Consider the following 56,600-nt stretch of genomic DNA (forward strand, 5'->3'; position numbering starts at 1 on the left):
GGTGCTGGACCGGTGCCTGCACCACCTGCGGACGGCCCCTACCCAACCCACAAAGCCGCCGCAGACAGCCCAGAACCTAACGAAGCACTACTAGGTGTCTAGGCGCTCGCATGCTTTCGGCATGGTGGGACCAGGGGTTCCGGATCGGCGGTGAGACCGCGGGTAATCGCCGATACCTGCGTGGTGCCGACAATCCGGCGCGTACCGCACCTGGGGGAGAGGCGCCCGGGTCGCCACCGTATGGCGTCTGTCAACTGCGTCGTGTCCACACCGGAGGACGGCCCGGCTCGATGGTCATGCCGGTGAACGCCGGCGCATCATCCGGTCGTTCAAGACCATTGGGCAGGCAGCAACCGACGATTCCCTGTCCCGCCCGATCCTTGCCATGAGTTCAGCCCGGCAGCCGTCCACGCAGCGCCCGTCGCATTGCACGGAGGGCCGCTCATGCCGTCGCCCGGGGCCGCGGGCCTGCGTGTGCGGCTGGTGCGCGGCGCCGTCAGTTGCCGTGTCGCGGTCACGAGGAGCCTTCATCCGACTCCGCACCCGCGTCCGGGGCGAATCGTGCCCAGACGTCGGTGAGGTTGCGCAGGGTCTCGTCATCGAGCCGGTCGAAGAACAGGGCGCGAAGGTCACTGTGCTGCTGTCGCGACGCCTTGTGCGGCCATGTCCTTCCGTCACGGGTCAGGACCGCTTCGAAACCACGGCCGTAACTGGCCGCCCGCCGCCTCTCTATTCGATCCGCGTTCCAGTGCGCCCGCGAGGCAGCCGCACAGCCCGTTCGCCAGTTCCTCTGAGCGCCCTCGGGCGCATTCGCATTGACATCCCACGCTTCTGAATCCCAGAAACCGCAACTGTTGGATTTCTGGATCGGCGATTCCTACAGTGAACTCCGGGGAGTCGCACGGCACCGTGCGCTCACGAGAGCGTCCAGGGCGAGGAGACCCATGCAGCAGCGCACCATCGGAGACCGGACCGTTTCCGCGATCGGTCTCGGCGGTATGCCGATGTCGATCGAAGGGCGCCCGGACGCGGAACGGTCGATCGCCACCGTTCACGCTGCGCTCGACGCCGGCGTCACCCTCATCGACACGGCCGACTCCTACCACCGCGACGCGAACGAGGTGGGTCACAACGAGGAGCTCATCGCCCGCGCACTGCGTGAGTACGGGGCGGGTGCCGCCGACGTCCTCGTCGCCACCAAGGGGGGCCACCTGCGTCCCGGCGACGGCACATGGACGCGCAACGGAGATCCCGAATACCTCAAGCGCGCAGCCAGGGAATCCGCCCGCAGGCTCGGTGTTGACGCCATCGGCCTCTACCAGTTCCACCGCCCCGACCCTGCCGTCCCGTACGCCGACTCGGTCGGGGCCATCCGCGAGCTGCTCGACGAGGGCGTCATCCTGATGGCCGGAATTTCGAACGCCGACGTCACGCAGATAGACGAGGCTCGCGAAGTGCTCGGCGGCAGGCTGGTGTCGGTGCAGAACCAGTTTTCGCCCGCCTTCCGCTCCAGTCAGGGTGAACTCGAGCACTGCGCGAAGCTCGGCATCGCGTTCCTGCCGTGGAGCCCGCTCGGCGGCATCGCGAACGCCAAGGACCTTGCGACGCGGCACAGTGCGTTCCAGCGGGTCGCCGATGAGGTCGGCACGAGCGTCCACCAGGTCGCGCTCGCGTGGCAGCTCGCGCTCGCGCGCGTGGTGATCCCGATCCCCGGTGCCTCGCGCCCCGCAAGCATCCGTGACTCCGCTGCCGCGGCCGACCTCGAACTCACAACCGAGCAGATCGCGCTCCTGTCCGCCTGATCCGTCCGAGACACAGCGAAAGAGCCGCATGAAGACCTTCACTTTGCCCGGCACCGACATGGTCGTCCCCAACGTCGTCCTCGGCCTGATGCGCATCCAGGACATGGACGACGACGCAGTGCGTAACCTTGTGCACACGGCGCGCGACGCCGGCATTACCTTCCTCGACCACGCCGACGTCTACGGCTCGGGCAGTCACGGCTGCGAGCGCCGTTTCGCGGAAGCCCTGAAACTCAGCTCCTCGGAGCGCGAGCAGTTCGTCATCCAGACGAAGGCCGGCATCGTCAAGGACGGCCCGTACTTCGACTTCTCCTACGAGCACATCGTGGAGTCGGTGAACGGCTCTCTCGACGCATTGGGCACGGAGTACCTCGACATCCTGCTGCTGCACCGTCCCGACGCGCTCGTCGAACCCGAAGAAGTGGCCCGTGCCTTCGACGAGTTGTCGGCGGCGGGCAAAGTGCGTGCCTTCGGCGTCTCCAACCAAACGCCGCGCCAGCTCGATCTGCTGCGCAAGTACGTGGCGCAACCGATCGTCGCGAACCAGCTCCAGCTCTCGATCACGCACGCGCCGATGATCGCGCAGGGCATCGCAGCGAACATGCAGGGGCTCGATCAGTCGGTCGTGCGCGACGACGGAATCGTCGACTACTGCCGCCTGCACGACATCACCGTCCAGGCGTGGTCGCCCTTCCAGGCCGGGTTCTTCGACGGTCCGTTCCTCGGCTCGCCCCGCTACCCCGAGCTGAACGCGGTGATCGACCGGCTGAGCGAGAAGTACGGCGTGCCGGCCGAGGCGATTGCCGTCGCCTGGATCACGCGCCATCCCGCGCGGATGCAGGTCGTGGTCGGCACCACTACGCCGGAGCGCGTCGCCGCCGCCGCACTGGGTTCGGACATCCTGCTGACCCGGCCCGAGTGGTACGAGCTGTTCCGCGCCGCCGGCTACACGGTGCCGTAGCAGGCGGTCGGCCTCGCGGGGCCGGAGCCGCCCGCTTTCCCACCGAGGGCCTGTGCTGCGGCGCGGAGATGGCTGCCGCAGCGCGGTCGCAGTAGGTCACCCCGCCAAGGTCGAGGACCCGGCCGTGCATCCCTCGGCCGAGTCCTCTTTTCCTTCCCCGGGGCGGAAGAGAGCAGCACCGGCACAGACCTGGTGAGCGGGTCGGCCCCTTCAGCCCTCACGGCCCGTGCGGCGGGCGGACCGACGGCGAAGCCACAGAGGAAGCGCGTACCAGGAGAGCGCGAACCAGACCATCACGCCACCGACGAGCAGTTTCGCCATGAGGCCCGGCACCACGACGTGCAGGATCAGAAACAGTGTGCAGCTGATGGTGACGGCCATCAGGAGCATGCCGCACATCATCAGGCGGTGCGCAGCCTGCACCATCTCGTCCTTCATCCGCTGTCCTGACAGGAACCGGTGGATGGAGACCGGAGCGATCAGGGACGCGGTGGCCGTGGCACCCGAGATGACGGTAGTGACGTAGACGGCGTGGTCGAAGGTGCCCAGGTCGCGGAAGAGCGGCGTGAACGCGACACTGAGCAGGAAGCCGAACAGGATCTGGACTCCGGTCTGAGCGACGCGCGTCTCCTGCATGATCTCGTTCCAGCGACGGTTGACCCGCTCGCGGGGCGTCTCCGGCGGCTCGTCCGGGATGGTGCCGTTGTGCCCTCCGCACGCGCAGCACGCTTCGGTTGATTCCTCGGGCCGCTCGATCGACTCCGTTGTCACGTTTGTGTCCCCCTTTCGCGGACCATTCATCTGCCCGCTGAAGCTGTTCGCATGCCGGAGGCGCGGACGATGATCGACGGCGGTGTCGGCGGCGCAACGAGACAACTCATCGTCGGCGGCGAACCGGCTGTCGGACTTCACCTACGACTGTGCTCTGCTTTGGTGGACAGCGCGGGATCGAGAACCGCCGCCTGCTCAGAGCAGGCGGCCGATGATGTCGGCGACGGTCTGCGGCTGCGACAGGAACGGGTGGTGGCCCGCCTTCACCTCCACCACTTTGTCCGCGCGCCGGGAGAATTCGCGTTGCGCCGCCACCGAGGTGCCCCGGTCCTCCGTGCACACCAGGTACGTCGTGGGCAGGTCGTGCCATGCCGCCGCCCGTACGGGCTGGTGGGTGACGGCCAACGTCTGCCGCACCAGAAGGGCCCCTGCTGGGCGGGCGATGTCCGGCGGGCAGTCCTGGACGAACGTCTCGGCGAACAGCTCGGGCCGGACGCCGAACGTGCCGCCCTCGGGGTCGAAGCTCAGGAACGGTGGCGGCGTATCGGCGGCGAACGTCGACAGCGACTCACCCGGCTCGGGCAGATAACTCGACACGAGAACCAGGTGACGCACCATCTCGGCGCCCACCGCCGCCTCGGCTGCGACGATGCCGCCGTAGCTGTGCGCCACGATCACGGTCGGCTCGTTCACCTCGCTCACGACTGCGCGCAGCGCGGCGACGTCCTCGGGCAGCCCCGGCCCGTGCGTTCCGGCCGGCCGGTCACCTTCGCCGCAGCTGGGCAACGCCGCGGCGACGCTGCTGATGCCGCGCTCCTGCAGGGCCGCGGCGGCCCGGTGCCACCACCAGGACCCGTCGCGAACGCACGCCCCGTGCACAAACACCACCCGCATGTCTTCCTCCCTTGATCCGGGATGTCCCGACCACTTCGAACAACGTTAGACGTACTGGGAATTACGTGAAATCGTGTCGCCATGGGACGGCACAGACAGCCTGAGATCCGTGACCGAATCCTGGATGCCTGCGTCGACGAGGCACTCGCGCACGGACTGCCGGACCGCCTCGAGCCGTTCGCCAAGGCGTCCGGTGCCTCGTCACGGATGCTGATCTACCACTTCGGGAGCCGGGACCAGTTGCGCCGGGAAACCCTGGTTCGGGCGAGGCGGCGCCAGTGCGAATTCTTCGGCGAACTGCTCTCCCCAAGGCCCGGCGAGTCCTACGTCAGTACGCTGCGACGAGCCTGGCAGGTCATGACCGGCCCGGCCGGTCGCCCCTATCTCAGCATGTTCGGCAGGCTCCGCGAGGACACCGAACAGCAGTTGTGGCCGGGCTTTCGTCGTGAGGCCACCACAGACTGGCTGAAACCGCTGGAGGACGGCATGCGAACCATCGGCCGTCCCGAACTGGGCACCCTCGTACTCGCGGTCATCCGTGGTCTCATCATGGACATCGAGGCCACAGAGGATGTGTCGCGTGCGGATCAGGCCTTCGAGGACTTCCTGGCCACGCTCGCACCCCTCACCACCCCAACGAGGCAACCCGGCCCGGGCCCCCGCCGCACAGCAGGTACGAGGACTTCCTGACCGTCATCATGCGCTGGACAGGTCCACCACCCGGACCCGCGCCCGGCGCGAGGTGCCGCCGCATCTGCTTCCTGCACAGGGAGGAAGCTGGACAGCGACGCGAACGCGCAACCTCCAGAGTCTCGTTGAGGACTGACCAGCACGGTCGCTGCTGGGCCGGCGAGTGGCTGGTCAGTGCACCAGCAGGTCGATCACGCCCGTCAGGTCCTCCTCGCCACTGCCCTCGGCCAGGCGGCGGCGCATCAGCGCGAAGTAGGGGCTGAGCAGTTCCGGGCTGACACCCTGCTGCTCGGCGGTACTCAGGAAGGTCGGCGTGCCGGCCACCTGCATGGCGAGATTGGAGACGACACCCTTGGTGTAGTCGCCGCTCCGCAGCTGGCCGGCAGTCTGGTGAACCGCCGGGGCCATCGCGACGAGCCAGTCGGCGAGCAGCGGGGCGAGCGCCGCGGGATCGATGTCCTCCCTGCGGATCAGGGCGAAGGCGTGTGCGGCACCGGCGAACATCCCGTACATGGCGCTGAGCAGGGCCACGTCGTGCAGAGCCGCGAAGCCCGCGTCCTCGCCGACGTAGGTGGTGCCGGCCGGGACGGCGAGGGTCTCCTGGTGCCGTTCGAACAGCTCCCGCGAGCCGCTGTAGAAGACGTAGCCGCCGGCCTCCGGGGTGCCGATCATCGGCGGGACGGCCATGATCCCGCCGTCCAGGTAGCGGGCGCCGCGCTCGCGGGCCCACTCGGCGCGGGCGCGGGCCTGGGCAGGGGTGCCGGTGGTCAGGTTGACCAGGTCCCGGCCGGCCAGATCGGTGGCGGCCAGCACCTCCTCGACCGAGGCGTCGTCCAACAGGCAAACGACGACCAGGGGGTTCGCTGCGCCCGCGACCGCCTCAGCGGGGCTGTCCGCGACCCGCGCCCCCTGGGCGGCGAGTGCCGTGGCGCGGGCCGGGGTGCGGTTCCAGACGGTGAGCGGGTGGCCGGCGGAAAGCCAGGTACGGGCCAGCGCGGTACCCATCGCACCGAGGCCCAGCAGCGTGACGGAAGTCTTCTCAACAGTGTGGTGTTCCATGCCGGTTAGGCTGGTCACGGGCACGGAAATGATCAAGTACGCACTTCGGAGTGGGTGGTTACCCCGGGGTGAGCGAGCACGTCGGAAGGGTGGGGCATGACGACGCTGAACCGGCCGAGCACACCAGAGGGACACGTCTGCGGGATCGACTCCGCGATGGAGGTGATCGGCGGCAAGTGGAAGGTGCTGATCCTCTGGGCGCTCCACGAGCACCCCTACCGCCGCTTCGGCGAGCTGCGGCGGCTGCTTCCCGGCATCACCGAGAAGGTGCTGGCCTCGCACCTACGGGAGCTGGAAGCGGACGGCGTCGTGCGCCGCGTCTCCTACGACGAGGTGCCGCCCCGCGTCGAGTACTCGCTGACCGAGGACGGCATGCGCCTCAACGACGCACTCCAGCCGCTGGCCGCCTGGGGACGCGAGCGGCCGACCACTCGAGGGCTGGAAGAGAGGGCGGGCCAGGGTCTGTTGTGAACGTGCCGGTCACAGCCCCTCGTTGATGGCCACGACCAGCTCGGTCGCCTCGTAGGGACCGCACGTCTCTCGTAGATCGTCGACGCCGCCGACATCGAGACGGAAGGGCACCTTCTGGCACCGCCTTCTCGGCGGCTCCGTCCACCGCACACCCACGCATCACCCCGTTCAGGCTCCCGGGGCCTGCCGGTGATCGTCGTACGGTCGGCCCCCGGACACGTCGCTCCAAGCTGGCCCGATGGCACCTCTCAACAGATGCACCTCGACTTCGGCACCGACGACCTCGCGAGCGCCGACCGCATGGCCACCAAGCGGTGCCGTCCGCCTGCGGCCGACCGAGGAGAGTTCTGTGGACGACCACACCAGCAGCCGCGTCTACGCCAGCCCCACCATACGGATCATCCCCAACGCCCACGCCTGGGAGAACTGGTCAGAAGTGGGTGGCGATCCCGAATGCCTGCCGGAGTTGGGCCATGTCGTGACGGTCGTGGTCAGCCGGTTCGTAGCCCTGGTGGAAGTAGACCTGCTGTTCTGGCGACAGGCACGGGACGGTGGACCCCAGGATCGTGCCGGTGACGAAGCACGACGCGGGATAGGTGAACGGTTGCTCAGGGTCGGGGGACGCCTGCACCGCAGAGCCGTCCGCAGCGAAGACCAGAGGGTGAAGATCGATCTCTTGCCCTCTGGGGCCGGTGACGACGAACCGCACGGGGCGCCAGTCGAGGGTCTCGACGAATCCTGCATCCACCAGAGCCGCCACGGCAGCCGTTTCCTGGCTCTCGCGGTGCATCAGGTCCAGGTCACGGTGAGGGCGGGTCTGCTTGCCGACCAGGGCATCGATGCCCCAGCCGCCGCCGATCCAGATGTCGACGCCAACCCTCCTCAGCACGGTGAGGATGGACAGTACGTCGTCGGCCGTCATCATCTCCCCAGGCTAATGCTGTGTGCGCGGAGGGGTGGTTGATGCGGTTCATGACCGAGTCGGTCCGGCGGGTGGTGCGGGGGTGGCGCAGAGGACGTGGTCGACGGCGGCGTTCAGGGTCTCGGTCTCGGCGATGAGGACGGATTCACTGGTGGGCAGGGCGCGTTCGACGGAGAGTCCGTTGAGGACGGTGACAAGGAACCTGACGTTGCGGGTGTGGTCTCCCGGGGGCAGTGCGCCTTCTTCGGCGAGCACGGTCAGCCAGTGTTCGACCCGGCGCTCCGCCGCCCGCACATGGCCGAGGTACGCGGTGCGTACCGCTTCGGTCGGCTCGGGCTCGATGAAGGCGCGATACATCCTGCCCCATGCGGTTCGCGCGTCCTCGTTGGTGCCGAGCGGTGCGAGAACCTGTCGCAGGCAGTTCAACAGCCGTTCGCGGGGCGGCAGCGTCCGGTCTCCGATCGGGTCGCCGGGCAGCAGGTCTTCGTAGATCCGCGCGAGCAGGCTGTCCTGCAGGGCCCGCTGGGTGGGGAAGTGAAACCTCAGCGAGCCGGTGCTCACTCCCGCACGCGCGGCGACCGCTCGCACGCTCAGCTTCGCTGCCACGTCCTCGGCGATCATCTCCGCAGCGGCCCGGAGGATCTTCTCGCGTGTTTCCATGCTCCGCTCTCCTTCGCTTCTCCCAGCCTCCTCACTGTACTAGCACGCCGTACTAGTACAGCGTGCTAGCGTGTTTCTGACACGCCGTACTAGCGACGGTCCGGCTGGGGTACGCAGAAGGGGCGGAACATGGCATGGAAGCAGTGGGCGGCGTCGAAGCGCCTCAGGCCGGGAGACGGCAGGGAACTGCGGCGGTTCCGCTGGTGGCAGCTCCCCCTGCGCTCCCTGTTCTGGCTGCGGCTTCCCGGCGCCGACGGGCACGCCCGCCTGCACGCCGTCGACGTGCGGCACTGGGCGCGGTTGGACACCAGCAGGATCAGGGCGCATCTGTTCCTGGACGGCAGACACGTGGCCGAGTCGAAGCTGCCCGCGGAGTTTCCCGTCGACGGGGGTGTCATCGAAGTGGCGATGAGCAACTACGGCATCAAGCGCTGCCACTATCGCCCCCTGGGCGGACAGCCCCGGCAGCTCACGCCCGACCCGGCCTCGGCGGAGGGGCGGCGGGCGAGCTTCGGCGCGCGCCATCCGGGACTGGACCGGGCGATCGGCATCGGATCGGTGCTGCTGCTCGTCGTCGGTGTGGGCCTGAACCTGTTGCAGCTCGCCGAACCCGTCTCTCGCATTCCTCCGGTCATGCAGCGGGTCGGAACGTTCGAAACGCCGATACACCTGCCGATCTGGCTGAACCTGGCCCTGGGGTGCGGGGCCGTCCTGGCGAGCATGGAGCGCGCGCTCCGCCTGCGGTACTCTGCCCTGCTCGACGCGGCCGGTCACTGACCCCCGAAGCCAGATCGGGCCGCCGGCGCGGCCGGCCGACGACTCCCGCGACCGCTGGGATCTTGTCCAACAGCGCCAGGAGCTGGGTGACATCGTTGCGGTTCCCGCCGGTCGGCGACACAGTGTTCCTGGACAGCGCGCAGGGCCATGCGGTCGCCGCGACCGCGGTCCGCCTGGACCAGGCCCTGCGTGCCGTCCAGGATCTGTAGCGGGAGCAGCCACCCTCGCGGGCGGTTGTTGCCGCCGGACGCGGCGGGGGAGCGGCGGCTCGGGGAGAACCGCTGTGTGACACGGGTCCCCGTTGTGGGCGGGGCTGGCGGGCAGGAGGTGACGACGACGATGGGGTACGACGAGTTCCTGGCCAAGGTGCGCGAGCGCGGGGAGTACGGCAGCAGCCAGGACGAGGTCCGGGAGATCCCCGGGCACGTATTCGGTGTGCCGGCGAACCGCAACAGTTTCGGTCAGATCGAGGCAGTGCGGCGCTGATCACCGTGGCCGGAACAGTTTCCGGTGGTCAGTTCAACCAGATCGTCACCCAGATGCCCTCCAGTTGCGCCGTCCTGTTCGGCATGCCCGAGCCGGCCGATTGACCCTTTGGCCCGCCGGCCGTCTCATGGGATGGGGCGGTGCCGTCTCGGACCGCGCGCTCGTGTGCTGCCGGCGTATCGGCAGCAGTGAGCGGGTGGAGCAAACCGATGGCGAGCGTCCTGTGGGCGAAACAGGGTATGCGGACGGTCGATGGGTGTGGGTGTGCCCAGGCGGGTGGTGGTGGGATGCAGTGGCAGAGGTTCGCTGAGCAGATGGCTGAGCTGGCCCGGAATCTCCTGGAGAAGGACTCAGTCCAGGAAACGCTGGACGCGATCTCGACGGCGGCGGTGGACCTGGTCGAGGGCTGTGACGCGGCCGGGATCCTGGCGGTCCGCAAGGGCAGGGGGATCACGCTGTCCTCGTGCGGAGAGATGGTCGAAGCGTCCGACCGCCTTCAGAGCGAGCTGGGCGAGGGACCGTGCTACGACCTCGCCCGACGGGAGAACGGCGAGCGCACCTACCGGATCACCGACATGACCCGCCCCCAGCCGGGCTGTCCGACCTACGCCGAAGGCGCCCGCGAACTCGGTATCGGCAGCATGACCGGCATTCTCCTCTACACCGACAAGGAGGACTTCGGCGCCCTCAACCTCTACGCCCGCCGCCCCGGCACCTTCACCGAGGACCTGGAGACCGCCGGCTGGATGCTCGCCTCCCACGCCGCCGTCGCGCTGGCCAGCGCCCGCACCATCGACCAGCTCGAAGACGCCATGGAAACCCGCCACGCCATCGGCGAAGCCATGGGCATCCTCATGGAACGCCACCGCATGAGCGAGGACGACGCCTTCGGCGTGCTGCGCCGCGTCTCCCAGCACCACAACATCAAGCTGCGGGACGTGGCGCAGAAGCTCCGCTCCGACCGTGACCGTTCCTGAGCCGACGCGAACGTGGGTCGGGGGCGGTCGTGCTCGATGAGTGTCTGCGCGCAGTGCGGCGATATCGCCGCACGAACGGCTCCTACCTCAGAGGGTCCTCCAGTTGCCCGTCCAGGGAGTAGCGGCCGGCATCGGAGGGCGGGCGGTGCTGGTCGAGATGCAGTTCGGCGGTGATTTGCTTGCCTCCGCGGGTGCGCCGCACGCGCAGGCGGCTGCTGAGGGCTTCGACGATCTCCAGACCGTGTCCGCCCACACGGTGGGGGTCGGTGGGGCGGAACAGGGGCATGGCGGGGGAGGTGTCCCAGACGGTGATCCGTACCGTGCGGCCGCGGTCGGCCGACTGGAACTCCAGACGTCCGGGACCGGGAGCATGACGTGCGGTGTTGGTGAGCAGTTCGCTGACCACGAGCCGGACATCGTCGGCCGCGCGGCGAGCTACCGGGATCTGGTGCTGCAGGGCGGACAGCAGTGCGTCGGCTTCGGCCCGTGCCCGGGCGGCCGTGGGCGGAGTACCGCTCCAGGCCAGGTGCCGACGCAGTGTGTGGTCCGGTCCCTGCCCGTCCGCCTGCTTCATAAGCGGTTGGGACATGGAAGCCGTCACTCTCAGTTGGTAAAGTTTTGTACTTTTAGTGCCTGCTTGCGGGCTGAGCATCGTCTACCCGATCCGGCGCGCGTTATGGGAGCTGCCGACCGGGCACAGGGGTGACGGGCGGTGACCAGTGACCTCCCTGAGGGGCTGGTATCCGCCAGGTGCCCGTGGTCCGGGGCGTCGATCTCGGTCGGAGCACTGGCTCGCGCTCCCATGCGTCACGCATCGCCCTGGGATCGCGACCGGCCACCTTGCACACTGCCACCACGGCCGGCCAGGGGGAACGACCTGGCCCGGGCCACTGCAACCACGCCCCGCTTCAACCCACGGGGCGAGTGCGGGACACGGCGTATCCTGCGCTGTTGTGATCACCGCACGCGAACTCAACCGGGCTACTCTCAGCCGCCAGTTGCTCCTGAAGCGCGAGCAACTGACCGTCCCCGACGCGGTGCGGCGCGTGGTCGCGCTCCAGGCGCAACATCCGGCGTCGCCTTACCTGGCGCTCTGGAACCGCGTCACGGACTTCGCTCCGGGCGAGCTCGACGCTGCCTTCGTCGAGCGTGCGGTGGTCAAGGCGACCCTCATGCGGATCACCTTGCATGCCGTTCACGGGGAGGACTATCCAATCTTCCGTGCGGCGGTACAGCCCACCCTGTACGCCTCCCGGCTCGGTTTCCGCTTCGCTGAGGCGGGACTGACCCCGGGGGACGCCAACGAGCTGGTGCCGGAGCTGCTGGACTTCGCCCGTCAGCCGCGGACCGCGGCCGATATGCAGGCGTGGGTCGAGGAGCGGCTCGGTGCGGAGAAGAAGGACGGGGCGTGGTGGGGGCTGAAGGCGTATGCGCCGCTGCACCATGCCCCGACAGGCGCGGCGTGGTCATTCGGCCTCCGGCCGTCCTTCGTCGCCGCCGGGAGCGGGTCCGTGCCCGCGGGCCGGGCAGTGGATCCACAGGCCCTGCGGACGTTGATTCTGCGCTACCTGGCAGGCTTCGGACCCGCGTCGGTGGCGGACGTGGCGCAGTTCGCCATGGTCCAGCGCGCGCCCGTTCGCGCGGCGCTCCGTGCTCTGGAGGGCACTGTCGAGCAGGTTCAGGGCCCGGACGGTGACACACTGTTCGATCTTCCGGGCGCCTCCCGGCCTCCAGCGGATACTCCCGCTTCGCCTCGGCTCATGGCGATGTGGGACAGCGTTCTGCTGGCTTACGCCGACCGCGGCCGGGTGATACCCCCGGCCTACCGTCCCCTGGTCATCCGCAGGAACGGAGACGTACTGCCCACCCTGCTGGTGGACGGCTACGTCGCCGGTGTGTGGCGCGCGGTGGGCGGGGGCATCGAGGCCACCGCCTTCCACGCCCTGTCACCTGCCGCCTGGGACGGACTTGCCGCGGAGGCCCAGTCCTTGAGGGCGCTCCTCGACGGCCGCGAGGCAGAGGTCTACAGCCGCTACCACCACTGGTGGGCGAAGCTACCCGCCGCCGAGGTGCGGACGCTGTGACGAGCTGATTCGCCGCTCAGACGCCGGCGACACCCACTCGCACGCCCGGACGCGCGATCGTCGCGATCGGCGTCAACCCCCGAGCCAGGCGCCCGGTGGACGGGCCTTCCTCCCGGCAGCTGTTCGCGTGGGTGAAGCCTCGAAGGGCGCAACCGTACGATGCCTGACAGGCGTCGCACAGGGCGGCGGGTCGTCGTGTCGTCCCGCGGCCCCCTCGGTGGGCCGCTGGAAGGAAGGAACGTGCGTGGAGGTCGGCGGGTACCGGATCATCGCGCTGCTCGGTGAGGGCGGCATGGGCCGTGTTCATCTGGCGCGGTCCGCGTCTGGGCGGCCGGTTGCCGTCAAGACCGTCCACCGACACCTCGCCGCCGTCCCGGAGTTCCGGGAGCGGTTTCGTCGTGAGACGGCCGCCGCGCGGGCGGTGACCGGCGTGTACACCGCTGCTGTGCTTGACGCCGGTCCGGATGACGAACCGCCCTGGATGGCAGTGGAGTTCTGCGCGGGCCCAGGCCTGCCGGAGGCGGTGGCCGCGCACGGGCCGCTCGGCTCCGGCGATCTCGCCGCACTGGGCGCCGCACTCGCCGAGGCGCTGGCGGCGGTGCACGCGGCGGGGCTCGTGCACCGCGACGTGAAGCCGTCCAATGTCCTCATCTCGCGCGATGGACCCAAGGTCATCGACTTCGGCATCGCCAAGAGCGCCGCCGACGAGAGCCTCACCGCCGACAGCGAGGCCATCGGCTCGCCCGGTTTCATCGCACCCGAGCAGCTTGCGGGGGACGCTGCCGGGCCGGGGCCCGCCGCGGACGTGTTCGCGCTCGGCGCGGTCCTCGCGGTGGCCGCGACCGGGCGAGGTCCCTTCGGTTCCGGCAGGGTGCCCGAGGTCCTCTACCGCACGCTGCACGGGGAGCCCGATCTGGTGGGCGTGCCGGGCACCGTCTGGGAGGACTTCCTCGGACTGTGTCTGGCCAGGCGCCCCGCGGACCGGCCGACGGTCGCGCAGGTGCTCGCCTGGTGCGCCGAGCGCGCGTCGGAGGAACCATGGTGGGAGCTGGAGCCGGTCGCCGGGTTGATCCGTCGCCAGGAGGACGAGGTGACGGAGCTGTTGAGGGGAGTGGGGGTGGAGGCCGCGGGGCCGGGCCCCGAGGACGCTGTCCCGGCTGCCTCCGGGGGCGACGGGGCACATCGTCCCTTCCACGAAGGGGACGGCGAGCCCCGCACCCTCAGCCTCGCCGAGAACGGCGAGTCCGAGTCGGAGTCCTTGCCCTCTCACCCCGCCGACGAGTCACCGCCCGCCTCCGGCGACGTCCGTGCGGACGCCCGCCGCGATGCTCCCGCGCCCGCCCTCCGCACCTCTCGGCGCCGCCTCCTCGCCTGGGGCGGCGCGGCCCTGGCGGCCGCGGGCACCACGACGACGGCCATTCTCCTCGGCGGCGAAGAGAGCAGCGGCACAGCCCGCGTCGGGAGCCGCCCTGAGCCCCGCCCGCCGATGGGCGCGCTCGTGTGGAGCCGTGACATCGGCGAAGTCGAGTACGGCGGCGCTCTCCTACGCAGCGGGAAAGACCTCTACGTACTCGACGACAGGGGGGTCGTCCGTCTGGACGCGGAGACCAGCACCGTTCGCTGGACCTACCCGGAGAAGGACCTGCGGGGCATCCAGGCACGCGGCGACCTGGTCTACGTCCTGCGGGACAGCCTCTTCGAGCCCGAGCTGATCGCCCTGCGTGTGGCGGGCGGCCGGGAGGCGTGGACCTCGGGTGTTCTTTCGCGCAACCCGCACCGGCCGCCCCGTCCCTTCGACGCCGCCCCGGCGACCGAACTGGAGGGCGGCCAGGGCATGTTCACCGTCTCGGACGACGTCACCTGCCTGTTCACCTACGCGCGCTACACCACCGGATGGGAGCGACGCACCACCTCGGAGCCACCTTGGCGCGCGTACGCCTTCGACTCCCGTACGGGCAAAGAGCTCTGGTTCCACGAAGGGCGCACGGCGGAAGTGATCGGCGTGGACGAGGCCGGCGGCCGCATAGCGGTGGCCTCCTCGTCCCGGGACTCCGGTGTGCCCGGCACGGACCAGTATGCCCAGGACGACCCGCTGGTCGTCCTGAAGGCGTCCGACGGAGCGGTGGAGCGGCAGATCGCGCGCGGCGCCCGCCGCCCGCAGGCCCACCCGGGGGCCGAGGGTGTCGGCTATTTCGCGTCGGAGGAGCGGATCGAGGCCATGGACCTCGCGACCCGGCGAATCCTGTGGTCTCGTCCTGCCGGCACGGTCACAGACGTCGCTCCCCGGGCCACCGGCGGCCTGGTGCTCGCCTCCTCGTCGGAGGGCGTCGAGGCGCTGGACGCCGACACAGGCAGGAAACGGTGGTCGCGGCCGGGTTACCGGGAGATCGGGAGCGGTGCGCCCCTGGCGTCGGACGGCCTGGCACTGGTCTCGGGGCCGGAGCCGGGCGGCTCGGGCGAGGGGGCGTGGGGCATGTACGCGCTGGACATACGAACGGGGGACGCGAGCTGGGCGGTTCCCGTCGAGCCCGCGTCCGACATGAGTCTGGTGACCGCGCACGACGGTCTGGTCCACATCTGCGCGGGCCGCACTCTGCACACGGTCCGGGGCCCGGGGGAGAGGCGGACATGACCACTGGCTGCGCCCACCGTCATGCGCCCCGGCACACTCCTTCGCCTCCGACGTCCCGGGCAGCGGGCGACGCCGCACTCCAGGGCAGGTGCACATGACGGAGGTCCCCCTGCTCCCGGGTGCGCCGCTGCTCCCCGACGACCCGCGTCTGCTCGGCGGTCACCGCATCATGCGGCGACTCGGGTCGGGCGGCATGGGGCAGGTCTATCTGGGGCGCAGCCCCGGCGGGCGGCTCGTCGCCGTCAAGACCGTCCACGAACACCTCGCCAGGGACCCGCGCTACCGAGAGCGATTCCGGCGCGAGGCCACCGCAGCGCGCGCCGTCACCGGCGCGCATACCGCCCCGGTGCTCGACGCCGATCCTGATTCCGTCGTGCCCTGGCTGGCCACGGCGTTCCTGCCGGGAGTCACCCTGCGCCACGCAGTCGTCGCAGGCGGGCCGTTGAACGCCCAGGCCGTGCGGTCGCTCGGTGCGTGCCTCGCCGAGGCTCTGGTGAGCATCCACGCGGCGGACATCGTGCACCGCGACCTCAAGCCTTCCAATGTGCTGCTGACCGCCGACGGTCCGCGCGTCATCGACTTCGGCATCGCCCGGGCCGCCGGGGACCTCGGTCTCACCGAGGCCGGAGCGATGATCGGCACGCCCGGCTTCATGGCTCCCGAACAGGTCGCCGGTGAGGATGCCGGGCCCGCTGCCGACGTGTTCGCGTTGGGTGCGGTCCTCGCCTTCGCCGCGACGGGCGAGCAGCCCTTCGGCTCGGGCCCCGTGGCCGTCCTGCTCTACCGAGCCACCCACGAAGAGCCGCACCTGGACGGCGTACCGGACACGGCGGGTCTGCGGGCACTCGTCTCCGGCTGTCTGCGCAAGGAGCCGTGGCGCCGGCCCTCCCTCGCACGGGTGCTGGCCCTGACCGCCTCGCCGGACGCGCCCCTGTGGTGGCGCGAGGAACCACTTCGGTCACTGATCGCGGGCGAGGGACTGACAGGTACCGAGGAGCCGTCATCCTCCGCCGGGACGGAGCGGCAACCGACACCCGAGCCTTCCCCGGCCCGGCCCACCGCCGCCCAGTCCCACCGCGCCGATCGCCTGCGTACCCTGACACGCCGCGCCTTCCTCACCACCGGTGGCGCGGGGCTCACCGGCCTGGCTGTCTGGGCCGTGGCCCGTGGTCCGAAAACGCCAGGCACAGGCGCCGAGGAGGACGGTCTCGTACTGGAGACCGGGTCGAAGCACCCCGGCCGGGAGCGCTGGAGGCTGGCCGGCCAGGACGACAGACCGGGTGACGTCACGTCCGCCCTGCTCGCCGGGGACACGGTGCTGGTGCACGGGGCGAGACCGGGCCTGGCCTCCACACAGGGACTGGTGCGCGCCGTGGGTGCCGAGGACGGGGCGAGGCAATGGCAGGACGACAAGGCGCCGGCGATCGCCGCTCACGAGCAGCTCTGGGGTGTCGCGAGCGGCCTGCTCATCGCCCCGGAGCTCCTGGAGAGGGTCTGCGAAGTACGGACAGGAGACCCACGGCTGCCGGAGCGGCCGTGGCGGGGGACCGTGAAGTGGTTCGCCGTCGCGGACGGGCGGCTCGTCACGCTGGGCGACGACGGCGGGTCGGCGGACGACCGGGTCCTGCGCTCGTTCGCTCTGCCCCCGGGCGGCTCGCGCGCCACCGAAGAACCCCGCACCCACGAGAAGGAGAAGACGCGTGACTGGCGAGCGCCCGCGGTCTCCGGCACCAGGCTGCTCCTCGTCCCGGACACCGGGGCGCTGGATCCCCGGGTCTTCTGCCTCGACGCGACCACAGGCCGGGAGCCATGGTCCTACACCGGGCTCGGCAAGACCGGGCAGCCCCAAACCGCGCCGGTCACTCTGCCCGCCCCGGACGGCCGCGGCGACGAGCGCTTCGCCCTGCTCAGCGACACCGACGAACTGCACCTCATCGACGTACGCACTGGCGACCGCCTGCACAACGAACCGCTGAGCCTCACCGCCGGGAATGGTGCCACGGCCCTCGGGCACGCCGCGGGCACCGGTCTGTTGCTGGCCGCCGGGGAGGACCTGATCGGTTTCAGCCCCGACAGCGGAAAGCGGCTGTGGAGCCACCCCACCGCCGGGCTCGACACCAGCTGGCCGTCGCTGCCGGGTGGTGGCCGACGAGGCCCCGTCGTGCGGGAGGGGGTCCTGCTCAACTGGCTGGATGCCAAGACCCTGCAGGCACTCGACCTCGCGGACGGTGGGCGACAGCTGTGGCGGACGTCGTTCGACGCCATCGCACGCTGCCCGCCCGCCATCGGAGGCGACATGGCCTACGTCACGGCCGGGCAGGTGTGCCGGGCGCTGGGACTGCGTACCGGGAAAGTGCTCAAGGAGTGGCCGGTGGACGCGGCGGTCACATGGCTCGCTGCCGACGCCAAGGGGTGGTACGCCGTGGTCGGCGCGTCGTCCCTGCGGGCGGTCAACGCGCCGTGACAACCTGACCCGTTCGGCGTAGCGGTCAGGGCTGCCGCCGCCTATGAGGTGCTGTTTGACATGGGGATCCGAGGCGTCGTGCCAGGCGGGCGGCAGCCTACTCCCACCGCCCCGGTGTGCCGCCGTCGGTGTCCACCGGGCAGCGCGAGGTGCTCGGCTTGCCGGACCTCAGCGGGCTGTCACGCCCTGTGCGTTCACCGCCGGCTGCCGAGCGCGTCGGCCCAGGCCAGCAGTTCGGGAGCGTCCAACGTCGGCAGCCACCTGTCGGCACCGGGAGTGCCGTCGCCCTTCGGCATGGGACCGACACCGAGGACCCGCAGGCCGGCCCGTCGGGCCGCTTCCACTCCGGTCAGGGAGTCCTCCACCGCGAGCGCCCGGTGCGGGGGGACACCGCAGAGCCGGGCCGCCTCGGCGTACACATCGGGGTGCGGCTTGGGACGCACGCCGTCCCCGGTGTCGGGTACGACCAGGTGCTCGAAGTGCTCCAGCAACCCGGCCCGTGCCAGGCTGCCTTCGACCACGACCCTCGGGCAGTTGCTGGCCACCGCCAGCGGCAAGCGGCCGGAGAGCAGCCGTACGACCCGGACCGCACCTGGCATCGTCACCGGTTCGTCGGTGACGAGGGCCAGGAAGTGGTCGAGCAGCGCGGCTGTCAGGTCCTCGGTCAGTTCGGGTTTGTGCACGGACTGCGCCATGAGCCGGCCGCAGTCCTCGTAGTGCAGGCCAAGGGCCTGCTCGGCGAACCCGGGCGGCGGCTGGAGCCCGTGTTCCCGGAACGCCTGGCTGCGAGCCTCCTGCCAGTGGCGTTCGCTGTCCATCAGGGTGCCGTCGCAGTCGAAGACGACGGCTTCGGGCGACCAGTCGAGCAGATCGTGGTCCGAGGGGGTCACTGGGGTCTCCCATGCTTTCGCATGTACGGGGCATTTCCGTATCCGGAGGAAACGGAAAGATAGTGATCGCTACGTTATTTCCGTCCAGGCAAATCGGGCAATAACCCTTTTCAGCGACTTGGTGTACGTCGGAAACAGGCGTATGGCTGGGCGGCGGCGACATCCGTGACGCGGCCGCCGAGGCCATCAACCCGGTTCCCGGGCACGTCGGTTGACGTGATTGCCGGACCGCGCGGGGCCCGGAGCGCCTTGCTTCCAATACCACTCGCAGGCGTTCGCATTCGAAAGAACTATGTAATCTGCGCACGAAAGTGCTCCCTTTGAACGCCAGGCGTACGCTGGCGCACTAAATTCTTGGGCGGCGTAAAAACAGAGCGAGGGCGGACGGAACATTGCAGGAACGGGCGAAGGCAACCCGCAGATCACTGCTTGAAGCGGCTGCCCAACTGTTCGCTGAGCAGGGATACGCGGCCACCAGCGTCAATGACATAAGCGCGAGGTCGGGCCGGACCAGTGGCGCGGTCTACTTCCACTACACCGGCAAGGAGGGAATCGCCGTCGCCGTCGTCGAGGACCGGTTCGCCACCTGGTCTCAGCTCGCTGCACGCTACGCAGACGAGACACTCCCCCCGCTCGAACGGCTCGTCGCCCTCAGCTACGACATCGCGCACGCCCTCACGCAGGATCCCGTGACGCGTGCCGGTGCCCGTCTGTGGGCCGAGCGCACCGTCATCAAAGCCCCCGTACCCCACCCCTTCGCGTTGTGGACCGCCGCCGCCACCCGACTGCTCGCGCAGGCCCGGCTGGCAGGGCAGGTCGACGAGCACGTCCGCCCCGGCCGCACGGCCCGCGCCCTCGTGCCCGCGTTCTTCGGCCTGTGCACCCTCACCGAGGCCCTTGAGGGTACGACCGTCCTCAACGACCGCCTCACCGACTGGTGGCACCTGACCTTGCCGTCCCTCCGGCCGCAACCGCCCCTGGAAGGATTCGTCCTTCAAACAACGGACGTCACGCTGCGGGGACGAGCGTGATCACGGCTGGGCGGCTTCTCCAGCAAGGAGAAGCGCTCCAGTCGGGATGCCGAAAAACCTTTGACGGCTCGGCGGTTGTCGGCCGATGGTGTGCAGGTCGCTTCGGTCACGAGACAGTCCTGCGGTGCCATCGGCTCTCGCACGGCGAGGGAGTTCCGCATGCTTGCTGTGTCTGCCGCTTCAGGGATGCTTGGCCGGCTCGTCGTGGATCATCTGCTGGCCCGGTGCCCTGCCGAAGACGTGGTGGTCGTGGTGCGTGCTCCCGATCGCGTCGCGGATCTCGCCGCCCGAGGAGTCCAGGTGCGCCGTGGCGACTACGACGCCCCGGACACGTTGCGCACCGCGTTCAAGAACGCCGACCGGCTGCTACTGATCTCGTCCCCGGAATTGGATCCCGCTCGCCGTGTCCGCCAGCACCGGAGCGCCATCGAGGCGGCCCGCGACGCCGGTGTCGGCGCGGTCGTCTACACGAGTTTTCTGGGTGCCGACATCCAGGCCGAGGGCGTCACTGAAGCACACCACGCCACCGAGCACGCGCTGCGGGCCAGCGGCCTGCCCCATACGCTGGTGCGCCACCCCTTCTACAGTGAAGCCTTCCTCAACCCCGGTCTGCACGCCGCCGTCCTTTCGGGCGTACTGGACGACGCGACCGGCGGCCGCGGCATCAACACCGCTTCCCGCTCCGACCTCGCCGAAGCCGCCGCACGCGTCTTGACCGAGGCCGACCACCTGGGCCGCGCCTACGACTTCACCGGCACCTTGTGGACCTATCCCCAGCTCGCCCAGGTCCTCACCCGCACTTGCGGTACGCCTGTCGTCCACCGTGTGCGGGACAGTCCCACTCCCGGTGCCCAGGGCTGGCTGGAGGAGCAAGTCCGAAGTGGGGCCCTGGAGCGGCAGACCGACGACCTCCCTCGCGTCCTCGGGCGTCTGCCCACGACACTGGACGAGGCTGTCACCAAGATCCTCGCCCGTCCCGCGCCCGGGAGCGGTGCTGCCGAGTAGCCAGACCGGGATCAGCGCGGAAGGACCGACGGGTGGAGCCGCGCGACGCGGCCAGGACCGTCGGCGCGGGGCCGGTGCATCGGTTCGGCGGCGCGCCGACGGCGGTCGTGCGCTTAAGGGGTCACGGTGCGCAGGGCGCGGCTCTCATCCGGTGTGTTACCGCCCTCTGGCCCCGACTGTGGCGTCGACGGCTCACGGCCGTGGGCGGGCGTCTGTCCCCAGTCGGGCGGTGACGTCACGTGGGGTGAGGGGGGAGTGCTCTGCGGAGCACTCGACGACGACGCGGACCGGGGCGTCGCAGTCGGTGTGACGGATGTCCAGCACCGGGCCGTCGGAGTCGAGGGCGTATGCCTCGCCCCACTGGCCGAGGGCCATCAGGACGGGCCACAGGTCCCAGCCCTTGCGGGTCAGGCGGTATTCGTTGCGGGAGCGGCTGCCGGGCTCCTGGTAGGGCACGGTCTTGAGGATGCCGACCGAGATGAGTTTGCGGAGACGGTTGCTGAGGACGGCCTCCGACAGGCCGATGTGGCGGTGGAAGTCGTCGAAGCGGCGGACGCCGTTGACGGCGTCGCGCAGGATCAGCAGCGTCCATTTCTCCCCGACCACATCCAGCGCGCGCTGGACCGGGCAGTTCTCCGTGCTCACCTCAACCCACTCCATCCCGTCATCGTAGAGCCCCTGGCTTCCTCATTGACAGTCAGATGAGTACGCGGCTAGCTTCACTTGGGAAAGTCAGATGATCAAAGGGAAGGCGCTGGGCGTGGGGCGGACACGAACGTACAACTGGGACGATCCGGCGATCCCCGCACAGGCCGCTGCGGGCATGGCCGGCCTCGACTTCCTTCGCGAGGTGCAGGCGGGGCGGCTCGCCCCGGCGCCCGTCGGCCGGACCCTCGACTTCTCCCTGGACGAGGTGGAGCACGGCAGGGCGGTCTTCTCCCTGGTGCCGGGGGAGGAGCACTACAATCCGATCGGCAGCATGCACGGCGGCGTCTTCGCCACGCTGCTCGACTCCGCGGCGGGCTGCGCCGTCCAGTCCACGCTCCCGCAGGGGATGGCGTACACCTCGCTCGATCTGACGGTGAAGTTCTTGCGGCCGGTCACCGTGGACACGGGCCGGGTGCGCGCCATCGGCTCGGTGATCAGCAGTGGTCGCCGAACCGCGCTCGCCCAGGCCCAGTTGGTCGACACGGCGGACCGCCTGCTCGCGCACGCCACCAGTAGCTGCCTCCTCTTCCCGGTGCCCGCGTGACTCGCTGTCACGGCGGTCTTTCGAGCGCCGCGCTCCTGCTGGGGTGTGAGGCACCGAGGTGCCGGCGCGGCCACCGGCTCATCTGCTGAGGTGGCGGCGACCGGGCGCGGCACCGTCGTCGGCGAGGGGCTCGTACTCGCCGAAGTGTGTTCCTCGCCCGGGTCGGTGGAGGCCGACGGATCGTCCGCCCGCCCTGCAGTCAGAGGTTGATCATGTGGCCGGTGAGGCCGTGGAACGCCTCTTGGAGCGCTTCGCCCAGGGTGGGGTGGGTGTGGACGTTGCGGGCGAGTTCGGTGGCGGTCAGGTCCCACTTCTGCGCGAGGGTGAGTTCGGGGAGAAGTTCCGCGACGTCCGCGCCGACCATGTGTCCGCCGAGGAGCTCGCCGTGCGCGGCGTCGGCCACGAGCTTCACGAAACCGGTCGGTTCGCCCAGACCGTGGGCCTTGCCGTTGGCGGTGAAGGGGAACGTGGAGACGAGCACCTCGTGCCCCTCGTCACGGGCCTGCTGCTCGGTGAGCCCGAACGAGGCGACCTGGGGCTGGCTGAAGGTCGCGCGGGGCATCATCCGGTAGTCGCCCAGCGGCATCGTCTCGGCTCCGGCGATGGTCTCGGCGGCGACGACGCCCTGGGCCTCGGCGACGTGGGCGAGCTGGAGCTTGGCGGTGACGTCGCCGATGGCGTAGAGGTGCGCCGCGGTGGTCCGCATGTAGTCGTCGATGGCGATGGCGCCGCTTTCGGTGAGGGCGACGCCAGTGTTCTCCAGGCCGTAGCCGGTGGTGCGGGGCGCGAACCCGACGGACATGAGGACCCTGTCGGTACGCAGCTCGGACCGCTTGCCGTCGGCCGTGGTGTAGGTCACCGTGACGTAGGTTCCCTCGTCCCTGACGGCCTCGACCTTGGTGGAGGTCAGGAGGGTGACGCCGAGCTTCTTGTACTGGCGCGTGATCTCCTTCGACACCTCGGCGTCCTCGTTGGGCAGTGCCCGGTCGAGATATTCGAGGATCGTGACCTCGACGCCGTAGTTGCGCAGGACGTAGGCGAACTCCATGCCGATCGCGCCGGCGCCGACGATGACGATGGAGGCGGGCAGCCCGCGCTGAAGGATCTGCGTCTCGTAGGTGACGACGTTCTCGCTGAGTTCGACACCGGGCAGTAGTCGCACGGTGGAGCCGGTGGCGATGATGGCGTCGTCGAAGGTGACCCGCTGCGTGCCGCCGGCTGTGAGGGACACCTCCAGGGTGCCGTCGTCGGTGAAGGTGCCGTGGCCGTCGATCTCGGTGATGGCGTTCTTCTTCATGAGGAAGTGGACGCCTTTGACCCGGCCTTCGGCGACCTGGCGGCTGCGGTCGTATGCGGCGCCGTAGTCGAACGCCACGTCGCCCGAGATACCGAACTGCTTCGCCCGGTGGTGGAAGGTGTGGGCGAGTTCGGCGTTGCGCAGCAGCGCCTTGGAGGGGATGCAGCCGACGTTCAGGCAGACACCTCCCCAGTACTGCTTCTCGATGACAGCGACTCTCTTGCCGAGCTGGGCCGCGCGGATCGCGGCGACGTACCCGCCGGGTCCCGCGCCGAGGACGACGACGTCGAAGTGGGTGCTGCTCATGGGGAATCCTTCCTGCTATTCGCTGTCCGACCTGGCCATCGTCCTGCCGGGCGTACCGGGGCGCCCGGCAGGACGGTTCGCGGGTCAGTGAGGCGGGCGTGGCGACAACGGCGCGCGTGGTGTCTGCCGTGATGTTCCTCGCGATGGCGGCGGTCGCCTCGTCGCCCACGCGTGCGGTCGGCGGGTCCCCCCACCGTGCCCTTGTTCAGTCTGCTTCGGTCAAGGCCGTGTGCGCGGCGGCGAGGATCTCCTCGGAGAGCGGGGAGTCCTTGGTGGCCCGGGACAGGACCAGCGCGCCGAACAGGGTGCAGAGGCGGACGATGCCGTCCTGGTCGTCACCGGCCAGGAACTCGGCGAAGTCGGCCACCCCCTCGGCGTAGACGCGACGGGCCTCGCGCCCTCCGCCCTCGCGCGCGATGTCGGTGGCGAGCGCGGCGACCGGACAGCCGTCCGCCGGGTCGTCGCGGTGCTCGACGGAGAGGTAGGCGTCGATCAGCGCCCGCTGGGCGGTGGCGCGCTGCCCGTCGTACCGATCGAGCCCGGCGCTGTAGCGCTGGGCGAGCTCGGCGAAGGCGTGGGCGGTGGTCTCGTCGACGAGCGCCTCCTTGGAGGCGAACTGCTTGTAGAAGGCGCCGTGGGTCAGGCCGGCCGCCTTCATCAGGTCGGCGACGCTCACCTGGGTGCCCTGTTCCCGGAACAGCCGGGAGGCGGTGTCCACCACCCGCCTGCGGTTCTCCTCCGCCTGCGCCTGCGATACGCGGCCCATGACCAGCTCCCATTTTGGATGTCGACTGGCATCTATCGTAGCCCGGTGTTTAGATTGGAAGCATAATCTAATTGAGGCGGGCGGCCCGACGGTCCCTGCCGGGACCAGGAGCAGACATGGAACTGAGGAACGCGGTCGCGGTCGTCACCGGTGCCAACCGGGGCTTCGGCCGGTATCTGGCCGCCCAGCTCGTCGAGCGCGGCGCCAAGGTGTACGGAGCGGCCCGGCGCCCCGAAACGGTCGACATGCCAGGCGTCATCCCGCTGCGGCTGGACGTCACGGACGAAGCGTCGATACGACAGGCCGCGCGCGTGGCGTCCGACACGACACTGCTGATCAACAACGCGGGCATCTCCACCGGCGCGACGCTGATCGCAGGTGACGCGGCCGAGGTGCGCAGGGAGATGGAGACCAACTTCTTCGGCCCGCTCGCCGCGACCCGCGCCTTCGCCCCCGTCATCGAGGGCAACGGTGGCGGCGCCGTACTGAACGTCCTGTCCGCCCTGTCCTGGTTCCATCCGGCAGGACTCGGCTCCTACGCCGCGTCCAAGGCCGCCGCCTGGGCACTGACCGGCGCGACCCGCGACGAGCTGGCACCGCGCGGGATCGCCGTCTCGGCGCTGCACGTCGGCTACATGGACACCGACATGGCCGCCGCCGTGCCCGCCGACCAGAAGGTCTCCGCCGCCGACGTCGCGGCCCAGGCCCTCCACGGCATCGAGGCCGGCCTGCCCGAGATCCTCGCCGACGAGACCAGCCGGCGCGTCAAGCAGAACCTGGCCGCGGCACCCCAGCCGAACACGGACTGACACTCACCCCGCCCGCCGCGCGACGGCCTTCCCGCCCATCGAGCAAGGACATCCCATGCGCTGCACGACCTTCGTCACCGGACCGGACTGCGCGTCTCCGAGTACGCGCTCGGCACCGCGAACTTCGGCACCGGCTGGGGCGCCGGAGCCGAGCCGGACGAGGCACGCCGGATCCTCGACCGGTTCGCCGAGGCCGGCGGCACCTTCCTCGACAGTGCGGACGGCTGGCGCGGTGCCGCTCGGCGCGCCCCACGAGGCGATCACCGCCTCCCTGGACCGCCTCCAGGGAGGCGCCGCCGCCCGCGTCATCGCCCCGGTCCTGCCCGTGGCCTGATGGGCGGGAGCGGCCGCGGCCGCGGTGCGCCCGCGCGGCAGCCGGAAAGTCAGCACACACTGCTTCGAGAAGTACGGCGGCCGAGCCCGCACCCGTGCCGCCGAGATACCCGACCTCCAGAAACACATTGTCAGGAGTACTCCGTGAAGGCCTTCGTCCTCGAGAAGTACGGCTCCCCCTTGCGGCAGGTCGAGATGCCCGTACCGCTCCCCGCCCCTCATGAGGTGCTGGTGCGCATGGCCGCGTCGGGCGTCAACCACGCCGACGAGCGGGTCCGCTCCGGCGAGTTCAAGGCGATCTTCCCGTTCCGGCTGCCCAAGGTCATGGGCGGCGAGTTGTCCGGCGAGGTCGTCGAGGCCGGTTCCGCGGTACGCGACATCGCCGTGGGCGACCACCTGTACGGCTACGTCGACCTGGCGGCCACGGGCACCTTCGCCGAGTACGTCGCGGTCGACGCCGCGTCGATGGCACCCGTGCCCCGGTCCGTGAGCCTGGTCGAGGCCGCGGGACTTCCAGTCGTCGCGCTCACGGCCTGGCAGGCCCTCGTAGAGATGGGCAGGGTGAAGAAGGGCCAGACCGTCCTCATCCACGGCGGGACCGGGGGAGTGGGATCGATCGCGATCCAGCTCGCCCGGCACCTGGGCTGCACCGTCGCCACCACCGTCTCGACGGCGAACATCGCGGCTGCCCGGGAGCTCGGTGCCGACATCGTCATCGACTACCGCCGCGACGACCTCGCGCAGCGACTCGCCGGCACGCCCGTCGACCTGGTCCTCGACACCCAGGGCGGAGCCACGCTGCGGGCTTCCCTCGGCGTAGTGCGCTCCGGTGGCACCGTGATCGGCATCACCGGCCCGCCCGACCCGGACTTCGCACGGCGCGTCGGCGTCAACCCGGTCGTCCGGCTCGCCATCCGGGCCCTGAGTGCCCAGACCCGACGCCGCGCACGCGCGCTCGGGGTCACCTACCGGTTCCTGTTCATCACCCCCGACAGCGCCGCGCTGCGCCAGGTCGCCGGGCTGGTCGACGACGGGGTGCTGCGCCCGATCGTCGACCGGGTTCTCCCCTTCGGCCAGACCCCGCGGGCCCTGGCCGAGGTTCTCGCCGGCGGCACCCGCGGCAAGGTCCTGGTCACCACCGACGCGACGGCGGTGACCAACCGTGACTGAGCCCACCGTCCGCCCCCGGTCCACCACGTGGGCCACGGCGCCCAACCGCCGCATCGTCGTGGGCTCCCACACGCTCGTCTTCCGCGACCTCGGCCCCGAGAACGGCGTCCCACTGGTCCTGCTCACCCACCTGGGCGCCACCCTTGACGAGTGGGATCCCCGATTGGTCGACGCCCTCGCCCGCGACCGCCGTGTCCTCGCGCTCGACCTCCCCGGGGTCGGCGGATCCACCGGCCGCGTCCCGGGCACCGTCGACGCGATGGCGCGTGCGGCGCAGGGGTTCGCGGCCGCCCTCGGCCTGACCCGGTTGGACCTGCTCGGATTCTCGCTCGGCGGCTTCGTCGCCCAGCAGGTGGCGCTCGACGCGCCGGGACTCGTGCGCCGCCTCGTCCTGGCCGGAACCGGCCCCGCCGGGGGAGACGGCATCGACCGTACGACGGGAGGGGCTTACGTCTACTGGGACATGGCTCGTGCCGCGTTGGCCCGCACCGATGCCAAGGAGTTCCTGTTCTTTCCCCGCACCCCAGCGGGCAAGGCGGCAGCCAAGGCGTATCTCGCCCGCTTGCGCGAGCGTGTCATGGACCGTGACGTCCCCATCAGACTGTCGTCCTTCCACCGCCAGATCAGCACCATCCGGGACTGGGGCCGGGCTGAGCCGCAGGACCTCTCCCGCATCGGCGCTCCGACGCTCATCGCCAACGGCGACCACGACCGCATGGTCCCCACCGAGCTGTCCCACGACCTGCACGCCCGCATTCCCGGCAGCACGCTGATCATCTATCCAGGGGCCGGGCACGGCGGCGTCTTCCAGCACGGCGACGAGTTCGTCGACGCCGTACGAGCCCACCTCGACGGCCCTACCCGCTGAGCCAACACAGCTATCGGCAGCCCTGCACTTGGCCGGTTTCCACCGCGCGGCGGACGACGAGACGCTCATCGGCGGTGACCTCTGCGGTGTCCGCCCGACGCCGTTCGGCTTGCGGGTGATCGTCGGGGCCGCCACCGACCGGGCTGTGCTCAGAACTGCTTGGACGGCTTCGCCGGTGCGGCGGGCAGCACGGTGCGCAGAGCCCCCCTGTCACGGCCGGTGGGAAGCCCGCCCGCCCAGCAGTACCACGCAGGACGCGAGGGACAGCAGTCCACCGGTGAGGAAGGCGCCCCGCACGTCGGCGGCCGACACGACGAGTCCCCCCAGCGCGGCGCCCGCAGCGATGCCGGCGTTGTACGCACCTGAGTTCGCCGCGAGCGCGATATCCGTGCGCCCCGGTGCGCAATGCAGCGTCTCGTTCTGGGTGGTCATGAACACCGGCCCGAGCGCACCGCCCATCAGCGCCAGGAAGACCACCGCCGACACCGGATCGGTGCCGGCCGCGTACAGACCGAGCATGCCGACCGCCTGCGTGGCCACGGCCGTGACCGGCGCGGACCGGGGGAAGCGGTCCAGCAGTACCCCGGTGATGCTCACTCCGGCAAGACAAGCAAGCCCGAACACCACGAACAGGGCGCTGACCGTGCTCGGGGAGAACCCACTCACGTCGCCCAGAAACTTCACGATGTAGGTGTATCCCGCGAACGCTCCGGTGGCGGACAGGGCCCCGGCCGCCAGCACCGTCCCGAACCGACGGGTGTCGGGACGTGTTCCGTAGGCGGCCGGCTCTTCCTCCGGACGCGAGGTGGGCAGCAGCACGGCAATCGTCACCAAGGAGAGGAGGCCCAGACCCGCCAGCATGGCGACGGGCACCTCCCAGTCGCTCCGCCGGCCCAGCCAGGTCCCGGCGGGAACACCGACCACCAGGGCGAGTGAACCGGCGACGGACAGCGCCCCGACCGTACGGCCGCGGACCTCCGGCCGGAACAGGCCCACCGCCACCGGCCCCATCACGGCCCAGAACAGTGCCTGGGCGAGCGCGGTCAGCAGCCGCGCCACCAGGAGCAACCAGTAGGAGGTGGCCAGTGCCGCGACAAGACTGGATACGACCAGCGCGGCAAGCAGGCCCGTGAGCACATGACGACGAGGCACAGCGCGCACGACGTGGGCGAGCGGCACCGAGGCCACGGCCACCGTCGCGCCGTAACCAGTAACCAGGAGACCGACCGCCGACACCGGCACCCGTAGGCTTTCGGAGATCAGCTCCAGGAGACCCACCGGCAGGTTCTCTGCGGTGTTGAAGGTGAAAGCGGCCAGCATCAGGGCCGCGAGTACAGCCAGTCTCCGCCATGGAGCCGGGAGCCCCGCGATCGTGCGGCCTCCTCCTGCCCTCGCCCGTTGCTCCTGCTCCGTGGCACCACCCATGGAGGTACCTCACCGGGCCCACTGGGCACACCGCAACCGAGATTGGTCTCCGGCAGGTCAGCAGGCCGGTGATCGCGATCAGCGCCGAGGTCAGGCCGTGGATGCCGGACGCGGCGGCAAGGGGGCCTCCACCGGGACGTCGTCGAACGGCGGAGGGCGCACGGGCCTTGCGGCCGCGGTGGACGGGCGTCGGCTACCTGTGGGCTGCCAGGAACGGCAGGACCACGTCGGCCATCTCGTCGGGTACTTCCTCCGCGAGGTCGTGGCCCGCGTCGAAGACGTGTCCGGTGACGTCGTGGGCCACGAGCCGCGCCTGGTCCTCGTTGCGCTCACCGATGAAGGCGGAGCCGCCGAGTGCCAGGACCGGGATGTCCAGCTTCTTCCGGGCGGCCTGCCGGTTCTGTTCGGCGTCGGTCAGCATGGCCCGGTAGACGGCGAGCATCGCGCGGATACCGCCGGGCATGGAATAGCAGCGCACGTACTCCTCGACGGCGTCGGAGGTGGCGGTGTCGGGGTGGCTGCGCTCGTTCTTGATCATGTAGGTGATCAGTTCGCGTTCGTGCCCGGCGATCAGCATCTCGGGGACGTCGGGCTGGAAGTAGAAGCCCAAATGCCACAGGTGCATGCCGCTGGAGACGTTCTCGGGGGTGAGGGCGGTGTGGTCCTCGAAGCCGAAGCCGGGAAACAGTGCCTCGGCGAAGACGAGGGCGGTGACGTGTTCGCGATGGCGGGCGGCGAGCTGGTAGCCGATCACGGCGCCCCAGTCCTCGCCGATCACGGCGTAGGTCTCGTGGCCGAGGCGGGCCATCAGCTCGGCGATGTCATCGCTCATCGTCGCGGAGTCGTAGCCGTCTGCGGGGCGGGCCGAGTCGCCGAGACCCCGCAGGTCGGGCACGACGACAGTGTGGTGGGGGGTGAGCTTCGGGACCAGGTGGCGCCAGTGGTAGCCGGTCTTGGGCACGCCGTGCAGCAGTACCACGGCGGGGCCGTCGCCGGCCGTCCGGTAGTGCAGGCTCGTTCCGTTGACAGCGGCACGTCCGGTGCGCAGGGGCGTTGTGGTGTGGTCGTACATCATGACGTGGTGCTTCCTTTCGTGGATGTGTGTGCTGGGTTGGCCGGATGCATTTTCTGTATCGATCGTTCCATATTCGGGCCATGGGAACGCCCGGCAGGTCACGGGCAATCTCAGTCGAGAGTGGTCAGTGCGACCTCTACGAGCGGTTCGAGGCTGCGCGCGTCCGGCGTGATCTTCGAGGAGACCAGCAGTCCGTTGAGGAAGGTGATCAGGAACGCGGCGACCGTGTCCTGGTCGTGGCGCGCCGTGATCTCGCCCCGCTCCGCCGCGGCTCGCAGGACCTCCACCAATGCTTCCCGGCTGGCCTCCTGCATCTCGCGCACGGTGCGCCGGGTCGCCGCGTCCTGCGGCAGCCGCTCGCAGACGGCGTTCACGGCCAGGCAGCCCTGCCCGCCGTTCCCCGTGGCGATGCGGATCCGCTCCGTCAGCAGCGTGCGGATCGCCGCACGGGCGTCCGTGCCCTCCTCCAGGCTGCGCAGGGCAGCCGCCGCGAGGGTGGTGCGGTAGTGCTCCAGCGCGGCCCGGTAGAGGCCGTCCTTGTCGCCGAACGCGGCGTACAGGGATCCCTGTCCGATCCCGAGGTGCTGGGTGAGGTCCCGCACCGAGGTCGCCTCGTAGCCGCGCGTCCAGAAGAGTTCCATGGCGCGGCTCACCGCCGCCTCGGTGTCGAACTCCCGGTTCCTTGCCATGGCGTCACCGTAACCTATCTGGATCGACCGATCAAGAAAGAGGCTGCGCTCTGAGGGGTCGCGTGTCCCGGGCGGGGATGGTGCGGCTCGTGCCCGCGCAGTTGGAGGGCTCGAAGGGGGCGGCTCCTCGGTGCCGCCGGGAGGGCTTCGAGTGGGCGGGTGCACACTCGTCGCCGGCGCGGCCGGTGCCGCCGAGTGCGGCAGTCGGTTGACCGTCATGTCAACTGAAACTAGCTTGGTGGCAGTTAATCGGCGGCAGGAGTCGGAGATGGCGGGGCTCAGCAGCAGGAGCGCGGTCGCGGTCCACGCGCTGGCGATGCTGGCGCACCGGCGTGGAGGCATGCTGACTTCCGCGGAGATCGCGGACAGTCTCGAGAGCAATCCCGTTCTTGTGCGGCGCGTCCTCGGTCGCCTGCGGGACGCTCACCTCGTGCGGTCCACCGAGGGGCGGGCAGGCGGCTGGTCCCTTGCCCGCGCCCCGCGGGACATCACGCTCTACGACGCGTATGCCGCCGTGGAAGGGGAGCGGATCTTCTCGGGGCACGCCCATCCGCCCAGCGAGGCGTGTGTGGTCGGCCGCAACATCGGCGCTCTGCTGGACGTCGAGTTCCAGGACGCGGAGCGAGCCCTGGAGGAGCGGCTCGGCCGGACGACGATCGCCGCCCTGCTGCAGCGGATCCTGGCCTCCGACATCGAAGCGAAGGGCCGCTGATCCGGCCGTGACACGTACGCGTCCCGCGTCATGACGCATTCCCGAACTGTAACCGGCCTGGTTGCAGTTATCTCCCAGGGCAGTGAGAGCGATGAACCAGAAAGAGGCAGCGCCCACGGGCGCAGAGGCTCGCGGCCCCGAGACCCACGACCTCGTGATCAGCCGCGCACGTGTCTTCGACGGCCGCCGGATGCTCACCGGTCTGCATGACGTCGCCGTCGACGGCACGCGGATCGCTTCCGTGTCGGCCGAACCGCTCAGGGGCAGACAGGAGGTGGACGCGGCCGGAGGGTGGGTCATGCCGGGGCTGATCGACACCCACATTCACTTCTACGACGTGCGCGCGGTCTCCGACGCGGACGCGATGCGGGACTTCGAGGAGAACGAGCTTCCCGGACGGCTCGGGTCGTTCCTCGACCACGGGATCACCACCATCAAGTCGGTGGGTGATCCGACGGACGGGATCCTGGACACACGGGACAGGATCGCCGCGGGTGAGCTGAGGGGACCGCGACTGCTGGCGACGGGGTGTGGCATCACCGGACGCGACGGTCACCCCGCCGCCACTGTCTTCCGCGACAACCCCTGGGCACGCGAACGCTTCACCGGAGAGGTCGGCAGCGTGCAGGAGATCCGCGACCTGGTGCACCACCTGGCCGACCGCGGGGTGGACGCGATCAAACTCCTGTCGGAAGGCGCGTGCGCACATTCCGGCGGGCCGAGCTACCTCTGGCAGAATCCCGCATTCCCGGATGGTGTCGAGCTGGAACGGCTCCCCCTCGATCTCCTCCGGGCCGGCATCGAGGCCGGGCACGAGCGGGGCCTTCGGGTCACCGTCCACACCACCCAGCAAGCCGCGGCACGTGAGGCGACAGAAGCCGGGGCAGACGGCCTGGAGCACGGGGTCACCGTCGAGCCCCTCACCGACCACGCGCTCATCGACCTGATGCTCGAGCGCGACATCACCTACACGCCCACGCTCTGGATCGACGACGCCCACCCCGACTCCCGCGGCAACCTCCGGAAGGTCGCCGAGGCCGGGGTGCCCATCGCGCTGGGCAGTGACACCTTCAGCGGCCGGGGCCTGTTCGGAGCCAACACCCTGGAAGAGGCCGAACTCATGGTGGCGGCCGGGATGACGCCCACCCAGGTGCTGGCCGCGGGCACCAGCGGCGCATCGAGGCAGTGCGTCCGCCCCGACCTGGGCACAGTGGCCCCCGGAAAGCGGGCCGACCTGCTCGTGCTCAACGCCGATCCCACCACGGACATCCGCAACCTGCGCGCACTCCGCCTGGTGATCCTGAACGGCGAACTCGTCGTCGACAAAAGCTAGGTGAGCCGAGCCGCTCCGGTCGCTGCCGTTCTCGACGGGCTCCGGCGGCCGATACGACAAGTACACCCACACGGGCGGCGCACTCGCCGAACGCCTGTTAGCGCCCCTAGGAGACCGCTATCAACAGTGCATGCACAAAACTGTGCTGCGCCGCCTGACTGCCGCCCCTGTCGACCTCCCTCTCGCCGCCTCCACGCCAGCTCATGCGACGGAGACGCTTGTGCCGTCCGGGAGGCCATCGCGCGCCTGCCGGTGGCGGTCGAGTCCCGTGAGGATCAGGACCGGGTCGCCTTCAAGCGCTGGAATGCCGGTGCGCACCCAGTCGGTAACAAGGAGAGGCTCATGAGTACAGCACGAAGGACACGACGGCGGGTCGCCACGCTCTCGGCCGCGCTCACGAGCGCTGTCGGGCTGCTGTTGGTGACCGCGGCGCCTGCGAGTGCCGAGGTGAAGTCCACCTGCGGTACGTACATCTGCGTCGCCACCGCGTACCAGGGCCGCGACTACGTCCAGGACATCACCGTCACGACCAGGGACGGGCTGCCGGGGACGCTGCGCGGGTTCGTCGGTGACTACCGAGGGAGCAAGGCGAACGTCTCGCGGTGGCGGTTCGTCGTCAACCGGGAGATCAGGGCGTACCCGAGGCTGGCCGTCTGCGGTGGCCTCGATCGCGGTGGCCGTGTCATCGAGAACCACTGTGTGATGATCCCCTGACGGCAGTGACACGGCCCGTCTGCGTTCGGTTGAGCCCTCCTCGCGGTACACCGCGAGGTTGGCCCGGCGCAGCGGGGCGAGCTGCTGGGACAGGTGCGCGTCGCCTCCACCTCGTCGTCATCACCATGCCGTCCCTCCTCGCCCGCCTCCTTCGTGTGGCCCAATCCGCCCGGACCGAAGCGATCCTCACCAGGCGGTGAGGCGTTACGCCGACCGGCTGCCCTTGGGCGGCACGCGTCCGGCTGCCGGGTGATGGTGACACGAGCCGGTTCGATCAGCGGCGGATCCGGCACGGCAGGCGCGGGATGCGGGACGGACACACGGGACGCCATGAGCGGACGGTGGAAGGGAGGCAGGCGCGATGGCGGCGGACTGGCAGGGGCCACCGGATGAAGACTCGGTCGACGAAGCCCCGGAAGAGTCCTACACCTCGCTGCTCGACCTGCCCCTCAGCTCGGACCTGAACCGTATCGGCGAGCAGTTGCACGCCCTGGCCCGTGCCCAGAGCACCTTGCAGGAGCTGCTTCAGGCAGTGGTGAACATCACCGGAGAGCTGGAGCTGCCCATGGTGTTGCGCCGCATCGTGCGCACCGCGATGGACCTGGTGGGCGCCCGCTACGGGGCCATGGGTGTGCTCGACCAGGAGGGCAGGCTCCTGGAGGAGTTCATCCCGCTGGGGCTCACCTCCAAGGAGCTGGCCGACCTGGACGGGGTGGAACTGCCCCGGGGGCGCGGCCTGCTGGGGCACTTGATCCACCATCCGGAGCCGTTGCGGGTCAATGACATCTCGCGCCATCCGGAGTCGGCCGGCTTCCCGCCCGGGCACCCGCCCATGCGTTCCCTTCTCGGCGTTGCGATCAGCGTGCGCGGGCAGGTCTACGGCAACCTGTACCTCTCCGAGCGCAAGGACGGGCAGCCCTTCGACCGGCACGACGAGGGCGTCATCCGCGCCCTGGCCGGTACGGCCGGCGTGGCGATCGAGAACGCCCGCCTCTACCAACAGGTCCGCAACAGCAGCGAGCAGTTCCAGCGGCTGCTGCTGCCGCACCTGCCCGACCTGCGGCCCTTTTCCGCCGGCGCCGCCTACCGCCCGGCCAGCGCCCCGGCCGCCGTGGGCGGCGACTGGTACGACGCCATGCTGCTGCCCGACGGAGCCTGCGTGGCGGTGATCGGGGACGTCGTGGGGCACGACCTGCGGGCCGCCGCCACCATGTCCCAGATCCGGAACATGCTGCGGGCCCTGTACTACGACCAGAGCGCCCCGCCCAGCTCCTCCCTCACCCGGCTCGACCGCATCATGAACACCGCCCTGGACGAGACGCCCATCGCCACCGCGCTGCTCGCCCGGCTCGAACCCTCCCACTGCGCCTGGCAACTGCGCTGGTCCAGCGCCGGGCACCCGCCGCCACTGGTGCTGCTGCCCGACGGACGGGTCCGCTACCTGGACAGCGAGCCGGGGATCCCTCTCGGGGTGGCGCCCGACCTGCCCCGCCCCGACCACTGCGAGGCCGTGCCGGTGGACAGCACCGTCGTGCTGTTCACCGACGGGCTGGTAGAGGTCCCCGGCCAGCCGCTGGACCGAGGGCTGGACGCCCTTGCCGTCACCGCCTCCCGGTTCGCCGGCCTGTCGCCGGACGAACTGTGCCGGGCGCTGGTCACCAACCGCCCTGGAGACGGCCACGACGACAAGGCCGTCATCGCCCTGCGCACCCCGCCCCTGACGGGTTACGCCTGCTCCTGAATCGCTCCCGGTCCCGGCGCCTCGGACCGCCACCCCACGAGCGCAGCGCACCGGCGCGCTCCCGACACGCACGTGCTCGGGTCAACGGCTTCTCAGTCGGGCGGATCGGCGCGGAAGGCGATCAGAGCGGTGTCGTCGCGGTTGTCGGAGAGGCTGTTCTGCAGGGAGCCGAGAAGTTCGGACAGGGGCGTGCCGCGTTGGTGCGCGGCCACGGTCAGAAGTCTGTGCTGGCCTTCGTCGAGGGATGCGGCGGGGGTCTCGATGAGGCCGTCGGTGTAGAGCAGGAGGGTGTCTCCGGGGGCGAGGGTGTGGGTGTGGCTGGTACGGGGGACGGTGGCGGCGACGCACAGCGGGGGATCCTCGTCGGTGCCGGAGAGGAAGTAGGGCTCGGCCTGGGCCGGAACGAGCAGGGGCGGCGGGTGCCCGGCGTTGGACCAGGTCATGTGCCAGGTGCCGTCGGGATGACGCCGCAGGCGGGCGTGGACGGCGGTGGTGAAGGAGGCGATGTCGAGCCCCTCGGCGGCGTCCTCGAGCATGGTCAGGACGGCAGAGGGCAGGCATTCGGGGCCGTTGTTCCAGGCCAGGCCCCGGAGCATGCTGCGCAGTTGTCCCATGGCGGTGGCCGCGGTGAGGTCGTGCCCGGCGACGTCTCCGATGTCGAGAACGAGGGTGCCGTCCGCGTGGACGACGGCGTCGTACCAGTCGCCGCCGATTTCGTTCGCCGAACTCGCCGGCTCGTAGCAGGCGGCGAGGCTCGCGCCGGGCACGGCCGGCGGGCTGGTGAGATGAGCGTGCTGGAGACGCAAGGCGGTCCGGCGTGCTCGCTGCAGGTCGAGAGCCTTGCGGATGGGCCGTTCCGCGAAGTGGAAAATCCTGTGCAGCAGTTCGGTGTCGGCGGGGCCGGGAGCGGGGGCGTCCCCGTTGGCGCTGGTGACGGCGTAGCCGAGGACGATGCCCTCGGCCGCCAGCGGGTACAGGGTCAAGCTCGTGGCGTCCGCGCTCCGGAGCCATTGCTCGGTGACCGCAGGGACGACGCCTGGCGGCACTCCTTCGCCCGCCGGCAGATGGAACGTGCAGGGGGTGCGTCTGGCCAGGACGTCCCGGACCGTGTCGCTGATGACGACCTTCTGGTCGCGCAGCGGAGGCCGGGCCGGCAGACCGTGGCGGGCCGAGGAGGCGGCCCGACGGGCCGTGACAGGAGCGTGCTCGGGCAGGGGCCACTCCTCGTGCTCCAGCAGCATGATCACGCAGGCGTCGGTCAGCTCCGGAACGATGGCCTGCACCACTGCGGCGAAGGCCTCGTCCAGACCGCCTCCGGACGCCTGTGCGATCTGTGCGAGTAGGTGTTCGCGCAGCGTGGCGCTCCACGTGTCCTCGATGTCGTCGGTCGCGGCGATCCATTCCTCGGCGCGGCCGTTGCGCAGGATGGGCACGCATCGAGTCGACACATGACGGTACGAGCCGTCGGCGGCCCGCACCCGGAACGTGGTCTCGAACACCCCCGGGGGCTCCTGAGCAAGTGCGGCACGCCAGGCACGGCGAAGGCCGGCCCGGTCACGGGGATGGATATACGCGTCCCACCGCTCGTCGATCCGGCCGTGCCACGGACTCCCGGTCAGCTGCTGCCAGCCGGGGACGAGTTCCTGCGCGGAACCGTCCGCACGCAGCACCCACACCATCTGCGAGACGGCCGTCACCACCGCCTCGTACCGCTCGAGGGCCATGATCTCGGCCGTGGTGTCCAGCGCGACGACCATCGCGCCGCGGCCTTCCACCGTGGTGACAGGCGTGCAGGAGTACACGAAGTACCGGGCCTGTTCCGGAGCGCCGGGGTCGGGCTCACGCGTTTCGGGAAGCCGGCGGGGCCGCCCAGTGGCGACCACATCGTCCAGCACGGTCAGGAACTCCTCCGCGTCCGGTTCGGGGAACGCCTCCCTCGCGGGCAGTCCGACGTGCCGCGCTCCCAGCAGCCTGGCGCACGCATCGTTCTGGTAGACCAACCGGTGCTCAGGGCCCGCGAACAAGGCGATCGCCGCCACCGTCTCGTCGAAGAGCCTCACGTCGAGAGCTCTCAGCGAGCCCATCACCGACCTCCCGGGCCCTGCGCCCGGTGCACTCGTGGCAGGCCAGGAGTCCACCGGAGCAGTGTCATCACCTCGTACACCCCTTCCACCGCCGGCCGTCGTGACCGCCGTCCGACACGCCCGCACCCTGACTGCCGGCCCCGCGTAGGGGCCACGCCGTCATCGCCGTCATCCGGACCCGCCCGACCCCGCTCGACACCCTGAGGTCGTCCGCGGCCATGAGAACCATCCAATGACGAGCCCACGCGTCACGCGCGCGGCCCTACGCCAAACGGGGCCCGCCGCCCCAACTCCCGCGCAGGGCGGGCAGCAGGCCGTCACAGACCCGACCCGTCAGGACCGCTGAGCACGATTCCCTGCTGTGCACAACCGCCCCCACACCGACCGAGCAGAGCCCGGTTCGCGTTGCGCAGCGGCTGCCCACCGCTTACGACGGAGGATTGAGCGGTTGACTCTCACTGCCGCCCGAGAGGCCCAGCCGCGAGCCGTCGCCGGACCGTGTACCCGCCGATCACCAGCCCGGCACCGACCAGGGTCAGCACGATCCCGAGCCCTCCGACCGCCAGCAGCACCGGCGGAACGACGAACCCCTCCCGCACGCGCCCGAGCACCCCCGAGGCCGCGACGCTGCCCGACTGCTCGTCGAGGGAGAACCGTGAGTCGTTCGAGTTCCCCCGGTTGTCACCCAGCAGGAACAACCGCCCGTTCGGCACCCGCACGTCGTACGGGGCAGCCGAGGAGCCCGACTCGTCGCGCCGCACGTAGGGTTCGTCGACCGGCTTACCGTTCACCGTGACCCGGTCGCCAACGCTCTCCACGTGATCACCGCCCGTTCCGATGACCCGTCGCAGGACAGGTGCGCCCTGGTATCGGCCGGGCACACGGACGAGCACGACGTCGCCACGGCGTATCCCGTCGGCGCCGATGCGCTCGACGACCAGGTGCTCGCCCCGGCGGTACGTCGGCTCCATCGACTCACCCTGGACGGTGACACCTTGATGACGCGCGAAGAAGTAGCCAGCGCTTCCCAGCACCAGGACCAGCCCGAGCGGGACCAACACCCAGCCGGCGGCCATCAGCCGGCCGCCCGCTCTCCGTTGCTGCATGAACGCCCCTCCCCGGAACCGCCCCGGGCGGGCGGACCAGCAGAGGTTAAGCGGTCCCGGACGGAAACGCACCTCCCGCCGTGACCGCACCCGCGGCGCAGCATCCGCCACGGCGGCTCGGGGAACGCCTGTCGCTCACCCGACGTCGACAGGGATCTACGGAGGGGCGGTCACCGTCGGCCATGAAGACACTGCCGCGAGCCTGGCCTTCATCGTCGCCCGGAGCCGCGGCCCGCACCACACCCTGCTGGGACACGACGCAGGTCGGGGACCACCGGACGGTCGGGGACGACATGAGCCACTGCTGCGGCGTACGGCCGTACGCCGCAGGCGGAGCATCGCTCAGAGCTGGGAGCCGCCGCCGTCCACGGCGAGTTCGGCTCCGGTGGTGAAGGTGGCGTCGAAGGCGAGGAAGACCACCGTCCTGGCGACTTCGGCGGGGGTGCCCATGCGCAGCATGGGATTGTCGGCTGCCATCTGTGCCTTGGCCTGCTCGGCCGCCTCCTTGGGCATTGACTTCTCCAGGATGCCGGAGTCGATCGGGCCGGGGCTGACCGCGTTGACGCGGATCTTGCGGGGGAGCAGCTCGCGGGCCAGGCTGCGCGTCATCGAGCGCAGCGCCGCCTTGCCGGCCGCGTACGCGCTGAGCAGGGGAATTCCCAGCACGTTCGCCACGGATGTGGTGAGCACGACGCCGCTGCCCTCCGCCAACAGCGGAGCGAGCTTCTGCACCGTGAAGTACGGACCCTTGGCGTTGATGGTCAGCAGTTGGTCGAAGAGTTCCTCGGTGGTCGCCTCGAACGGCGCGAAGCTGTTGACGCCCGCGTTGGCGAACAGGGCGTCGACCGTGCCGAACTCGGTCTTCACCCGGTCGGCCAGCGCGTCGATGTCGGGCAGCGACGCGGCGTCGCTGCGGACCGCGATCGCGCCGGGTCCGAGCCGGTCGCGCGCGGAGTCCAGAGCGGCCTGGTTGCGGCCCGTGATCAGTACGTGTGCCCCTTCGTCCACGAGCAGTTGCGCGGTGGCCAGTCCGAAACCGCTGCTGCCTCCGGTGATCACCACATGCTTGCCCTCGTACGCGCCCATGTCGGACACACTCCCTCTGTGAGAACGGTTGTCGGCTTTCGTCCGAGCGGTCGCTCCCCGCCGGACACCATCGAGTCAACAGCCGTACGATCGGGGCGTCCAAGACCTGTTCCGCACCCCGTTATGCAGGATCTGCATAACGGGTACGCTGCCGGTATGTCCGACGAAGCCCCGCCCGCCACGTCGCCTGCTCCCGGCCCTGACCTGGATCTGAGACTGGTGCGGTACTTCGCGGTCGTCGCCGAGCATCTGCACTTCGCCCGGGCTGCCGCGGAGCTGCACGTCGCCCAGCCCTCCCTGAGCCGCCAGATCCAGCGGCTGGAGGACGTCCTCGGGGTGCGTCTGCTGGAGCGCACCACCCAGGGCAGTCGCCTCACCGCGGCCGGCGCGGCCTTCCTCCCGCAGGCACAGACGCTCCTGCACACGGCTCGTCAGGCGGTGCTCACCGCCCGCGCCGCCGCCCCGCCGCGTACGGTCACCATCGGATATGTCGAGGACCTCGTCATCACCCCCGCGGTGCGGGACCTGCGCAGCCGTCACCCCGACATCCACGTCCGCACGCGCCACCTGGACTGGAACGAGGCCCGTGCCCTGCCCGAGGGCCGGATCGACGCGCTCGTCGTGCGCACACCGCTTCCGATCCCGGGCGACGGTCTGGACGTGACCGTCCTGTACGACGAGCCCCGGGCCCTCCTCGTGCCCGCGCTCCACCGCCTCGCCGGGAAGGAGTCGGTCACCCCGGACGACTTCGCCGACGAACCCCTCGTGGCCTGCGCCGGCATGGCCGCGCTGTGGACCGGGTTCTGGCGGCTGGACCCCCGTCCGGACGGCAGCCCGGCCCCACTCGGACCCATGCTCGTCGACACCTTCGAGGACAAGCTCGAAGTCGTCGCCGACGGCCGGGCCATCGCCCTCGTACCGGCCGACGACCGGCGCTGCACACTCCGCGACGACCTCGTCACCGTCCCCGTCGAGGGAGTCGAGCCCTGCCAGGTGGTGGTCGCCACCCGCTTCGCGGACGCCAACCCCCTCGTCGCCCACTTCAGTGAATCCGCGAAGAACTTCCTCGTCCGCGAAGCCTGAGTTCAGGCACCGTACGCCGCGATGAACCGTTCGGCGGCGTCCCAGAGCTCGGCCTCGCGCCCAGGGTCGTAGGACTCCTCGGACGACCGGGCCGCACGGGCGCGGTCCACGTAGGACCCGCTCGGCGCGCTGGTCGTGCCGAGGACGACGTCGGCGAGGTAGCGCCCGGCGGCACCGCGGCCGGTCGCGAACGGGGTGAGGGCCATGAGCGGCAGGATGCGGCGCATCGCGAACCGGGAGACGGGTCCCGCGTTCCGGGCGAGGCCGGTGCCGGGGACGAACCCCGGGTTGTAGGCGACGGCGTCGATCCCGGCCGGCAGCCGGCGCGCGTACTCGTGCACCAGATGGATCGCGGCCAGTTTGCTCGTGGAGTACGCGGTACGCCCGCCTGCCGCGGTGTCCGGCTTAGGGAAGGCGCCCGGACGGGCCAGGACGTCCGGGGACTTCCATGCCGGGCCGGGCACCATGCCCAGGTTGTGCTTGAAGTCGCCGAAATGGGTGTCGCTGGCGGTGATCACGATCCGGGCGGGAGCCACGAACCGGTCCTGGAGCAGGCGGACGAACAGGTGGTTGGCGAGCACGTTGATCGCGAAGGTCGACTCGAACCCGTCGGGCCCCTCGGTCAGCGCGTTCGTGTACTGCATGCCCGCGTTGCCCACGAAGCCGCGCAGCGGAGGCAGATCACCACGCTCCAGCCGCTCACGGATCCCGGCGGCGGCCGACTTCACGCTCTCGAGCGAGCCGAGGTCCGCCGAAACGTGCGAGACCCTGTGCGCGCCCTCGCTCAGCTCCGCGGCCAGGCGTGCGCCCTGGGACCCGCGTACGACGACGAGGAGGTGCACGCCTGGTGACCGGCGCAGGATCTGCTCGGCGGCGATGCGGCCGATGCCGCGGCTCGCGCCCGTCATCACGACGGTGTGCTGCATGGGAGGCCCTGCCTTCTTGCTCGGGGTGCGAACTGGTCCGACGATGGGCGCCCGGCGGGGCGCGTCACCACGTTCGCCGCCGGGGCCGCCGCCAACCAGTGCCCGCCCCGTCACTAGGACTGGCGGTACCCAGGCTCGCCGGGGGCCGAGCGGCGAGAATGGACCCATGGCTGCCTCCCGCTCCGACTTCGGTGCACTCCTGCGTGCCTGGCGCGACCGCCTCTCACCGGCCGACGCCGGCCTCACCGCGACGGCCGGCCGCCGTGCCCCGGGACTGCGCCGCGAGGAGCTCGCGCAGCTCGCCGGGCTCTCGGTCGACTACGTCCTGCGCCTGGAGCAGACGCGCGCGATGAACCCCTCGGCCCAGGTCGTCGGCGCCCTCTCCCGGGCCCTTCAGCTCTCCCGGGCCGAGCGCGACCAGTTGTACCGCAGCGCCGGGCTCCTTCCACCGCAGGACGGCACGGTCAGCACCCATGTCCCCCCGGGCATCCAGCGGCTCGCCGCGCGCCTGGGCGACGTCCCGATCGGGGTGTTCACCGCCGACTGGACCCTGGTGTGGTGGAACGCCATGTGGAGCGCCCTGCACGGCGACCCCACCGTCCTCCCGCCGGCCGAACGGAACCTCGCGTGCGCCCTTTTCGGCGATGGCGCGGCTCACGCCGCCCTGCGTCCCGTACAGTCCGAGCGCGGACAGGACGCCTTCGAGGCGTCCATCGTCGCCGACCTCAAGGACAGTGCCTCCCGCTACCCGGCCGACGCCCGGCTCGCCCGGCTCGTGCACGGCCTCCGGGAGCAATCCGCCGTCTTCGCTCGTCACTGGGCCACGCAGACATCGGCCGCCCAGCACACCAGCGACCGCAAGACGATCCGGCATCCAGAGGTCGGCGACATCCTGCTCGACTGCGACGTCCTGATCGTCCCGGGCGCGGACCTGCGCATGGTCACCTACACGGCAGCGACCGGCAGCAGCGACGCGGGAAAGCTCGACCTCCTGCGCGTCACCGGCGGCCGCACCGCCACCGCACGCCCCTGACACCAGGCGGTTCAGGCCGACGGCGCCTGAGCCCCGTCTGCGAGGACCGGAACTCGGGTGTCGGCTGCTGGACGGCATCCCTGCCCGCAACTCGCGCGGGAGTGGCCGGTGGTCCGGAGCGCGGTGGTGGGGATCAATAGGCGACGTGGTCGGTCAGCCAGGTGAGCAGTGGTTCGAGTTCCTCGTACGTGGCCAGCACACGGTCGACGACCTCCGGCGTCCGCAGCCGTTCGTCGCAGCCGAGGTACCGCACGGCGAGCAGCGACCGATGGCGCAACAACGTCGTTCGAGGATGGTCGGCGGGATACTCCCGGGGCGCGCGCTTCAGCACGTCCCCGCTGATCTCGAACCCCTTGCCGCGTAGTTCCGCCACGACATCGCCCAATACGGAACCACTTGCCTCGGCGGCGACCGCCGATCTGAACCGGCTGATCTGATCGGAGCCGGCGTACCACCACGCACCCTGCACGTGCAGGCCGTCCAGATTGAACCGCAGCCCGATCTCGACGTTCGGGGCGATGCGTACCACGGCGGACTGGTTCTGCCACCACCACGGTGTCTTTCCGTACCGCCACACGGAATGGTTCTCGAACGCGGGATCCGCCCGTGCCAAGTCATGGAGCAGCGAGACCATCGGTTGCCGCACGAGACGTTCACGATCCTTGCGGGTCTCGCGCATCACCTCGTGTGACGGCTCACCTTCAAGACGCAACAACACGTCGAATGCCGACTCGTCCCAACCGGCGAACCGCCTCGGCACATCCGTCAACTCCGGCCCTCGATCTCTTCGTCAGGGACATCGGTGGTGCCGCGCCACCGGTGTCAACGTCAACCGCGCATCGGGACCGTCTGCGGTACTCACAGGAGGCCGCGACTGCCTCACCCTACGGGGTGCGGGCCGGGCCACCTGGCTCTGTACACGAGAACGGGCTCCGGCCCACTTGGCGTGGAGAGCTCACCGGTGGTGATGTCAGTGGCCTGTGGTGAGATGGCCGCCCGAACATCTGCGGGCAGGTCAGGCGGATGGGTGCTGCACGGTCAGTGAAGGATCTGGACTGCGTAGAGCGCGCCGATTCCGGTGGCGAGGGTGCCGAGCATAAGCCGGAGGGCCGTCTCCGGCAGGTGCGGCTGGAGGCGTGCGCCGACGTAGCCGCCAAGAAGTCCACCGGCACCGCAGGAAAGGCCCAGCAGCCAGTCGGGGGCGACGTCGCCCGTGACAGCGAGGGAGAGCAGCGCGTAGGTGGCCGCGCCAACGATCGAGGTCACGAAGGTGGAGGCCAGGGCGGCGGGTGCGGCGGTGGCGACCGGTGTGCCGCGGCCGACGAGGATCGGTCCGAGCAGCGAGCCGCCGCCGATTCCGTAGATCCCGCCAGCCACACCGACGGCCAGGGCCAGCGCCGTCGTCGCGCGAGGCGAAGGCTCGTCGCGGGTGCGGGGCGGGGCCGGGCGTACGGTCCGCAGCCACAGCCACAGTCCGAGCGGCAGGAGCAGCGCGGCTATGAGGAGGCGGAAGACGCGGGGGCCGGGAACGGCGAAGACGCGGATCACGGCGCCGACGACGACGCCGGGGACGGTGCCCGCGATCAAGAGCCGGGGCAGCGTTCCGCCGAGCTGTCCGGCCCGCCAGTAGCGTAGGAGGGCGCCGGGGCCGGCCACGACGTTGTAGAGCAGGTTCGTGGGTGTCACGGCCGGGCTGGGTACTCCCAGCACACTGACCTGGACGGGCAGCAGGAAGACCGCTCCGGAGACGCCTACGGGGGCGGTGACGACGGATATCAGGAGCCCGGCGGCGAACCCGAGCAACGCCATCGACCACTCCACGACGTCCCCCCTCGGCACTCTCGAACCGTCACCCGGAACGGGCTGAGCGGCCCGCGACCAGCACAAAAGTACGCCACCGACCACCCTGCGGTGCGGCACGTCCGTCGGGCGCACGGCAGTTCATGAACACGGGCGTCGGAACTTCCGTCCTCGGTGCCGGGGTGCGCCGTGAGCGTGGCGTGATGGGCCTCGGCGATGGAGGCGGCGACGGACAGTTTGACCGGCGACGCCACCGGAGCGACGAACCCGTCATTGGTGATTGCCACGGGCGCTCAGGCGAGAGCCTGGAGGCCGGTGGGCCACAGCAGAGTGGTGGCCGCCCAGGTGAAGCCCGCGCCGAAGGATGTCACGACGACTCGTTGCCCGGCTTTCATCTGCCCGTCGATTGCGGCGTGACTCAGCAGCAGGGGGATCGAGGCCGCGGAAGTATTGCCGACCCGGGCGATGTTGGACGGTACGCGTTCGGCCGGAATCCCCAGGGCGTGGGCCGCTGCTGCGCTGATACGTGCGTTCGCTTGGTGGACGATCAGCCTGTCGATGTCCTGGGCGGCCCATCCCGCCGCGGTGGCTGCCTCTTGAGTCACGTGGGTGATGCGGCGCACCGCATGGCGGAACACCTCGTTTCCTTTCATGCGTACGTAGAGATTCTCCAGGTCGGCAGTGGTACGTGAAGGGCTCCGAGAGCCTCCGCCGGGGATGACGAGGGCGTCCGCGTGATCGCCGTCGCTGCCCCATGCGGCCGGTCCGACGGCTCCGGGTGCGTCGGCGGGTCCGGCTGTGAGTACGACTGCACCCGCGCCGTCGCCGAAGATCGGCGCGGTGGATCGGTCGGCCGGGTCGGTGACGGCCGACAGCTTCTCCGCTCCGATGACCAGTACGGTGCCGACGGTTCCCGCGTGGATGAGTCCCGCCGCGACGGTCGTCGCGTAGACGAAGCCCGAGCATCCTGCACCGAGGTCGAAGGCAGGCACCTGACACAGGCCGAGTTGGTGGGCCACCACCGGTGCGGTGCCGGGAACGTGATGGTCCGGAGTGGCGGTGGCCAGGATCACTGCGTCGACGTGCTCGAGCTCGGCCGACTTCATCGCCCGGCGTCCTGCCTCCACGGCCAGGTCGCTGGTGGCAGTCTCCGGATCGGCGACGTGTCGCTCGGCAATACCGATACGGGTGCGGATCCATTCGTCTGTCGTGTCCAGGCGTGCTGCGAGGTCGGCGTTGCTCACCTTCAGCGGGGGCAGATAGGACCCCAGGCCGATCAACCGCGCGGCAGGCGCCGGCGACGGAGGCATGGCTCTACGTGCAAAGATCAACGGTCTGTCTTCTCTGTCCGTTGAGCTACGAGGCTGACCAGGTCGTCCATGGTGGTCGGTCTCGCCAGCTCGTTCTCGGTGATCATGACGCCCAGGCGCTCTTCGAGAATCATGGACAGCTCGGTCACCGCCAGGGAGTCGATGCCCGCTTCCGCCAGCGTCGCCCGACGGGTGATCGATTCGGCCGGGAGGTTCCCCTGGTGGACCAGGATGCCTTTGATGAAGTCGAAATCGATGGCGACTGCGGTATCACGGGCAGCGGCAGGGGCGGGGAGCGTCACGCCGGCGTGGGGAAGCTGCTCCGCTCGGCTGCCCGCCTGCGGGTCGTCGTCAGAGCGCGGGAGGTCGCCCACGGCGTCGTGGAACAGACGGGGCAGCCGGTCCAGGCCGGGGAGGGCGGCGTCGGTAACGAAGCAGATGCTGGTGGTTCCGTTGTAGCTGCAGGCCACGATCGACGCCGGCTGGTGCCGGGGGAGCCAGGTGAAGGGCTGGAGGCGGGTGACGGGGTCCTGCTTGTAGCGCAACGGCCGGTGGATGGCCAGGTAGGACGTGCTGATGCCGGCCCGGTCGGGTGTGGTCAGCCGGGTGGCCAGGGCATGGAAGGCGCGTGCGGGGACGAGGTCCATCACGGAGCGCATGGCCTTGTGACGGGCCGGGTCTCTCGTGGTGCGGGTTGCGGCGATGACGTGGTCGAGGCGGCCTTCGGCTGTCGGTTCGTGGCAGGGCAGGGGCGCGGGTGCGAAGGTGAAGAAGTTCCCCGGCCGGTCGTGTTCCCCGGCCCGCCGCAGGTTGACCATCGTGATCGCTGGGAGCGTCCTGTCGGCGCCCCGGGGCCAGGATTGTGCCGCCCATGTGCGCAGGGCTCCGCTGAGGGCGGCCAGGAAGCCGTCGTTCGTGTCGCCGCCGCGGGCGGTGGCGGCGTGCCGCAGCCGTTGGGTGGGGACATCAGCCCAGTCGATGTCGCGGTGGCCGGCCAGGGGCAGCTCGGTGTCGTTCCAGGCGTTGTTGACGGCGCTTACGGCGAGCATGCCGCGCACGGTGCTCAGGTAGGCCGCGGCGCCTGCCCGGACCGCCGGGTGCCGGGTGGGCGCGGGTGCGGTGCCGAACAAGGCGGTCAGGGTACCGATCATGCCCACACCGTCCTGGGTGCTGTGGTGCGCTCGCAGGCAGATCGCATAACGCCCCGTGGCGTACCCGGCCAGCAGCCAGACGTCCCATAGCGGGCCCTCGGCGGGCAAGGGGTGCGCGATGAGATCGGTCACGGCTGTATCGAGGTGCTGGTGGCCTGAGGGGAGGTGCTGTTCGCGGACGCGGTGGTCGAGGTCGGGGGCTGGGTCGTGGTGCCAGCGGGCTTTGAGCCCGGGGCCGTGGAGGTAGTGGGTCAGGCGCGGTTGGTCCTTGAGGTGGGAGCTGACATGGGCGCGCAGCTCGCTGAGGGTTGGAGCGGTTCCTTCCAGGTGGAGGATCACTCCGATGGTCTGGGAGATCGTGGGAAAGGCCTGGGCCATGTCGTGCATGGTCAGGTCCATGGGCGTGGGACGCGGGGGTACGGTCACGGGGTTCTCCGCGGTGGTGGTTCGGTGGGGGAGTGGGGCACAGAGGTCAGTCGGGGGCCAGTCGGTGCCCGCCGCACATCCCGCGCCCAGGCATCCGTGCCCGGGCGGGGGAGCCGGTTCGCAGGGCGGTCTCAGGGGGCTGTCCTCTGGGAGAGTTGCGCGTTGCCGCGCCGGCGGCCTGGCACGGCAACGCGTGATGGCCGGATACGAGGGGTGAGGTGGCCGAGGGCGAGAAGAGTGAACGCGTCGGTCAGTACGGGGACGTGATACGGGAAGGGACGCGGGCCGAGCATGTCGGGAATGGAGATGACGCTGCCGTCGGGACGCTGCTGCGTGAGCAGGTAGCCGGTGGCGTGCGCGGCGGGAGCAGGGTCGCGCTGTCCGGCCAGGATGATCAGGGCGTATGCGGTGCTGATGGCATCGCTTGAGGCGCCGTCTCTCTGTCCGAAGCCGCCGTCCGCGTTCTGTGTGCTCTGTACCAGGCCGGCGATCCGACCGCTCATGTGCTGCACCGCCGGAGAGATCGGCGAGTGGTGGGTGGCGAGGTAGGCCCTGAAGAGGGTGTGCAGGCGACTGCTGCTCCAGCCGGGCGGAAAGGAGCCGTCAGGCGTCTGACGGTCGGCGAGGAAGCGCAGGGCAGGCTGAATGAGGTGACGGTGGCGGACTCGGGTGCTGAGCGCGTTGATCGCGGCGGCGGTCATGCACGCCTCGGAGGGAGTGCCCGCTCCGTAGGTGGGGAATCCGCCGTCGGCGCCGCGGACCGCGACCAGTGCGTCCAGGGCACGGTCGATCGGGTCGCGGTAGGCGACCGGGTCCAGCTGATGCAAGAACTCGACTGCGACGGTGGTGCAGTCCGTGTCGGGGAGCTGGGCGTGGTCGGTGTACGACCAGCCGCCGTTCGCGTGCTGAACATGTACAAGGTGTTGGGCGATGCGGTGCGTCACCTCACGTGGCGCGTCGGCACTGCTCAGCGCGAGCCCCACGAGGACGGTGCTCCAAGTGTCGGTGTCCGTGACGAAGGGCAGGCCGCCGTCCTCCCGCTGATGCCTGAGGGCAGTGTTGAGGCCGGCGTCGACGACGCTCTCCATACCGGGGACGTCCACCAGGGCATGGAGGACCGACAGGTGAATGAGGAGGTTTCCCTCCCACACCCTTCCCGGACGTTGGGTGGACGCCAGCCGGGTGACATCGTCCCAGCCGGCCCGGCGTCTGCCTGCCACCCGGCCCAGGATCGCGTTCACCGCGGCGGTCTGTACCGCGGCCCAGGGGTGCAGCGCCCTCACATCGACAGCGTGGGGAGCGATGTCGCCCGGGTCGGCCTGGTCGACAGCCACGCCCAGCATGGTGAAGATGGCCTGCGCCAGGGCTCGTTTGCGTGATCCGGTGAAGTCCGGTACCCGGCTGACAATGGCATCCAGGGTCTGGCGGCGCGCCGGCTGTCTGGTGACCCGGCCCAGGGCAGCGGCGGCTACGGTCGTATCAATGAGGTCTTCGCCGTTCTGATGGCGCTCCAGGTAGCTCACGATGCGAGCGCGCGCGTCGTGGTGGGCAGATCCACACCGGTCCATCAGCGCCAGGGCGAGCGCGGATTCGAGGACGCGGCTGCGGCACGCGTCGCGCACGGCACCGTCCGCACCCACCCGGTTCAGCACGTGCACCAGAAGACGTCCGCGTCCGGCAGGCAGCGCTGCCGGGAAGTAGGACGACAGCCAGACCGGGCGGAACTGCTTGGCGGCAGGGGGTCTCATCGGTGGGGCAGTCCTTGGAGGGCACGGGAGGGGCGGTGGGGCGTGGATCGGCAGGGAGAACGAGGGCAGTCACACCGGTCGGGTCGCCCAGCGGGCATCGAAGCGATGAGTGACGCCAAGCCAGTGCAGCGTCGCGGTCACGAAGGACCCGAGGGCCGCCACGTAACGCCGTACTCCCTCTCGCTCGGTCCCGGGAAGGGGCATCGCCGTCAGCGCGGCTGCCAGGGTGTGGAAATCCCTGACACGGTCGTCGCGCATTGCCGCGGCCTGTTCGCGTGCCGAGGACAGGGAGCAGCCGCGCTCTCGGCTCAGCACGGTCACCAGGTTGTCGCGGTCCTCCCGCAGGTCATCCTCGGCCGAGGCCAGGTCATTGCTCCAGCCGGCCACATCGGCCACGGCCCGCCGCAGGTCCCTCATGAGGTCCTCGCCCATGGGCGGACCGGGCCAGGGCGCGCCGGCGGTGCACTCCAGGATGTCTGCCAGAGGCAGGGCGGTGATGGTCCTGCGACGCCGCAGCACGTAGTCGCTGAGCCCCATCGGGACCCGGTCGGTGCGACCGGCGGCCTCTTCCCGCATGGCCAGGGCGAAGTCGCGGTAGTCGGCGACGAACCGCTCCCGCCACTGAGTGGACATCCGCGGAGCTGTACGCCGCCACAAATCGTCCAGGGCCTGCTCAAGCCCGCTGACGAATCCGGCAGGACGGCCGGTGATCACGTTCAGCAGCCGGTCGAACAGCGACGTGACCGCTTCCGGCCGGATGTCGACCAGGCTGCGGTCGAACCGGTCGTCGACCAGGCAGATGAATGCCGCCCACTGCGCCGTCAGTTCCAGATCGGCGTCGCTACCCTCCGGCACCGTCAGCTCAGCGAGCTTTCCCAGCCGCATGGCAAGCAGACGCTCTTCTTCGAAAGCATCAACCACCAGGCTCGCGTCCCGCGCCCATGCCAGCACCGCAGCGCCGGCCTTCTCGGCCCGGACCTCACTCAGCAGGCCGGCACTGACGACGCCGGCACCAGTCTTCCCCCGCATTCGACTCAGCCCAGTCCCGGTACCGCATCGGCATGGACCGCCGGGGCAGTGGCGATCACCCTGCGACGTCGCATGAGCAAGCCTTCCGTTGGACGGCTGCCAGGATTGCCCATGGCACCCCCGGCATCGGGTGAACGAACGTTTTCGCAGCCGAAGTTCACCTGAAGGCGTGAGGTGTGGGTCGCATGCGGTGATCGCACGCTGGTCCGCCGCGACGGTGTGCGCGGGGGGTGCGTCAGCGCTTCACGCGGCTGCGTACGGCGAGGACGGCGAGACCGAGGAGGGCCGGTTCGACGAGGCGGGCGGTCATCTCGACGTATGTCCCGGTGGTGGTCAGGTCTTGTCCGGAGGCCCGGAAGATCACCGAGTTGGCCACCACTCTCAGGGACTTCTCGAAGCGGTCGGCCGACAGGCGCTTTGTGTAGGGGCCTTCCGGGTTGGCGGGCGTCGGTTTCCTGGTGGTGAGGGTGATGCGCCGGCCGTCGGTGTTGCCGGTACTGACAGGGTCGGGGTCGGCTTGCGGCAGGCCCCACAGCATCATCGTCAGGACGGTGGCCGTCATCGCCAGGACCAGCCACGCCAGGGCACGCGTGGCGCGCAGGCCGTATCCGGACAGGGCCCAGTACAGCCCCAGCAGTGTCCGTTCGCCGCGGGATGTTGTGGTGTCGTGGCGGCGCATCTCCATTTCGCCGTAGTAGAAGTCGGCTGCGCCCGGCTCGTTGCGGCTGTCCTCGAGTGCTTTGCGGAGCTGGCGGTAGACCGGCGCGAGCGTGGCGGGTTCCTGGGGGTCGGTGTCCGGTGGCGCGGGTGTCCAGCCGCGCCAGTGGTGTTCTTCGGCGAGGGTTTGGCGGCGCATCCAGCGCAGTCCGTCGGGTGGTTGGGGCAGGCGGCAGCGGCCTTCGAGGCGCAACTGGTCGAGGTGGACCGTTCCCACGAAGAGGCAGTCGGTGAGGTCGGTGTCGGCCAGTACGAGGTGCGCGGCGTCCACGCCCTTGACGGAGGTGATCCGCACGGGGAGGCCGTTGAGCAGCTTGGGTTCGGCGATCACCTCGCCGTGCGGGGAGACGAACGGACGCCGCCGGTCGGCGACGGTCACGGGGAATTCCGTCACGGCGTCGCTCAGGTCCACCGCGGCGTGCCGCAACCGCAGCGCGGCGGTGGACGCCCACCGTGTCTGCCGGCAGCGGACCTCCAGCGCGGCGGCCTCCAGCGTCAGCGCGGTCTCGAACACGGCGTGGGAGAAGTCCACCGTTCCCGGGCAGACCAGCGGGCCGATCCGGGCGGTGCGCCGGAACACCGCCCGACGGAAATCCACGCCGGCCTTCAGCCGGGCCCCGGTGAACGTCAGGTCACCGCCGATCGCTGCTCCTTCGAATGTGGCTTCGGCGGCGAAGTATGCTTCGGCGAACGGCATGTCCCCGCCGATGTCCGCCCCGTTGAAGCAGGCCCTGCTCCGGTGGAAATGCGTACCGTCGAAGCAGGCGCGGCCGGCGATCCGGGCCGCCTCGAAGTCGGCGCTCTCCTCGAAGACCGCACCGTCGAAGGCGGCCTCTCCGTCGATGACCGCCCCGTTGAAGGATGCGATGCCGCGAACCCGGACTCCGGAGAAGTAGGCGGCCCCGCAGCTCACGCCTCTGAACATCGCGGTGCCGCGGACTTCGCGGACGCAGAACCGGAGTGTGCCCGTGATCCGGGCCTGGTAGAACCAGGCGTCACCGCCCACGTCGGTGTCGTCGAACCACACGTCTTTGGCGACCTGGGCCGCGGCGAGGCGGAAGTCGCCTGCGGTACGCACTTCGCGGACGTACAGGCCCCCGTCGAAGACGGCCGAGGCGAAGGAGCAGGAGCCGTCGAAGTCGATGTCCTCGAGTTCGGCGTCCCCGGTGAACCGCGTCTCGTCGAAGGCGGCCTTCCCCGCCCGCGCCCGCCCGCTCGTCGGGTCTCTGAGGGGTGCGAGGAGTGCGTCGAGCAGGCTCTGGGTGAAGGGGGTGCCGCGGTGGTCGAGGTCGGCGCCGGGGGCCAGTGAGTCCAGGTGGGCGGCCCGTTCGGTGCTGTCCAGGTGTGCCAGGCAGGCCGTGTACGGGGCCACCCGGCGTCCCCGGCAGTGTTCCCCGGCGTCCAGGTGTCCGCACTGCGGCCAGGCGGGGGTGTCGGTCGCGGTCATCCCAGCTCCCGTCTCATACCGCCAGGACCGTCACGTCTGTGCGGTCGCGTCCCTTGGGCCGGTCGACCAGTGCCTCGACGACCCAGCGTCCGGGGGCGGCCTCCAGTTCCGCGCGGTAGCGGTCGGTCTCGTACGGGCGGAAGACGAGGGGCTGTCTGCCGGGGCGGCCCGAACGCCACATGAAGGTCCGCAGGTTGCGCCGCAGCAGGTCGTGCCCCAGGACTTCGATCACGAACGGGCGGCCGGCGGCGACGGGGTCCCGGGGCAGGTGCAGCGCGATGCCCTCCTCACCGGCGAGTGTGCCGCCGGGCGGGCGTCCCGCGCGGATCGCGAGCATCGCGTCCCGCAGTGCCGGGCCGCCGGCCAGGTCCGTGTTGCGCACGCCGGTCCACAGCATGGGGGCCGTGCCGGTCCAGCCCGCGACGGCCGACGGGCGCGGTACGGTCCCGTCGCCGGGCCCGGGCAGGCTGCCGGTGATCCGCGCCCCGTCGCCGGAGAGTACGAGCGCTTCGGGGCTCGGGAAGCCGACGCCGGCGAGGCAGTGCACGGTGTAGGGGAGGGGGCCGGCGCGCCGGTGCTCGTCGCATGCCGAGCGGAACTCCTCCTGGAAGGCCAGCGCCCGGCGGACGGCGTCGCCCGGCAGTCCGGGGACCGGGTAGCGGCTGTCGGTGATCCGCCGCTCGCGGGTCTTTCCCTCAACCCGCACGGCGGGGTATCCCACCGGCAGCATCTCGGCGACCGCCGGCACGTTGACCGCCCAGTCGCGCAGTGTCTCGTTCAGCCGTGCGGCCACGTCCGTTCCGGGGCCCGCGGCAGCGGGGACCGCGTGGCCGGCCAGCAGCCGGGCGGCCTGGACCAGCCCCTGCTGAGGGGTGCCGAGGGTGACCAGGGTCCGGGCGGTCTCCCGGCCGCCCTCGCACTCCAGGTAGTGCCGCCCGATCAGACCGCCCGTCGCATGACAGACCAGAATGACGCGCGGATCGTCGGGCCGGTCCGGGTAGTACGCGTCGGCCTCGGTACGCCACCGGTCGAGTTCCCGCGCCACCCGCGTCTTCAACTGCCGGGCCACCAGCCGGTTCGACAGCCGCCAGTCGTAGGTGAACGGCACGAACTGCGCGTCGGGCGGGTCGCCGAGGGCGGTACGGATATCGGGATAGCCCATGCAGGACAGCAGCCCGGGCACGGAGTCCGGGACCTGCAGCAGTGTGTCGGCGTCGAGGCGGAAGGGGGCCTCGGGCGGCTCATCCCCCAGCCCAGGGGGGAGGGACACCTCGGTCAGTGCCGCGGCCGCCGAGCCGATCAGCTGCTCACCGCACCGCGCCCAGACGTCCCGGCCGTCCCGGCACAGCCGTGTGCCCAGGAACCCCGGCACGAAGACCACCAGATCGTGTCTCATGCACCCTCTCCCCGTCTCCCGGTGCCGAAGAACGCATGCGGCAGCCGGATCAGATCGCAACGGTCCTCTCCCTGCAACGCCACCACCACACCCTCCGGGTCCTGCGCGGTACGGACGGCGTGCACGCCGTACCCGCGCGGTGCGATCCCCGGCCCGTCCAGCCATTGCCGGGACCAGAGGTCCCATGCGCGGGACACCGTCTCCGGCATGCACAGCAGCAGAACCGGCCGCTCCACGGGACCGGCGAACACCAAAGACCTCACGTCGGGGAAGTCCCCCGGCAGCCGCTCCGGAGGGTGGATGCTCTCGTCGCCGGAGCAGTCCTTGACGTACACGCTGCCGTGGTCCGCCCAGGCCAGCACGGGAATCGAAGCGTCGTCCTCGTCGTCGTACAGCTCCCCGAGGGCGAGGCAGGAGGGGCCGGCCGGGAGCAGGACGCGCTGCTCGACGCCCTGCGCGCCCTCGGTCCAGACCCGCAGCTGGTCACTGAGGTCGGCGGCCATCCAGTGCGTACCGTCCCGCAGGACCCGCGTGTCGATGCCGCAGAACCCGCGGTCGGCCCGGATCTCGCGCACCGTGATGCCGGCGGACGAGACGTCGGCGGGCACCTGGTGGCGTACCAGCCGCCGGCCGTCGGCCACGCTCAGCCGCAGTGTGCCGGCGTCGGGTCCGGTGACCAGGCTCAGCGCGCGGGCGGGCTGGCCGGCGTCCCCGCCCAGCGGGATGTCCTGATGGGTGATGAGTGCCAGGCCGTCGTCCAGACGCCACAGCCGTACGCTACGGCCGGCCGCGGCGGCCACCGTCCAGCCGTCCGCCGCCCGCACGGCGGCCACCGCCGTCACCGTGTGCCCGTCGTGGGCGAGCTCGGTAGCAGCGAGGGAGGCAGGATCCCCCTGTCGCGGCCGGGAGACCCTGATCCGGTCGTGCCAGGCCCGGCACAGCAACGGCGGACCGTCCGGCACGCCGGCCAGGGCGAGGACCGGACGCTCGTTGCTCGGCCGTCGCTGGATGCCGTAGCCGGCCTCCAGCGCGGGCACCACGTCCACCACCCGGATGTACGGGCCGTCGGCGACCGCGAGCAGTCCCTGGCCGCCCGGATCGAACGCCATGGCGCCGTCCCTGGGGGCGTCCAGAGCGAGCGTGGCCTCACGCCCGGGCCGCCCGGCGGACCAGATCCGGACGGCCACCTCCTCGTATCCGGCGAGCAGCAGCTCATCGCCGCACCGTCCGAAGGCCAGGCCGCGCGCGTCGGACGGGTAGGCGGCCACCTCCGTCACGACCGGTTCGGGGCCGGGCCCGGCCTCGCACCGCCAGAGGTACACAGCGGTCCCGTCGGCCACGGCAAGGAACCCCAGCCGGGACGAGAGGGCGAACGCCGCGGCGGCCATCGCGGGCGCGGCCAGCGTCACGCCGGGAGCGGTCCGGCAGGCGCGCAGACCGTCGATCCCGTTGCGGGTGCGGTCCACCTCGAACAGCTCCACCCGCTCGGCACCCGCGGTCAGGACGAACATCCGCCCGTCCAGGGTGAGGGCCGAGAGCTGCCGCACATCAGCCGTACGGACCTCCTTCAGCCGGGTGTCCAGGTGCGTGCCGCCCTGCCAGGACCACACCCACACCCGGTCCCCGTCGGCGGCCAGGGCCACGCCCTGCCCCTCCACCTCGGCCACCGACAGGGCGCGCACACTGCCGCCCCACCGGTACTCCCGGTCCGGCGTCCGGGCACCCGCCCGCCAGAAGTACACGGCCTGATCGTCCCGGGCGACGGTGACCCAGCGGGCTCCCGCGGCCACCTCCCGCACCTCGCTCAGCGGGCGCCCACGCTCCCCGCCGGCCCGGGGCAGCCGGCGGGTCAGCAGCCGGGCGCCCGACTCGGGGTGCAGGACGTGGATCTCGCCCCGGCCACCGGCGGTCAGGGTGTCCGCGTAGGCCGGCCCCGCCGCCCCGGTCCCGGCACGCCAGCTCAGCGCCCGCGCACCGCCCGAGGGTGCCGCACGCCGCCATTCCGGGGGAGCCGGCGGGACATCGCTCCAGTACTCCTGCCAGGGCAGGAAGCCGCCGTCGCGGCGCAGCGCCCGGTAGGTCGCCTCGCGGTGGCTGATGAAGGCGGTGGCGCTGAGCAGCGCCTTGCGCTCCAGCAGGACCGATGCCGGCAGCGGGCCGGACGCGCGGGGAAACGAGCCCGCGACCCTGCCGTACAGCGCGGCGCCGTCGCAGTCCCGGGCCAGGCCCGCCGCGAGCGGCAGCATGACATCGGGGTTCGTACGCAGCAGGAAGTCCACATCCTCGAACAGCTCCCGCAGCGCGTCCGGCCCCACCTGGGCAGCGTGCGCGCCCAGGTACTCGAGGGTGTACTCGTCGCCTTCGCTCCAGCCGCGACGGGCGCGGGCACGGGTGCGCAGCGCGTCGAGCACCCTGCGGTGTGCCTCCCAGGAGGTCAGCCCGGCGTCGGAGAGGAAGAACTCGCCGTAACTGGGATGGGCCAGCTGATGACGGACCCGCCCGGCCGCCTGCCGCGAGCCGTCCTTCTGGGTGGCGACGATGCCGCCGTCCGCGCTCCGGCAGACCTGCCCCAGGTCCTCCAGCGTCAGCTCCGGGGAACCGGCCTCGCGCAGCGCGTTGGCGAGCGTCAGCCACGCCTCGTCCGGCGGCAGCCCGGGGCCCTGGACCACCGCCAGCGCCCGCAGCGCCTCGTGGGCCCGCCGCGCGCCCGGCTGCTCGCTCAGATGGCGCGTCTCCTCCGCCAGACGGGCGCGCAGGTCCACGCCGCCGTCCCGCAGCCACGCCAGCAGCTCTGCCTCGGCGGCGACCGTGGCCCGCCGGGCAAGCCCCTCCGCGGCCAGCCGGGCCACCAGGAACGAGCCGTGACTGCGTGCCGCGACGGTCTGCGCCGTCCAGTCGCGGTCCTCCTGCCGCGCATCCCCCCGGTACGGGGACTGCGCGGTGTCCAGCACGGACAGCACCATGCCGGCGATACTCGCGCGCGCCTCCTCGTCGTCCCCCAGGACCACGGGTTCGATACTGAGATCCAGGGTGTCCAGGAGCGACTCCTCCCCGGCGGGCGCGGTGGCACGCCGGCGGGGCTGCGACCGGGTACCGACGACCACCCGGACACCGGGCGTGTTCGCCAGGGGGCTCAGGACGTGCCGGGCGATCGCGTGCGCCTGGTCGGGGAGGGCCTCGTCGAGCGCGTCG

Annotated in this window: 49 protein-coding genes and 1 pseudogene (1 of these 50 running past the window's edge); 23 read left to right on the forward strand and 27 right to left on the reverse strand. The window is 70.7% G+C overall.

All coding sequences use genetic code 11. The features are described from left to right. Nucleotides 1–944: 944 nt before the first annotated feature. Both ACZ6IM_RS37420 and ACZ6IM_RS37425 read left to right on the forward strand, forming a co-directional pair. Nucleotides 945–1,802 carry an aldo/keto reductase gene (locus ACZ6IM_RS37420; RefSeq protein WP_469563051.1) on the forward strand — a complete coding sequence of 286 codons (858 nt, stop codon included), beginning with the start codon at nt 945–947 and terminating at the stop codon, nt 1,800–1,802. A gap of 28 nt (nt 1,803–1,830) precedes the next feature. Further along, nucleotides 1,831–2,763 (forward strand): aldo/keto reductase, encoded by a 933-nt coding sequence (locus tag ACZ6IM_RS37425; protein WP_052842741.1) that lies wholly within the window; start codon nt 1,831–1,833, stop codon nt 2,761–2,763. Between the two features lie 210 nt (nt 2,764–2,973). Here the strand turns inward: ACZ6IM_RS37425 and ACZ6IM_RS37430 are convergent, their stop codons facing one another. After that, the gene (locus ACZ6IM_RS37430) at nt 2,974–3,564 is read right to left on the reverse strand and encodes a DUF6328 family protein (RefSeq protein WP_469563164.1); all 591 of its coding nucleotides are present in this window, start codon (nt 3,562–3,564) and stop codon (nt 2,974–2,976) included. A 165-nt stretch (nt 3,565–3,729) separates the two neighbouring features. Beyond that, entirely contained in the window at nt 3,730–4,428 is a 699-nt protein-coding gene (locus tag ACZ6IM_RS37435) for an alpha/beta hydrolase (RefSeq protein ID WP_469563054.1), read from the reverse strand. 207 nt (nt 4,429–4,635) lie between these two features. Between ACZ6IM_RS37435 and ACZ6IM_RS37440 the strand changes: the two genes are divergently transcribed. Beyond that, nucleotides 4,636–5,118, forward strand: coding sequence for a TetR/AcrR family transcriptional regulator (locus tag ACZ6IM_RS37440; protein WP_469563056.1), 483 nt, complete (start codon nt 4,636–4,638; stop codon nt 5,116–5,118). A 171-nt stretch (nt 5,119–5,289) separates the two neighbouring features. Here the strand turns inward: ACZ6IM_RS37440 and ACZ6IM_RS37445 are convergent, their stop codons facing one another. Further along, nucleotides 5,290–6,177, reverse strand: coding sequence for an NAD(P)-dependent oxidoreductase (locus tag ACZ6IM_RS37445; RefSeq protein ID WP_052842738.1), 888 nt, complete (start codon nt 6,175–6,177; stop codon nt 5,290–5,292). A gap of 96 nt (nt 6,178–6,273) precedes the next feature. Between ACZ6IM_RS37445 and ACZ6IM_RS37450 the strand changes: the two genes are divergently transcribed. Next, the gene (locus tag ACZ6IM_RS37450) at nt 6,274–6,648 is read left to right on the forward strand and encodes a winged helix-turn-helix transcriptional regulator (RefSeq protein ID WP_052842737.1); all 375 of its coding nucleotides are present in this window, start codon (nt 6,274–6,276) and stop codon (nt 6,646–6,648) included. A gap of 430 nt (nt 6,649–7,078) precedes the next feature. On the opposite strand, the gene ACZ6IM_RS37455 is transcribed toward ACZ6IM_RS37450, so the two are convergent. Both ACZ6IM_RS37455 and ACZ6IM_RS37460 read right to left on the reverse strand, forming a co-directional pair. After that, the gene (locus ACZ6IM_RS37455; protein ID WP_469563059.1) at nt 7,079–7,573 is read right to left on the reverse strand and encodes a nucleotidyltransferase domain-containing protein; all 495 of its coding nucleotides are present in this window, start codon (nt 7,571–7,573) and stop codon (nt 7,079–7,081) included. Between the two features lie 45 nt (nt 7,574–7,618). Further along, the gene (locus ACZ6IM_RS37460) at nt 7,619–8,230 is read right to left on the reverse strand and encodes a TetR/AcrR family transcriptional regulator (RefSeq protein WP_052842735.1); all 612 of its coding nucleotides are present in this window, start codon (nt 8,228–8,230) and stop codon (nt 7,619–7,621) included. 129 nt (nt 8,231–8,359) lie between these two features. On the opposite strand from ACZ6IM_RS37460, the gene ACZ6IM_RS37465 reads away from it, so the two are divergent. Next, the gene (locus tag ACZ6IM_RS37465; RefSeq protein ID WP_052842734.1) at nt 8,360–9,007 is read left to right on the forward strand and encodes a hypothetical protein; all 648 of its coding nucleotides are present in this window, start codon (nt 8,360–8,362) and stop codon (nt 9,005–9,007) included. A gap of 16 nt (nt 9,008–9,023) precedes the next feature. Here the strand turns inward: ACZ6IM_RS37465 and ACZ6IM_RS37470 are convergent. Further along, nucleotides 9,024–9,128 (reverse strand): annotated as a pseudogene (locus tag ACZ6IM_RS37470) (IS5/IS1182 family transposase); the annotation flags it as partial. Here ACZ6IM_RS37470 and ACZ6IM_RS37475 point away from each other — a divergent pair. The 3 genes from ACZ6IM_RS37475 to ACZ6IM_RS37485 all read left to right on the forward strand — a co-directional run bounded on the left by ACZ6IM_RS37475 (nt 9,094) and on the right by ACZ6IM_RS37485 (nt 10,470). Further along, entirely contained in the window at nt 9,094–9,216 is a 123-nt protein-coding gene (locus tag ACZ6IM_RS37475) for a hypothetical protein (RefSeq protein WP_469563175.1), read from the forward strand. The pseudogene ACZ6IM_RS37470 and the gene ACZ6IM_RS37475 sit on opposite strands and share 35 nt — an antisense overlap. A gap of 118 nt (nt 9,217–9,334) precedes the next feature. Next, entirely contained in the window at nt 9,335–9,493 is a 159-nt protein-coding gene (locus ACZ6IM_RS37480) for a hypothetical protein (protein ID WP_469563063.1), read from the forward strand. Between the two features lie 287 nt (nt 9,494–9,780). Then, nucleotides 9,781–10,470: a GAF and ANTAR domain-containing protein gene (locus tag ACZ6IM_RS37485; protein WP_469563065.1), complete on the forward strand. Its 690-nt coding sequence runs from the start codon at nt 9,781–9,783 to the stop codon at nt 10,468–10,470. Between the two features lie 82 nt (nt 10,471–10,552). Here ACZ6IM_RS37485 and ACZ6IM_RS37490 read toward each other — a convergent pair whose 3' ends face one another. Continuing rightward, entirely contained in the window at nt 10,553–11,059 is a 507-nt protein-coding gene (locus tag ACZ6IM_RS37490; RefSeq protein ID WP_469563068.1) for an ATP-binding protein, read from the reverse strand. A gap of 364 nt (nt 11,060–11,423) precedes the next feature. On the opposite strand from ACZ6IM_RS37490, the gene ACZ6IM_RS37495 reads away from it, so the two are divergent. The 3 genes from ACZ6IM_RS37495 to ACZ6IM_RS37505 all read left to right on the forward strand — a co-directional run bounded on the left by ACZ6IM_RS37495 (nt 11,424) and on the right by ACZ6IM_RS37505 (nt 17,650). Continuing rightward, nucleotides 11,424–12,554 (forward strand): winged helix DNA-binding domain-containing protein, encoded by a 1,131-nt coding sequence (locus ACZ6IM_RS37495; protein ID WP_052842731.1) that lies wholly within the window; start codon nt 11,424–11,426, stop codon nt 12,552–12,554. A 244-nt stretch (nt 12,555–12,798) separates the two neighbouring features. Continuing rightward, entirely contained in the window at nt 12,799–15,186 is a 2,388-nt protein-coding gene (locus ACZ6IM_RS37500) for a protein kinase domain-containing protein (protein WP_469563071.1), read from the forward strand. A gap of 94 nt (nt 15,187–15,280) precedes the next feature. Beyond that, entirely contained in the window at nt 15,281–17,650 is a 2,370-nt protein-coding gene (locus ACZ6IM_RS37505; protein WP_052842729.1) for a protein kinase domain-containing protein, read from the forward strand. 194 nt (nt 17,651–17,844) lie between these two features. On the opposite strand, the gene ACZ6IM_RS37510 is transcribed toward ACZ6IM_RS37505, so the two are convergent. Next, entirely contained in the window at nt 17,845–18,540 is a 696-nt protein-coding gene (locus ACZ6IM_RS37510; RefSeq protein ID WP_052842728.1) for an HAD family hydrolase, read from the reverse strand. A 392-nt stretch (nt 18,541–18,932) separates the two neighbouring features. Here ACZ6IM_RS37510 and ACZ6IM_RS37515 point away from each other — a divergent pair, with 392 nt between their 5' ends. Together ACZ6IM_RS37515 and ACZ6IM_RS37520 are read left to right on the forward strand one after the other, a co-directional pair. Further along, nucleotides 18,933–19,571, forward strand: coding sequence for a ScbR family autoregulator-binding transcription factor (locus ACZ6IM_RS37515; RefSeq protein ID WP_052842727.1), 639 nt, complete (start codon nt 18,933–18,935; stop codon nt 19,569–19,571). Between the two features lie 159 nt (nt 19,572–19,730). Further along, nucleotides 19,731–20,576: an NAD(P)H-binding protein gene (locus ACZ6IM_RS37520; RefSeq protein WP_469563076.1), complete on the forward strand. Its 846-nt coding sequence runs from the start codon at nt 19,731–19,733 to the stop codon at nt 20,574–20,576. 192 nt (nt 20,577–20,768) lie between these two features. Here the strand turns inward: ACZ6IM_RS37520 and ACZ6IM_RS37525 are convergent, their stop codons facing one another. After that, on the reverse strand, nt 20,769–21,236 hold the full coding sequence (locus tag ACZ6IM_RS37525) for a winged helix-turn-helix transcriptional regulator (RefSeq protein ID WP_052842726.1): 468 nt from the start codon (nt 21,234–21,236) through the stop codon (nt 20,769–20,771). Nucleotides 21,237–21,336: 100 nt separating this feature from the next. On the opposite strand from ACZ6IM_RS37525, the gene ACZ6IM_RS37530 reads away from it, so the two are divergent. Continuing rightward, entirely contained in the window at nt 21,337–21,828 is a 492-nt protein-coding gene (locus ACZ6IM_RS37530) for a PaaI family thioesterase (RefSeq protein WP_469563167.1), read from the forward strand. Between the two features lie 199 nt (nt 21,829–22,027). Here the strand turns inward: ACZ6IM_RS37530 and lpdA are convergent, their stop codons facing one another. Next, a complete protein-coding gene (gene lpdA / locus ACZ6IM_RS37535) occupies nt 22,028–23,431 on the reverse strand; it encodes a dihydrolipoyl dehydrogenase (RefSeq protein WP_052842725.1) in 1,404 nt (467 codons plus the stop codon). A gap of 205 nt (nt 23,432–23,636) precedes the next feature. Beyond that, the gene (locus tag ACZ6IM_RS37540; RefSeq protein WP_469563078.1) at nt 23,637–24,197 is read right to left on the reverse strand and encodes a TetR/AcrR family transcriptional regulator; all 561 of its coding nucleotides are present in this window, start codon (nt 24,195–24,197) and stop codon (nt 23,637–23,639) included. Nucleotides 24,198–24,313: 116 nt separating this feature from the next. On the opposite strand from ACZ6IM_RS37540, the gene ACZ6IM_RS37545 reads away from it, so the two are divergent. From ACZ6IM_RS37545 to ACZ6IM_RS37555, 3 genes are all read left to right on the forward strand, one after another. Further along, complete coding sequence (locus ACZ6IM_RS37545) at nt 24,314–25,006, forward strand: SDR family oxidoreductase (protein WP_469563081.1); 693 nt, start codon at nt 24,314–24,316, stop codon at nt 25,004–25,006. 477 nt (nt 25,007–25,483) lie between these two features. Then, on the forward strand, nt 25,484–26,509 hold the full coding sequence (locus ACZ6IM_RS37550; RefSeq protein WP_469563084.1) for an NADP-dependent oxidoreductase: 1,026 nt from the start codon (nt 25,484–25,486) through the stop codon (nt 26,507–26,509). Further along, the gene (locus tag ACZ6IM_RS37555) at nt 26,502–27,377 is read left to right on the forward strand and encodes an alpha/beta fold hydrolase (protein WP_469563092.1); all 876 of its coding nucleotides are present in this window, start codon (nt 26,502–26,504) and stop codon (nt 27,375–27,377) included. The genes ACZ6IM_RS37550 and ACZ6IM_RS37555 overlap by 8 nt, the downstream gene beginning before the upstream one ends. Before the next feature lie 210 nt (nt 27,378–27,587). Here the strand turns inward: ACZ6IM_RS37555 and ACZ6IM_RS37560 are convergent, their stop codons facing one another. The 3 genes from ACZ6IM_RS37560 to ACZ6IM_RS37570 form a co-directional block, all read right to left on the reverse strand. Continuing rightward, complete coding sequence (locus tag ACZ6IM_RS37560; RefSeq protein ID WP_469563096.1) at nt 27,588–28,697, reverse strand: MFS transporter; 1,110 nt, start codon at nt 28,695–28,697, stop codon at nt 27,588–27,590. 298 nt (nt 28,698–28,995) lie between these two features. After that, a complete protein-coding gene (locus ACZ6IM_RS37565) occupies nt 28,996–29,877 on the reverse strand; it encodes an alpha/beta fold hydrolase (protein ID WP_469563099.1) in 882 nt (293 codons plus the stop codon). A gap of 110 nt (nt 29,878–29,987) precedes the next feature. Beyond that, on the reverse strand, nt 29,988–30,566 hold the full coding sequence (locus tag ACZ6IM_RS37570) for a TetR/AcrR family transcriptional regulator (protein WP_469563102.1): 579 nt from the start codon (nt 30,564–30,566) through the stop codon (nt 29,988–29,990). Nucleotides 30,567–30,834: 268 nt separating this feature from the next. On the opposite strand from ACZ6IM_RS37570, the gene ACZ6IM_RS37575 reads away from it, so the two are divergent. The 4 genes from ACZ6IM_RS37575 (at nt 30,835) to ACZ6IM_RS37590 (ending at nt 35,066) form a co-directional block, all read left to right on the forward strand. Beyond that, on the forward strand, nt 30,835–31,278 hold the full coding sequence (locus ACZ6IM_RS37575; protein ID WP_469563105.1) for an Rrf2 family transcriptional regulator: 444 nt from the start codon (nt 30,835–30,837) through the stop codon (nt 31,276–31,278). Between the two features lie 91 nt (nt 31,279–31,369). Then, a complete protein-coding gene (locus ACZ6IM_RS37580; RefSeq protein WP_469563108.1) occupies nt 31,370–32,611 on the forward strand; it encodes an amidohydrolase family protein in 1,242 nt (413 codons plus the stop codon). Between the two features lie 342 nt (nt 32,612–32,953). Continuing rightward, a complete protein-coding gene (locus tag ACZ6IM_RS37585; protein ID WP_469563111.1) occupies nt 32,954–33,325 on the forward strand; it encodes a hypothetical protein in 372 nt (123 codons plus the stop codon). 361 nt (nt 33,326–33,686) lie between these two features. Continuing rightward, nucleotides 33,687–35,066: a PP2C family protein-serine/threonine phosphatase gene (locus ACZ6IM_RS37590; protein WP_469563114.1), complete on the forward strand. Its 1,380-nt coding sequence runs from the start codon at nt 33,687–33,689 to the stop codon at nt 35,064–35,066. Nucleotides 35,067–35,158: 92 nt separating this feature from the next. On the opposite strand, the gene ACZ6IM_RS37595 is transcribed toward ACZ6IM_RS37590, so the two are convergent. The 3 genes from ACZ6IM_RS37595 to ACZ6IM_RS37605 form a co-directional block, all read right to left on the reverse strand. Then, nucleotides 35,159–37,150 carry a SpoIIE family protein phosphatase gene (locus ACZ6IM_RS37595; RefSeq protein ID WP_469563117.1) on the reverse strand — a complete coding sequence of 664 codons (1,992 nt, stop codon included), beginning with the start codon at nt 37,148–37,150 and terminating at the stop codon, nt 35,159–35,161. A 455-nt stretch (nt 37,151–37,605) separates the two neighbouring features. Beyond that, complete coding sequence (gene lepB, locus ACZ6IM_RS37600; protein WP_469563120.1) at nt 37,606–38,256, reverse strand: signal peptidase I; 651 nt, start codon at nt 38,254–38,256, stop codon at nt 37,606–37,608. 342 nt (nt 38,257–38,598) lie between these two features. Then, entirely contained in the window at nt 38,599–39,342 is a 744-nt protein-coding gene (locus ACZ6IM_RS37605) for an SDR family oxidoreductase (RefSeq protein ID WP_469563122.1), read from the reverse strand. Between the two features lie 156 nt (nt 39,343–39,498). On the opposite strand from ACZ6IM_RS37605, the gene ACZ6IM_RS37610 reads away from it, so the two are divergent. Beyond that, the gene (locus ACZ6IM_RS37610) at nt 39,499–40,425 is read left to right on the forward strand and encodes a LysR family transcriptional regulator (RefSeq protein WP_469563124.1); all 927 of its coding nucleotides are present in this window, start codon (nt 39,499–39,501) and stop codon (nt 40,423–40,425) included. A gap of 2 nt (nt 40,426–40,427) precedes the next feature. Here the strand turns inward: ACZ6IM_RS37610 and ACZ6IM_RS37615 are convergent, their stop codons facing one another. Then, nucleotides 40,428–41,351 (reverse strand): SDR family NAD(P)-dependent oxidoreductase, encoded by a 924-nt coding sequence (locus tag ACZ6IM_RS37615; RefSeq protein WP_469563126.1) that lies wholly within the window; start codon nt 41,349–41,351, stop codon nt 40,428–40,430. A gap of 166 nt (nt 41,352–41,517) precedes the next feature. Between ACZ6IM_RS37615 and ACZ6IM_RS37620 the strand changes: the two genes are divergently transcribed. Next, entirely contained in the window at nt 41,518–42,384 is an 867-nt protein-coding gene (locus tag ACZ6IM_RS37620) for a helix-turn-helix transcriptional regulator (protein WP_052842710.1), read from the forward strand. A gap of 133 nt (nt 42,385–42,517) precedes the next feature. On the opposite strand, the gene ACZ6IM_RS37625 is transcribed toward ACZ6IM_RS37620, so the two are convergent. The 9 genes from ACZ6IM_RS37625 to ACZ6IM_RS37665 all read right to left on the reverse strand — a co-directional run. Then, entirely contained in the window at nt 42,518–43,144 is a 627-nt protein-coding gene (locus ACZ6IM_RS37625; RefSeq protein ID WP_469563170.1) for a DUF2461 family protein, read from the reverse strand. Between the two features lie 278 nt (nt 43,145–43,422). Then, the gene (locus ACZ6IM_RS37630) at nt 43,423–44,193 is read right to left on the reverse strand and encodes a sulfite exporter TauE/SafE family protein (RefSeq protein ID WP_469563129.1); all 771 of its coding nucleotides are present in this window, start codon (nt 44,191–44,193) and stop codon (nt 43,423–43,425) included. A 284-nt stretch (nt 44,194–44,477) separates the two neighbouring features. Then, nucleotides 44,478–45,515 (reverse strand): beta-ketoacyl-ACP synthase III, encoded by a 1,038-nt coding sequence (locus ACZ6IM_RS37635; protein ID WP_469563131.1) that lies wholly within the window; start codon nt 45,513–45,515, stop codon nt 44,478–44,480. Beyond that, nucleotides 45,512–47,071: a wax ester/triacylglycerol synthase domain-containing protein gene (locus tag ACZ6IM_RS37640; RefSeq protein WP_469563133.1), complete on the reverse strand. Its 1,560-nt coding sequence runs from the start codon at nt 47,069–47,071 to the stop codon at nt 45,512–45,514. The genes ACZ6IM_RS37635 and ACZ6IM_RS37640 overlap by 4 nt, the downstream gene beginning before the upstream one ends. 131 nt (nt 47,072–47,202) lie before the next feature. Further along, nucleotides 47,203–48,729 (reverse strand): prenyltransferase/squalene oxidase repeat-containing protein, encoded by a 1,527-nt coding sequence (locus ACZ6IM_RS37645; RefSeq protein ID WP_469563136.1) that lies wholly within the window; start codon nt 48,727–48,729, stop codon nt 47,203–47,205. A gap of 159 nt (nt 48,730–48,888) precedes the next feature. Continuing rightward, nucleotides 48,889–49,848, reverse strand: a complete 960-nt coding sequence (locus ACZ6IM_RS37650; RefSeq protein ID WP_469563139.1) for a terpene synthase family protein — start codon at nt 49,846–49,848, stop codon at nt 48,889–48,891. A 235-nt stretch (nt 49,849–50,083) separates the two neighbouring features. Further along, nucleotides 50,084–52,012 (reverse strand): pentapeptide repeat-containing protein, encoded by a 1,929-nt coding sequence (locus tag ACZ6IM_RS37655; protein WP_469563141.1) that lies wholly within the window; start codon nt 52,010–52,012, stop codon nt 50,084–50,086. 13 nt (nt 52,013–52,025) lie between these two features. Further along, nucleotides 52,026–53,408: an esterase/lipase family protein gene (locus ACZ6IM_RS37660; RefSeq protein ID WP_469563143.1), complete on the reverse strand. Its 1,383-nt coding sequence runs from the start codon at nt 53,406–53,408 to the stop codon at nt 52,026–52,028. Beyond that, nucleotides 53,405–56,600, reverse strand: partial view of a peptidase C14 caspase catalytic subunit p20 gene (locus ACZ6IM_RS37665; protein ID WP_469563145.1) — the 3' portion only. 1,322 nt of this gene lie beyond the right edge of the window; only the last 3,196 of its 4,518 coding nucleotides appear in the window; its start codon lies beyond the right edge, outside the window — the gene reads right to left on this strand; the stop codon is at nt 53,405–53,407. The genes ACZ6IM_RS37660 and ACZ6IM_RS37665 overlap by 4 nt, the downstream gene beginning before the upstream one ends.

The organism is Streptomyces sp. NPDC042336 (assembly GCF_055581985.1).

Bases quoted from the DNA above. Each gene is read 5' to 3' on its own strand.
- ACZ6IM_RS37420 (WP_469563051.1), top strand. From the start codon at position 945: ATGCAGCAGCGCACCATCGGAGACCGGACCGTTTCCGCGATCGGTCTC.
- ACZ6IM_RS37425 (WP_052842741.1), top strand. From the start codon at position 1,831: ATGAAGACCTTCACTTTGCCCGGCACCGACATGGTCGTCCCCAACGTC.
- ACZ6IM_RS37430 (WP_469563164.1), bottom strand. From the start codon at position 3,564: ATGAATGGTCCGCGAAAGGGGGACACAAACGTGACAACGGAGTCGATC.
- ACZ6IM_RS37435 (WP_469563054.1), bottom strand. From the start codon at position 4,428: ATGCGGGTGGTGTTTGTGCACGGGGCGTGCGTTCGCGACGGGTCCTGG.
- ACZ6IM_RS37440 (WP_469563056.1), top strand. From the start codon at position 4,636: ATGCTGATCTACCACTTCGGGAGCCGGGACCAGTTGCGCCGGGAAACC.
- ACZ6IM_RS37445 (WP_052842738.1), bottom strand. From the start codon at position 6,177: ATGGAACACCACACTGTTGAGAAGACTTCCGTCACGCTGCTGGGCCTC.
- ACZ6IM_RS37450 (WP_052842737.1), top strand. From the start codon at position 6,274: ATGACGACGCTGAACCGGCCGAGCACACCAGAGGGACACGTCTGCGGG.
- ACZ6IM_RS37455 (WP_469563059.1), bottom strand. From the start codon at position 7,573: ATGATGACGGCCGACGACGTACTGTCCATCCTCACCGTGCTGAGGAGG.
- ACZ6IM_RS37460 (WP_052842735.1), bottom strand. From the start codon at position 8,230: ATGGAAACACGCGAGAAGATCCTCCGGGCCGCTGCGGAGATGATCGCC.
- ACZ6IM_RS37465 (WP_052842734.1), top strand. From the start codon at position 8,360: ATGGCATGGAAGCAGTGGGCGGCGTCGAAGCGCCTCAGGCCGGGAGAC.
- ACZ6IM_RS37485 (WP_469563065.1), top strand. From the start codon at position 9,781: ATGCAGTGGCAGAGGTTCGCTGAGCAGATGGCTGAGCTGGCCCGGAAT.
- ACZ6IM_RS37490 (WP_469563068.1), bottom strand. From the start codon at position 11,059: ATGTCCCAACCGCTTATGAAGCAGGCGGACGGGCAGGGACCGGACCAC.
- ACZ6IM_RS37505 (WP_052842729.1), top strand. From the start codon at position 15,281: ATGACGGAGGTCCCCCTGCTCCCGGGTGCGCCGCTGCTCCCCGACGAC.
- ACZ6IM_RS37520 (WP_469563076.1), top strand. From the start codon at position 19,731: ATGCTTGCTGTGTCTGCCGCTTCAGGGATGCTTGGCCGGCTCGTCGTG.
- ACZ6IM_RS37525 (WP_052842726.1), bottom strand. From the start codon at position 21,236: ATGGAGTGGGTTGAGGTGAGCACGGAGAACTGCCCGGTCCAGCGCGCG.
- lpdA (WP_052842725.1), bottom strand. From the start codon at position 23,431: ATGAGCAGCACCCACTTCGACGTCGTCGTCCTCGGCGCGGGACCCGGC.
- ACZ6IM_RS37540 (WP_469563078.1), bottom strand. From the start codon at position 24,197: ATGGGCCGCGTATCGCAGGCGCAGGCGGAGGAGAACCGCAGGCGGGTG.
- ACZ6IM_RS37545 (WP_469563081.1), top strand. From the start codon at position 24,314: ATGGAACTGAGGAACGCGGTCGCGGTCGTCACCGGTGCCAACCGGGGC.
- ACZ6IM_RS37560 (WP_469563096.1), bottom strand. From the start codon at position 28,697: ATGCTGGCCGCTTTCACCTTCAACACCGCAGAGAACCTGCCGGTGGGT.
- ACZ6IM_RS37565 (WP_469563099.1), bottom strand. From the start codon at position 29,877: ATGATGTACGACCACACCACAACGCCCCTGCGCACCGGACGTGCCGCT.
- ACZ6IM_RS37570 (WP_469563102.1), bottom strand. From the start codon at position 30,566: ATGGCAAGGAACCGGGAGTTCGACACCGAGGCGGCGGTGAGCCGCGCC.
- ACZ6IM_RS37575 (WP_469563105.1), top strand. From the start codon at position 30,835: ATGGCGGGGCTCAGCAGCAGGAGCGCGGTCGCGGTCCACGCGCTGGCG.
- ACZ6IM_RS37580 (WP_469563108.1), top strand. From the start codon at position 31,370: ATGAACCAGAAAGAGGCAGCGCCCACGGGCGCAGAGGCTCGCGGCCCC.
- ACZ6IM_RS37585 (WP_469563111.1), top strand. From the start codon at position 32,954: ATGAGTACAGCACGAAGGACACGACGGCGGGTCGCCACGCTCTCGGCC.
- ACZ6IM_RS37590 (WP_469563114.1), top strand. From the start codon at position 33,687: ATGGCGGCGGACTGGCAGGGGCCACCGGATGAAGACTCGGTCGACGAA.
- ACZ6IM_RS37595 (WP_469563117.1), bottom strand. From the start codon at position 37,150: ATGGGCTCGCTGAGAGCTCTCGACGTGAGGCTCTTCGACGAGACGGTG.
- lepB (WP_469563120.1), bottom strand. From the start codon at position 38,256: ATGCAGCAACGGAGAGCGGGCGGCCGGCTGATGGCCGCCGGCTGGGTG.
- ACZ6IM_RS37605 (WP_469563122.1), bottom strand. From the start codon at position 39,342: ATGGGCGCGTACGAGGGCAAGCATGTGGTGATCACCGGAGGCAGCAGC.
- ACZ6IM_RS37610 (WP_469563124.1), top strand. From the start codon at position 39,499: ATGTCCGACGAAGCCCCGCCCGCCACGTCGCCTGCTCCCGGCCCTGAC.
- ACZ6IM_RS37615 (WP_469563126.1), bottom strand. From the start codon at position 41,351: ATGCAGCACACCGTCGTGATGACGGGCGCGAGCCGCGGCATCGGCCGC.
- ACZ6IM_RS37620 (WP_052842710.1), top strand. From the start codon at position 41,518: ATGGCTGCCTCCCGCTCCGACTTCGGTGCACTCCTGCGTGCCTGGCGC.
- ACZ6IM_RS37630 (WP_469563129.1), bottom strand. From the start codon at position 44,193: ATGGCGTTGCTCGGGTTCGCCGCCGGGCTCCTGATATCCGTCGTCACC.
- ACZ6IM_RS37650 (WP_469563139.1), bottom strand. From the start codon at position 49,848: ATGCGGGGGAAGACTGGTGCCGGCGTCGTCAGTGCCGGCCTGCTGAGT.
- ACZ6IM_RS37655 (WP_469563141.1), bottom strand. From the start codon at position 52,012: ATGACCGCGACCGACACCCCCGCCTGGCCGCAGTGCGGACACCTGGAC.
- ACZ6IM_RS37660 (WP_469563143.1), bottom strand. From the start codon at position 53,408: ATGAGACACGATCTGGTGGTCTTCGTGCCGGGGTTCCTGGGCACACGG.